The organism is Lysinibacillus cavernae (assembly GCF_009724685.1).
Lineage (GTDB): Bacteria > Bacillota > Bacilli > Bacillales_A > Planococcaceae > Lysinibacillus > Lysinibacillus cavernae.
The window spans coordinates 398,526-456,196 of sequence record NZ_WMEF01000002.1 but is presented as its reverse complement, the minus strand read 5'-3'; the positions used below and the strand labels follow the sequence as shown (position 1 = coordinate 456,196).

The 57,671-nt window shown below is 36.7% G+C and carries 53 protein-coding genes (2 of these 53 cut by a window edge); 18 read left to right on the top strand and 35 right to left on the bottom strand.

The features are described 5' to 3' along the window. Positions 1-418, bottom strand: the 5' portion of a protein-coding gene (locus tag GJU32_RS06720; RefSeq protein WP_155591165.1) for a hypothetical protein. It extends 2 nt beyond the left edge of the window; the window shows 418 of its 420 coding nt (coding positions 1-418); the start codon lies at positions 416-418; the stop codon is cut by the window's left edge — 1 of its three bases falls inside, at position 1. Between the two features lie 92 nt (positions 419-510). Here GJU32_RS06720 and GJU32_RS06715 point away from each other — a divergent pair, with 92 nt between their 5' ends. After that, positions 511-1,251 carry a DUF3888 domain-containing protein gene (locus tag GJU32_RS06715; protein WP_155591164.1) on the top strand — a complete coding sequence of 247 codons (741 nt, stop codon included), beginning with the start codon at positions 511-513 and terminating at the stop codon, positions 1,249-1,251. 108 nt (positions 1,252-1,359) lie between these two features. Here the strand turns inward: GJU32_RS06715 and GJU32_RS06710 are convergent, their stop codons facing one another. From GJU32_RS06710 to pdxR (GJU32_RS06700), 3 genes are all read right to left on the bottom strand, one after another. Continuing rightward, positions 1,360-1,863 (bottom strand): GNAT family N-acetyltransferase, encoded by a 504-nt coding sequence (locus tag GJU32_RS06710; protein ID WP_155591163.1) that lies wholly within the window; start codon positions 1,861-1,863, stop codon positions 1,360-1,362. Positions 1,864-1,918: 55 nt separating this feature from the next. Further along, on the bottom strand, positions 1,919-2,356 hold the full coding sequence (locus tag GJU32_RS06705) for a DUF2935 domain-containing protein (protein ID WP_155591162.1): 438 nt from the start codon (positions 2,354-2,356) through the stop codon (positions 1,919-1,921). A 72-nt stretch (positions 2,357-2,428) separates the two neighbouring features. After that, positions 2,429-3,847 (bottom strand): MocR-like pyridoxine biosynthesis transcription factor PdxR, encoded by a 1,419-nt coding sequence (pdxR, locus tag GJU32_RS06700; protein ID WP_155591161.1) that lies wholly within the window; start codon positions 3,845-3,847, stop codon positions 2,429-2,431. Positions 3,848-4,014: 167 nt separating this feature from the next. Here pdxR (GJU32_RS06700) and GJU32_RS06695 point away from each other — a divergent pair, with 167 nt between their 5' ends. After that, positions 4,015-4,632, top strand: a complete 618-nt coding sequence (locus GJU32_RS06695; RefSeq protein ID WP_155591160.1) for an FMN-binding negative transcriptional regulator — start codon at positions 4,015-4,017, stop codon at positions 4,630-4,632. A gap of 45 nt (positions 4,633-4,677) precedes the next feature. Here the strand turns inward: GJU32_RS06695 and paiA are convergent, their stop codons facing one another. Beyond that, a complete protein-coding gene (gene paiA, locus GJU32_RS06690) occupies positions 4,678-5,196 on the bottom strand; it encodes a spermidine/spermine N(1)-acetyltransferase (protein ID WP_155591159.1) in 519 nt (172 codons plus the stop codon). Positions 5,197-5,322: 126 nt separating this feature from the next. Between paiA and GJU32_RS06685 the strand changes: the two genes are divergently transcribed. Both GJU32_RS06685 and GJU32_RS06680 read left to right on the top strand, forming a co-directional pair. Then, entirely contained in the window at positions 5,323-5,964 is a 642-nt protein-coding gene (locus tag GJU32_RS06685; protein ID WP_155591158.1) for a YczE/YyaS/YitT family protein, read from the top strand. Positions 5,965-6,629: 665 nt separating this feature from the next. Beyond that, positions 6,630-7,544 carry a C40 family peptidase gene (locus tag GJU32_RS06680; protein WP_155591157.1) on the top strand — a complete coding sequence of 305 codons (915 nt, stop codon included), beginning with the start codon at positions 6,630-6,632 and terminating at the stop codon, positions 7,542-7,544. 230 nt (positions 7,545-7,774) lie between these two features. Here GJU32_RS06680 and GJU32_RS06675 read toward each other — a convergent pair whose 3' ends face one another. The 9 genes from GJU32_RS06675 to pdxR (GJU32_RS06635) form a co-directional block, all read right to left on the bottom strand. Further along, complete coding sequence (locus GJU32_RS06675; protein ID WP_155591156.1) at positions 7,775-9,061, bottom strand: MFS transporter; 1,287 nt, start codon at positions 9,059-9,061, stop codon at positions 7,775-7,777. 5 nt (positions 9,062-9,066) lie between these two features. Next, a complete protein-coding gene (locus tag GJU32_RS06670) occupies positions 9,067-9,678 on the bottom strand; it encodes a TetR/AcrR family transcriptional regulator (protein WP_155591155.1) in 612 nt (203 codons plus the stop codon). A gap of 189 nt (positions 9,679-9,867) precedes the next feature. Further along, positions 9,868-11,397: a DHA2 family efflux MFS transporter permease subunit gene (locus GJU32_RS06665; RefSeq protein WP_155591154.1), complete on the bottom strand. Its 1,530-nt coding sequence runs from the start codon at positions 11,395-11,397 to the stop codon at positions 9,868-9,870. Between the two features lie 375 nt (positions 11,398-11,772). After that, positions 11,773-13,347: an ATP-binding cassette domain-containing protein gene (locus GJU32_RS06660; protein WP_230874964.1), complete on the bottom strand. Its 1,575-nt coding sequence runs from the start codon at positions 13,345-13,347 to the stop codon at positions 11,773-11,775. A 387-nt stretch (positions 13,348-13,734) separates the two neighbouring features. After that, positions 13,735-14,517: an AraC family transcriptional regulator gene (locus GJU32_RS06655; RefSeq protein WP_155591152.1), complete on the bottom strand. Its 783-nt coding sequence runs from the start codon at positions 14,515-14,517 to the stop codon at positions 13,735-13,737. 13 nt (positions 14,518-14,530) lie between these two features. Next, positions 14,531-15,106 carry a LysE family translocator gene (locus GJU32_RS06650; protein ID WP_155591151.1) on the bottom strand — a complete coding sequence of 192 codons (576 nt, stop codon included), beginning with the start codon at positions 15,104-15,106 and terminating at the stop codon, positions 14,531-14,533. Between the two features lie 79 nt (positions 15,107-15,185). Beyond that, positions 15,186-16,154 carry an MBL fold metallo-hydrolase gene (locus GJU32_RS06645; protein WP_155591150.1) on the bottom strand — a complete coding sequence of 323 codons (969 nt, stop codon included), beginning with the start codon at positions 16,152-16,154 and terminating at the stop codon, positions 15,186-15,188. 3 nt (positions 16,155-16,157) lie between these two features. Next, positions 16,158-16,553 (bottom strand): hotdog family protein, encoded by a 396-nt coding sequence (locus GJU32_RS06640; protein ID WP_155591149.1) that lies wholly within the window; start codon positions 16,551-16,553, stop codon positions 16,158-16,160. Positions 16,554-17,398: 845 nt separating this feature from the next. Beyond that, positions 17,399-18,829 carry a MocR-like pyridoxine biosynthesis transcription factor PdxR gene (pdxR, locus tag GJU32_RS06635; protein ID WP_155591148.1) on the bottom strand — a complete coding sequence of 477 codons (1,431 nt, stop codon included), beginning with the start codon at positions 18,827-18,829 and terminating at the stop codon, positions 17,399-17,401. A 349-nt stretch (positions 18,830-19,178) separates the two neighbouring features. Between pdxR (GJU32_RS06635) and qoxA the strand changes: the two genes are divergently transcribed. From qoxA to qoxD, 4 genes are read left to right on the top strand one after another with little or no spacing between them, the layout of a single operon-like run. Further along, positions 19,179-20,069 carry a cytochrome aa3 quinol oxidase subunit II gene (qoxA, locus tag GJU32_RS06630; protein ID WP_155591147.1) on the top strand — a complete coding sequence of 297 codons (891 nt, stop codon included), beginning with the start codon at positions 19,179-19,181 and terminating at the stop codon, positions 20,067-20,069. Between the two features lie 20 nt (positions 20,070-20,089). After that, complete coding sequence (gene qoxB, locus GJU32_RS06625) at positions 20,090-22,039, top strand: cytochrome aa3 quinol oxidase subunit I (protein WP_155591146.1); 1,950 nt, start codon at positions 20,090-20,092, stop codon at positions 22,037-22,039. Beyond that, entirely contained in the window at positions 22,036-22,632 is a 597-nt protein-coding gene (qoxC, locus tag GJU32_RS06620; protein ID WP_155591145.1) for a cytochrome aa3 quinol oxidase subunit III, read from the top strand. Before qoxB ends, qoxC begins: the two co-directional genes overlap by 4 nt. A gap of 1 nt (position 22,633) precedes the next feature. Beyond that, the gene (qoxD, locus tag GJU32_RS06615; RefSeq protein WP_155591144.1) at positions 22,634-22,918 is read left to right on the top strand and encodes a cytochrome aa3 quinol oxidase subunit IV; all 285 of its coding nucleotides are present in this window, start codon (positions 22,634-22,636) and stop codon (positions 22,916-22,918) included. Between the two features lie 63 nt (positions 22,919-22,981). Here qoxD and GJU32_RS06610 read toward each other — a convergent pair whose 3' ends face one another. Continuing rightward, positions 22,982-24,163 carry a YhgE/Pip domain-containing protein gene (locus GJU32_RS06610; RefSeq protein WP_155591143.1) on the bottom strand — a complete coding sequence of 394 codons (1,182 nt, stop codon included), beginning with the start codon at positions 24,161-24,163 and terminating at the stop codon, positions 22,982-22,984. Between the two features lie 152 nt (positions 24,164-24,315). Here GJU32_RS06610 and GJU32_RS06605 point away from each other — a divergent pair, with 152 nt between their 5' ends. Next, positions 24,316-24,930 (top strand): TetR/AcrR family transcriptional regulator, encoded by a 615-nt coding sequence (locus GJU32_RS06605; RefSeq protein ID WP_155591142.1) that lies wholly within the window; start codon positions 24,316-24,318, stop codon positions 24,928-24,930. Positions 24,931-25,012: 82 nt separating this feature from the next. Here the strand turns inward: GJU32_RS06605 and GJU32_RS06600 are convergent, their stop codons facing one another. Then, positions 25,013-25,570, bottom strand: a complete 558-nt coding sequence (locus GJU32_RS06600) for an XRE family transcriptional regulator (protein WP_230874963.1) — start codon at positions 25,568-25,570, stop codon at positions 25,013-25,015. A 138-nt stretch (positions 25,571-25,708) separates the two neighbouring features. Between GJU32_RS06600 and GJU32_RS06595 the strand changes: the two genes are divergently transcribed. Continuing rightward, positions 25,709-26,944, top strand: coding sequence for an MFS transporter (locus GJU32_RS06595; RefSeq protein ID WP_155591141.1), 1,236 nt, complete (start codon positions 25,709-25,711; stop codon positions 26,942-26,944). A 55-nt stretch (positions 26,945-26,999) separates the two neighbouring features. On the opposite strand, the gene GJU32_RS06590 is transcribed toward GJU32_RS06595, so the two are convergent. From GJU32_RS06590 to GJU32_RS06575, 4 genes are all read right to left on the bottom strand, one after another. Next, complete coding sequence (locus tag GJU32_RS06590) at positions 27,000-28,349, bottom strand: sensor histidine kinase (RefSeq protein WP_155591140.1); 1,350 nt, start codon at positions 28,347-28,349, stop codon at positions 27,000-27,002. Next, positions 28,346-28,984 carry a response regulator transcription factor gene (locus GJU32_RS06585; RefSeq protein ID WP_155591139.1) on the bottom strand — a complete coding sequence of 213 codons (639 nt, stop codon included), beginning with the start codon at positions 28,982-28,984 and terminating at the stop codon, positions 28,346-28,348. The genes GJU32_RS06590 and GJU32_RS06585 overlap by 4 nt, the downstream gene beginning before the upstream one ends. Positions 28,985-28,996: 12 nt before the next feature. Beyond that, positions 28,997-29,539 (bottom strand): glycoside hydrolase family 73 protein, encoded by a 543-nt coding sequence (locus GJU32_RS06580; protein ID WP_155591138.1) that lies wholly within the window; start codon positions 29,537-29,539, stop codon positions 28,997-28,999. Between the two features lie 274 nt (positions 29,540-29,813). Further along, on the bottom strand, positions 29,814-30,698 hold the full coding sequence (locus GJU32_RS06575; RefSeq protein WP_155591137.1) for a GNAT family N-acetyltransferase: 885 nt from the start codon (positions 30,696-30,698) through the stop codon (positions 29,814-29,816). A 487-nt stretch (positions 30,699-31,185) separates the two neighbouring features. Between GJU32_RS06575 and GJU32_RS06570 the strand changes: the two genes are divergently transcribed. From GJU32_RS06570 to GJU32_RS06560, 3 genes are read left to right on the top strand one after another with little or no spacing between them, the layout of a single operon-like run. Then, positions 31,186-32,706, top strand: coding sequence for a spore germination protein (locus tag GJU32_RS06570; protein ID WP_155591136.1), 1,521 nt, complete (start codon positions 31,186-31,188; stop codon positions 32,704-32,706). 16 nt (positions 32,707-32,722) lie between these two features. Beyond that, entirely contained in the window at positions 32,723-33,844 is a 1,122-nt protein-coding gene (locus tag GJU32_RS06565; RefSeq protein WP_155591135.1) for a GerAB/ArcD/ProY family transporter, read from the top strand. Continuing rightward, positions 33,831-34,955 carry a Ger(x)C family spore germination protein gene (locus tag GJU32_RS06560; RefSeq protein WP_155591134.1) on the top strand — a complete coding sequence of 375 codons (1,125 nt, stop codon included), beginning with the start codon at positions 33,831-33,833 and terminating at the stop codon, positions 34,953-34,955. Before GJU32_RS06565 ends, GJU32_RS06560 begins: the two co-directional genes overlap by 14 nt. 8 nt (positions 34,956-34,963) lie before the next feature. On the opposite strand, the gene GJU32_RS06555 is transcribed toward GJU32_RS06560, so the two are convergent. The 12 genes from GJU32_RS06555 to GJU32_RS06500 all read right to left on the bottom strand — a co-directional run bounded on the left by GJU32_RS06555 (position 34,964) and on the right by GJU32_RS06500 (position 48,391). Further along, entirely contained in the window at positions 34,964-35,911 is a 948-nt protein-coding gene (locus tag GJU32_RS06555) for a nucleoside hydrolase (RefSeq protein WP_155591133.1), read from the bottom strand. Positions 35,912-36,075: 164 nt separating this feature from the next. After that, on the bottom strand, positions 36,076-39,246 hold the full coding sequence (locus GJU32_RS06550; RefSeq protein ID WP_155591132.1) for an ATP-binding cassette domain-containing protein: 3,171 nt from the start codon (positions 39,244-39,246) through the stop codon (positions 36,076-36,078). 94 nt (positions 39,247-39,340) lie between these two features. Continuing rightward, complete coding sequence (locus GJU32_RS06545; RefSeq protein ID WP_155591131.1) at positions 39,341-39,751, bottom strand: SRPBCC family protein; 411 nt, start codon at positions 39,749-39,751, stop codon at positions 39,341-39,343. Continuing rightward, entirely contained in the window at positions 39,748-40,074 is a 327-nt protein-coding gene (locus tag GJU32_RS06540) for an ArsR/SmtB family transcription factor (RefSeq protein ID WP_196426617.1), read from the bottom strand. The genes GJU32_RS06545 and GJU32_RS06540 overlap by 4 nt, the downstream gene beginning before the upstream one ends. A 259-nt stretch (positions 40,075-40,333) precedes the next feature. Further along, the gene (locus GJU32_RS06535) at positions 40,334-41,020 is read right to left on the bottom strand and encodes a Dph6-related ATP pyrophosphatase (RefSeq protein WP_155591130.1); all 687 of its coding nucleotides are present in this window, start codon (positions 41,018-41,020) and stop codon (positions 40,334-40,336) included. A gap of 318 nt (positions 41,021-41,338) precedes the next feature. Continuing rightward, positions 41,339-42,775, bottom strand: a complete 1,437-nt coding sequence (gene proS, locus GJU32_RS06530) for a proline--tRNA ligase (RefSeq protein WP_155591129.1) — start codon at positions 42,773-42,775, stop codon at positions 41,339-41,341. Between the two features lie 326 nt (positions 42,776-43,101). After that, positions 43,102-44,817 (bottom strand): putative bifunctional diguanylate cyclase/phosphodiesterase, encoded by a 1,716-nt coding sequence (locus tag GJU32_RS06525; protein ID WP_230874961.1) that lies wholly within the window; start codon positions 44,815-44,817, stop codon positions 43,102-43,104. Positions 44,818-45,298: 481 nt separating this feature from the next. Continuing rightward, positions 45,299-45,469, bottom strand: coding sequence for a transcriptional regulator (locus tag GJU32_RS06520; protein WP_155591127.1), 171 nt, complete (start codon positions 45,467-45,469; stop codon positions 45,299-45,301). Between the two features lie 227 nt (positions 45,470-45,696). Next, on the bottom strand, positions 45,697-45,846 hold the full coding sequence (locus GJU32_RS06515; protein ID WP_155591126.1) for a transcriptional regulator: 150 nt from the start codon (positions 45,844-45,846) through the stop codon (positions 45,697-45,699). A 261-nt stretch (positions 45,847-46,107) separates the two neighbouring features. Beyond that, entirely contained in the window at positions 46,108-46,629 is a 522-nt protein-coding gene (locus GJU32_RS06510; RefSeq protein WP_420798370.1) for a DinB family protein, read from the bottom strand. 55 nt (positions 46,630-46,684) lie between these two features. Next, positions 46,685-47,647 (bottom strand): tyrosine recombinase XerC, encoded by a 963-nt coding sequence (locus tag GJU32_RS06505; protein ID WP_155591124.1) that lies wholly within the window; start codon positions 47,645-47,647, stop codon positions 46,685-46,687. A 333-nt stretch (positions 47,648-47,980) separates the two neighbouring features. Further along, complete coding sequence (locus tag GJU32_RS06500; RefSeq protein ID WP_155591123.1) at positions 47,981-48,391, bottom strand: hypothetical protein; 411 nt, start codon at positions 48,389-48,391, stop codon at positions 47,981-47,983. 76 nt (positions 48,392-48,467) lie between these two features. Between GJU32_RS06500 and GJU32_RS06495 the strand changes: the two genes are divergently transcribed. The 3 genes from GJU32_RS06495 (at position 48,468) to GJU32_RS06485 (ending at position 51,793) form a co-directional block, all read left to right on the top strand. Further along, positions 48,468-49,958, top strand: coding sequence for a circularly permuted type 2 ATP-grasp protein (locus tag GJU32_RS06495; RefSeq protein WP_155591122.1), 1,491 nt, complete (start codon positions 48,468-48,470; stop codon positions 49,956-49,958). Further along, a complete protein-coding gene (locus tag GJU32_RS06490) occupies positions 49,912-50,877 on the top strand; it encodes an alpha-E domain-containing protein (protein ID WP_155591121.1) in 966 nt (321 codons plus the stop codon). Before GJU32_RS06495 ends, GJU32_RS06490 begins: the two co-directional genes overlap by 47 nt. Positions 50,878-50,938: 61 nt before the next feature. After that, the gene (locus GJU32_RS06485) at positions 50,939-51,793 is read left to right on the top strand and encodes a transglutaminase family protein (RefSeq protein WP_155591120.1); all 855 of its coding nucleotides are present in this window, start codon (positions 50,939-50,941) and stop codon (positions 51,791-51,793) included. Positions 51,794-51,863: 70 nt separating this feature from the next. Here GJU32_RS06485 and GJU32_RS06480 read toward each other — a convergent pair whose 3' ends face one another. After that, positions 51,864-52,739: a tyrosine-type recombinase/integrase gene (locus GJU32_RS06480; protein WP_155591119.1), complete on the bottom strand. Its 876-nt coding sequence runs from the start codon at positions 52,737-52,739 to the stop codon at positions 51,864-51,866. A gap of 362 nt (positions 52,740-53,101) precedes the next feature. Here GJU32_RS06480 and GJU32_RS06475 point away from each other — a divergent pair, with 362 nt between their 5' ends. Continuing rightward, the gene (locus GJU32_RS06475; protein WP_155591118.1) at positions 53,102-53,896 is read left to right on the top strand and encodes an enoyl-CoA hydratase/isomerase family protein; all 795 of its coding nucleotides are present in this window, start codon (positions 53,102-53,104) and stop codon (positions 53,894-53,896) included. A gap of 47 nt (positions 53,897-53,943) precedes the next feature. Here GJU32_RS06475 and GJU32_RS06470 read toward each other — a convergent pair whose 3' ends face one another. Continuing rightward, positions 53,944-54,759, bottom strand: a complete 816-nt coding sequence (locus GJU32_RS06470) for an ATP-binding protein (RefSeq protein ID WP_155591117.1) — start codon at positions 54,757-54,759, stop codon at positions 53,944-53,946. A 454-nt stretch (positions 54,760-55,213) separates the two neighbouring features. Here GJU32_RS06470 and GJU32_RS06465 point away from each other — a divergent pair, with 454 nt between their 5' ends. After that, a complete protein-coding gene (locus GJU32_RS06465; protein WP_155591116.1) occupies positions 55,214-56,389 on the top strand; it encodes an aminotransferase class I/II-fold pyridoxal phosphate-dependent enzyme in 1,176 nt (391 codons plus the stop codon). A gap of 321 nt (positions 56,390-56,710) precedes the next feature. Here GJU32_RS06465 and GJU32_RS06460 read toward each other — a convergent pair whose 3' ends face one another. Beyond that, positions 56,711-57,671: the 3' portion of an AI-2E family transporter gene (locus GJU32_RS06460; RefSeq protein ID WP_155591115.1), read on the bottom strand. It continues 239 nt past the right edge of the window; the window shows 961 of its 1,200 coding nt (coding positions 240-1,200); its start codon lies off the right edge, out of view; its stop codon occupies positions 56,711-56,713.

Below are 57,671 nucleotides of genomic sequence, written 5' to 3'. Positions count from 1 at the left end.
AATGATATTGAAACCAAGGGACCCATTTATTAGTAGTATCCTTAACAATATACAGTTCCCCAAGTGATGCACTTTGAGCTGGGAGTAATTTAGGGAACCTTAATCGTACAAACCAAGAATGGTCTGCAACTCTTTTTCCACAGAAGTTAATAGCCATTTTATAGTAATTTTCCTCAAAGCCAGTTAACAGAGGCATAGGTTGTATTACCTCGATTTCCCATTCTTGATAATCAGGATTAGTGCCGTATGTTTTGGGAATGATTTCATTCAATGCTCTAACTAGCCCATCTTTGTCTTTCTCAGTCGTTTTCAGCAGTGTATCAGGATTTGGACATGTTAAGCCATCAGGTATTGCACCTAAGAAACTGGTTGGAAAGATCAAAAGCATGACTATAATGGGCATGATCATTTTTCTCATGTTGTCACCTCCATTTCTAATAAAATGTAGATAATTTTCTCTTCTTGGCACAACCTACAAAGGCAATAAATTGTAGAGAGGATTTCTATCCCATGAAAAAATTCGCTTATATTTTAATGATTTTAGTATTTATTTTGATGATACCCAATAAGATGTATGCGCGAAGTGAACAAATCGATGATAAATTGTTTGCTGATCTATTAATGACAGTCCTAAATCCATCCATAGAAAAAGAAATTAGTAATTACTACGGGTATCACAAGCAGTATCCTTTAAATGATCCGAAGATTCTAAGTATCATTAGGGAAGGTCAGTTTAGCTTTATCGTCAAAGTTCAAGTCGTTACATTTGAACATGCACACTCCCCTCCTTATGGTAAGGAAACCATTACCTTCGAAGTTCTTCCAAATGAGATTAAAACCTTAAGTTTTCAACATGAGGGAGATGATGTAGAAAAAGAAATCAATGCATTTTATCGTGCAACACTTTCAAATCTAGAGCAAAGTTTTGGTCTGAATTTAGCGTCTTATTCTTCCTACACATACAATCAATTACAATATCAAGCTGAAATAAACAATGAAATGACATCTCTTGTTACGATAGCAGATGAAATCGTAACTAACATTTTGTTTCCAGAGCGAAAGATTCCGTACAAAAATGTTGTAGACCCTGTCACCTTTATAAAAGGCAATTCAGGTTTTATGCTCTTTAAAAAGGCTGACGGTACTAATGTCCGCTATCAACTACAAAAGACAGACGGCACTTGGAAAGTGACCGATAAAGCAAGTAAGTCAGGTAAGAAAATGGATTATAAATTACCTTGGTATGTATAAAAAATGAAGCCTACTGATTAAATCAGTTAGGCTTCAACATGCCGAAAACATTATAGTTTAAATCCTTGTCACTTGCTGTAGCTAAAGAAATACAAACGGTGCAAAATACTAAATCGATTTATAATAAATAACCGTTGCCTCTAAATCACCATCTTGTGAAATAACATACCCCGGGATTTTACCAACTTCTTGATAATCTAATGACTTGTATAATCTATTAGAAGGATCTCCTTCTCGCGTATCTAACACTAATAGTGAACGGTTTTCTTGTTTTGCTCTTTCTTCTGCTTTCTGCATAAGTGAGCGCCCAATACCGTTACGTCTAAAGTTTGGATGCGTCATTAACTTGCAAATCTCAGCTCTGTGCATGCCATTTGGCTTTGTCATTAAGTGCAATTGAATACTGCCAGCCACTCGATTATTGATTTTAGCAATAAACAAAATGACCTCTGGTGCTAAGGCAGTTTGCCAATACGTTGTCGCTTGTTCTTGTGCTAATGGAGGTAAAAACCCAACCGATGCTCCTTCGTCTACTACCGTTTTTAGGAGTTCAGATAGCTCTTCAATGTCTTCGCTGATTGTTCGAATCTCGTAAATTTCTATTTCTTGCATGAGTTCATCCCCTTTGCTCACTTCACCTATAATTGTATTATATCAAGCACTAGCTCTAAAATTGAATGTTTTGTTGATATAAAATTGTTTGCGCAATCCCAATAAAATACTCTGATTCAACTATAATATGATTTAAAACAACTTTAGCTGTAGGATTGGTACTTATCGGTTTACTTTCTTGCATCATAGTGCGACAGAAATTAATAAATTGTTCACTCTGTTGTAGACAGAAGGAAGTAAGTTCTAATATATCCTGGAAAAGTGTTTGGGAAACCTGTCCCTGTGATCGATTGACGGTTTCAATAAATCGAATGACTTGCTGATGTGTCTGAGCAAAAGCTTTTTCCCATTCTTTTAGTGCCTCCACATATTGCTGCTCTAGATCTTTTACAAGCTCTCTTATTACTACTGTATGTTCCTCTTCTTGATGTTTCCAAAATTCAGCTTCATCTAGTACACGTAAAGGCATTTGATTTCCATAATAAAACTGCATACATTTTCCCCCATTCCACTAATCTCTTATATGTATATACAAGAGATTTGGAAATAGAACTTTTATAGGGATTCACGACATCTTGGGACTTACAAACCAAGCTTTCTTTAAAAGCTCAATCCCCTTTTCAATTTCTTCTTCCTCTAGATTCGCAAACCCTAGCAAAACTTTCGCGGGCCCTAGGGCTGTTGGGCGTGCATAAAAAATAGAGGTTGGATAGACCTTCACTCCTTTCGTTTTCGCAGTATTGATTAGTTCCTCTTCAGACATCTTATTAGTTGGTTCAAGTAAAATATGTAAGCCACTACTAGCCCCATATATTTTCACGTTATCCCCTAAAGTTTGATGGATGGCCTTTATTAACACCTCATATTTTCGCTTATAGTAATTCCTTGATTTATTAAGATGTCTCTCCCAATGACCACTTTCCATAAAAAGCTGTAACGTATGTTGATGGAGTCTCGATACCGTTTGAACATAGTAGTTGTTCTTGCTAAATAAATGAATTAATTTTCTTGGTAATACCATATAGCTTAGCTTGATGGAAGGAATCAATGATTTTGAAAAGGTTCCCATATAGATAACGCGATCATTCGAATCCAACCCCTGTAGCGTAGGTATTGGTTTACCAGCATATCTAAACTCGCCATCATAATCGTCCTCTATGATATAAGCATTTTTTTCTTTTGCCCATTCTAGTAACGCTAGTCTTCTTGAAATGGGCATGACAGTACCGATTGGGAATTGATGTGAGGGAGTTATATAGACTGCTTTCATGTTACTATTTCTTAAATAATCGATTTGTATCCCATATTCGTCAAGAGGTACTGGTTCCACTTTTATGCCATTATCATTAAATAGGTAACGAACGCGATAATACCCTGGATCCTCCATTCCAAAAAGCTCATTTCGCCCAATTAAGTTACATACAATTCCCGTAAGATATTGCAGACCTGCACCGATGACAATTTGATCTGCTCTACATTTTACTCCTCTAGCTTCATAAAGATAGTTTGCAATATAAGTCCGTAATTCAAGCTCACCTTGTGCATCCCCATATAAAAACAGATGTGCCTGTTCTTCATCAAGACTTTGCATAGTCAGCTTACGCCATATTTTATAGGGAAAGTCTTTTAAGTTGATATCGCCATAATTAAAATCATACTGAATTTCAGTTAGCTTTTGTTCTTGCTGGGTCGCTAACTGTGGTGGATTAAAAGGCGAAGGACTTGTTTGAAAATAATCTTTTTCGAGTTCTACAACATACAACCCTTTTCGCTCTTTACTGATCACATAGCCTTCTGCTAGGAGCTGTTGATAGGCAGCGTCAACCGTGTTACGACTAATATGTAAATGGGTTGCTAAACTGCGTTGAGATGGCAATTTGGTTTTAGCTAAAATGTTGCCATTCTGAATTTCTATTTTTAAATAGCTATATAATTGAAGATAAAGAGGTTCTTCATTATTTAATATGGGTGTTATTTCGAGCATCGTTTTTTGGCTCCTTTGAAAATAACAATCTTGGCACTTTTAGAGGTACCAGTGAATGATTATAATAAAATCTACATTGTAGAGGAGAAAATGTAAAGACCTCTGATTACAATATTTTGTTTATTTAAAAAACTTACAATAATTTTCATGAAATGAGGAGAGATGACATGTACATTCCTAAGTATTACAAAATTACGGATTTAGACGAAATCAAAGAATTTATGAAAGAAAATTCCTTTGCAACTATTGTTTCAATAAGAAAAGGTAAGCCAATAGCCTCCCATATACCGGTATTATTGAATAAAATTCAAGATGATTATTACCTTACAGGTCACTTAGCCTATGGAAATCCATTATGGAAAACCTTCGAGGACGTGAATGATATTCTAGTGATCTTTAATGGTCCCCATGCTTATATTTCTTCCTCTTGGTATGAGCAAGAAAATGTGCCAACTTGGAACTATCAATCTGTTCATGTATACGGGAAAGCAAGTCTTATAGAAGGAAAAGAGTTAGAACATGATGTGGCCAACTTACTAGAAAAATATGAAAAATTCCGCGAAAATCCTGTTTTACTGGATAAATTATCTCCTGAATTAGTACAACAAGAAATGAAAGGAATAAAAGGATTTAAAATTAAGATAGAGGAAGTGCAAGCTGCCTATAAATTAAGTCAAAATCGTAATGCTAATGATTATGCCACTATTATTAGTGAACTGTATAAAGAAGAAAATCCTCATGCTGAAGCCGTTGCAGAAGCAATGAAGAGAAATAGAAATGAATAAACAAAAGGCTGAAATGTTGTTATGTCAACGTTTCAGCCTTTAATTTTAATCAAGTGTTTTGGTCATGATGAGATCAATTTGTTCTTCATCACCCATATAAAAAGAATGCGCACCTGTTTGGACAAAGCCTATTTTCTTATAAAAACCGATGGCATGATCATTTTTCTCCCAAACCCCTAGCCAAATCCTTTTTTTGCTTTGTGCAATAGCGACTTCCATTGCTTGATTGTATAGATGTTTTCCAAGTCCTTTTCCTTGATATTTATTTCGAATATAAATTCTTTCAATTTCGAGTGAGTCATCCCCCATTTGTTCAGATTGAGCATCATTAACATTTATCTTTAAATAACCCGCAATTTCTTCGTCATCATAGATGAAATAAAATTCTGAGGAGATGATAGATAATTCCTTCTCCAGCTGTTTATCGTGAAATGCTTGTTCTAAATAAGCGTTCATATTTTCAGCAGAGTTCTGATCTTTAAACGTATCATTGAATGTTTCAATGCTTACCTCTTGTAGTTTTTTTAAATCTTCAAGATTACATTTCTCTAATTTTACTGTCATAGATTACACTCCTTTATAGGCAACTCTTTCTAGATTTTATATTGCAAATGCAACAAAAAGAGTATATATTCAATTTAACGCAATTTTATTGTATTTGCAATAAAAATGATGAAAAGAGGTATTGTAGTGAAATATGCTATTTATGTAATAGGCATTTTAATCTTAACGTTAGGTATTTCTTTCACAATTCAATCTAACCTTGGCACTTCCCCGTTTGATGCCCTTTTGGTAGGACTATTTAAAAATGTGGGGTTAACTGTAGGAAGCTGGGAGATCATACTTGCTTTCATATTGATTGCCTGTAATTCAGCATTAGCAAGACAAAGACCAGAATTGTTAGGTTTAATCACAGCATGTATAACAGGTTTAGGGATTGATATGTGGCTATTTTTATTACACAATTTAGTAACACCTGCAATATGGTATAGCAAGGCCGTCTGTTTTGGAATTGGTTTAGTCGTAACAGGCTTAGGGACGGCAACCTATTTACATACAAATTTTGCGCCAATTCCAGTTGACCGATTAACCTTAATTATTAAAGAATTAACGAAAACATCTATCTTTTTCTCAAGAACAGTTATTTATCTCTTATTCTTATTATTGGCATTTCTGTTTAAAGGGCCAATCGGGATCGGAACATTATTAACAGTTTGTTTGGGAGGATTTATCCTCCATTTCTTTATGCCAATTACTAGAAGAATACTCGATAACATACTTATACACGCTAATACATCACAAAATAATCCATATGAAGAGCATAGAAACTAGACGATAAAATATAAAACCAGATACTCGATCAAGATAGAGTTCTGGTTAATTTTTATTGTTGAATATGGCTGACTCAATTCAGGCTTCAACTTAATCAGGATTTCTTATTAAAAGACCTTTAATATTTCCTTTTTAAAATATACATAATATGTAGAGACTCAAAAATTTGATCAGTTTTTAGACACTCCCTTATTGTCCCCTTTAACCGCGAAGCCCTGTTTTATCTTTTACATCTAACCATAAACGCTGTGCCTTACGATTCGTATATATCCAATAATTTAATAAGGTTGAATGAATCCTTCTCATACACCTTTCGAAATTATCTAATTCCGCAATACTACAGGGTAGTTCCCTTTCCTATCTTCTACAAGAGGAGAGTCACTTATTGATTGGATAACTGTTACTTTATAAAACTATTATTCACAGTTTTTCAATTGGATGAAACATTTAAATTAACACTTTAGTCCCTTTTTATCCATTAACTTCATATATTTTTAGTAAAATTGCCCATGATTATTGCAGAAGTTTTACAGAGTTAAAATTAAGATTTCAATTTTGTTGTTTAGTCATAATCAGTAATATTATTGAAAAATAACTCTTCCCTATTTCATGCTATTCTTACTTTAGTTCAAAGGCGGAAGCTTTTTGAAAGGGGTAAGGTTTAATTGAAGAAAAAATGGTTACTACCCATTTTCGCATCGTTTATGTTCTTTACAGGCGTTGGTATTCATGATGCGGAAGCGGCGACAATAGCAGATATAACAAATACAGCAAAAGCATATATAGGTGCTCCTTATAAATATGGAGGAACTGACATTAAGACAGGTATTGATTGCTCAGCATATACACAATTAATTTTTTCTAAGTTAGGTATTTCACTAGAGCGTACATCTAAAGCTCAATATCAGCAAGGTACTTCTATCTCAAAAGACAGTTTAAAAACGGGTGATCTCGTATTCTTTAATACTTCTGGAAGCGGTGTTTCACACGTTGGCATATACATAGGTGACAGCAGTTTTATTTCTGCTACTACAAGTTCTGGGGTTAAAATAGACAAAATCAACGACCCTTATTACTGGGGATCTCGTTACGTAGGAGCAAAACGTATTGCAAACTTTACTGAAAATGATTTTGGCGAAGTAAAAGATGCAGAAATAGACTTTAACATTTATGCATCTCGCGGAGAGGTAGCGCTTCAACTAGCTAACAAATTACATTTAAATACTAGTAATACAGACTCAAGTTTCCCTGATGTCAAACCATCTTCTAAATATGCAGGTGCTGCTGAAGCACTGAAAAAAATCGGCGTATTTACTGGTGATGAAAATGGGAAATTTAATCCAGGTTCCCCGATTACTCGTGGTCAATTATCGAAAGTTTTAGTGGAAGCATTTCATTTAAAACAACAAGGAACAGCAGAACAATTTATAGATGTTCCAAATGCTCATTGGGCTAACAACTATGTAGCTATCCTTGCTTCTAATAAAGTTACAGTAGGTAAAGGCGACAGCACATTCGGAGTAAACGACAATGTAACACTGGTACATTTAGATGCCTTTTTACAACGATTAACTCAATAATTCATTGAAAAGGCATTTCATCTATGGATGAGATGCCTTTATTCCTTGTACTTATTACGCCCCTTGTATCCCTCCTATTCCTTCTCCCATAGCTTTAATCATGAAAAAAAGCCAGTACTATTTGTACTGACTTAAAAATTATTCTGGTTGTTGGATTATTAGATAGAACAATTAGCGTTAACATAAACGCGATGATTCCTAAAACAGGCTATTGTTTTCTAAATGAACTCCTAATAAGAAACAGGTACTTTACTTTCATTTTCCTCACTAGCTTTAGAGTATAGTTTTTTTGTGACGATAAAGTACAAAAATGTACCAGTTAATCCTAGTATAAGCAGTAATCCTCCCATATAAATTGGAGGAATCCACTCTCCAATGATGGTAAGTAACGAAGAAATAACCATTGCCCCGTAGAGAGTCATGCTATTAAATGCCATGTAGGTGCTACGCGCGTTAGGTGGTGCAATTTCACCTAGCATCGCTTGTTTAATAGGAACATACATCAGTTCACCAATTGTTCCAATAAACATAGCAATAAAAAGAATTAACACATTATTTGTAACAGCAAAAATACTAAAACATATCGAAAAAATCAGCATCCCTGTAGCTAGCGTCCAGCGATCACTCCACTTTCTAAAGACGAATAATATAACACTGGATAAAAGTACTACAAGAATTGTATTCTCTGTGCGGAGAAAGCCTAACATTTTTGTACCATCAAGCATGAAATCTATAGTAAAAAATGAAGCTGACTGATGAGGTATATCTTTTTCAAGACGTATCCCAATATAGTTTGTTAACGACTGCTCCAGAGAAAAGATTAAAATCCCCCCCATAATATAAAACATAAACAGCTTATCTTTTAAAACAATAGAAAAACTATTAAACATCTCTTTTAATGCAAAATTTTGTTGATGATTAGGTGCTTTAGTAGAAGGTTTGGGTATGTAGGTTTCCGTAATAAAAAATATCGTTATCCATACAGATAACAGAGAGATTAGTGTTATCCCAATAAATAGTTCAAATAAGTAATTTTTGAAAAGAAATGCGCCAATGATTCCGCCAATAGCAGTTGCTAAATTCCCCAACCAATAGCTAATTGTAAAAACAAACTTTCTAGAATCGGGATTAGTAATATCTATAATCATAGCTTGTGCTGCTGGCTGAAACATGCCGCCACAAAACATATTGATGATAAAAAATCCTGCAGAAAAATAGGGTGAGTCAAACCAAGGGGAATTGCAAAGTGTTATAAACAAATACGAAAGCAATAAACCTAGTTCAGAATAAATCATTATTTTTTTTCGGCCTATTCTGTCTGAGACATGACCTCCTATAATACCACCAATAACACCACTTACTACAATAATAATTAGTATTATTCCTGTTTGAGTAGCTCCGATTTTTTGAGAAAAATAGATAGCTAGAAAAGGTATAACAGCCATTGTAATAAGGCTTCCTAGAAATTGCATAGCTAGACGAAGTTTGACATTAGGATGGATATCCTTCCATTTCATTTAACTCACCCCTTATTAGTAATAGGACCAAATAATCTAAGAGCTTGTCTCGTTATATCTTTCCACATCAAGTTTGTATACTCATCTATAAACGTTAAACGCATCCCATTCAAGATGGATAAGTATGACTCGGCTATTAATGATGTGGATTCTTCATAAAAGTAACCTTGCTTTTGTCCTGCTTCAATAACTGGGTGAATACTGACTATAAACCCATTGACGAAATCGTTTAACTCATTAAAAAGTTTTGTATATCGATCAGGTCTCGCAAGAACCTGTTGAATTAGGCGTAGAAAATCACTTCTCATTGAAAACAGTTGTACATGGCAATCTATCATTTCCTTCACACTATCAAGAGGATCACCTTTAAAGTGTTTTTCTATCTCGATAAAGTAAGTTTTAATTTCCTCCAATGGCTCTAAAATCGTTGCCTCATAAAGTGCTTCTTTAGAATCAAAATACGTAAATACTGTTCCAAAACTAACTCCTGCTTCTTTTGCTATTTCGGCCACTTTTGTCTCTGCAAAACCATTTTCGCTGTATAATTTGATTGCAGCGTTTAGAATAGTAGCGCGTTTTATTTTCTTTTTTTCATTAATAGTAAGTTTAGGTTCCATTTTGAAACTCCTTTCCAAAAAAATGATTGATGAATCAATCAAATTGTATTGTAATTTGTTTCCACTGTCAATTTATTTTTTATACTTATTTTTACAGTTACGTAAATTATGTTTCATTACTATAACATTTCGTATTTATAAAAACAGGTGTTGCTTAAGCTAAGCAACACCCGTTTTTTATCCTATTCGCTACTCCTCTAACTGTTTTCCAACAACTTCTCCACCTGTAGTACTTTCATGACTAGGTTTGACTCTCTTAATAAAGAAAGCGAGGATAAGTGCAATCACCGCAATCAATGTTGAAAGGAAGAAGGTATAATTAATACCATGTAGCATGGCTTCATTCATAATTTGTTGCTGTAATTCAGTGGCAGATTGTGTAGATGCTTGTGCTGCATTGGCACTCATATTGTTCATTGTACTTGCAGCTAATTCTTCTGCCCTTGCAGTTGTTTTATTGTTCATGATGGTAATCAAAACTGCAGAACCTATCGCACCAGATACTTGCTGTAAGGTATTGTTCATCGCTGTTCCATGTGGATTATTATGTGCTGGAAGCTGATTCAAACCATTTGTCATAACAGGCATCATAACCATTGACATCCCTAACATACGTAATGTATATAACAGAACAAGTGTTGAGTAGGCAGTATCCATACTAATTTTGCTAAAGTAATACGATGTCACAATCGTAATAATCAAGCCGAAAACAGCCAAGCTTCTTGCCCCATACTTATCAAATAGCTTCCCTGTAATTGGTGACATAATCCCCATAACAATCGCACCAGGTAGCATTAATAAACCAGAATCCATTGGTGAAATCCCACGAATGGTTTGTACGTAAATAGGCATTAAGATCATCGCTGAAAACATGGCTACCGCAATGACGATGGAAATCGCTGATGACAAAGCGAACATTGGGTATTTGAAAATACGAAACTCAAGCATTGGTTCATCCATTCGTAGTTGACGAAGGATAAAGGTAATTAAAGCGAGTGCTCCAATAATAATCGTTCCATAGACAAATATATTGTCCCAACCTTTTTCCCCTGCCGAACTAAAGCCATATAACAAGCCACCAAACCCTATACTTGATAGAACAAGAGACATGACATCCAACTTAATCGCACGTTGTGGTGTAACATTCTTTAATTTAAAGGCTGCGAAAATTAACGTTAAAATGGCAATTGGCAGAACAAGATCAAACAACATTCTCCAGCTATAATGCTCAATCAACCAGCCAGAAAGTGTTGGTCCAATGGCTGGTGCTGTAATCATTACGAGGCCGAACATCCCCATTGCGGCCCCTCGTTTTTCGACTGGAAATGCAGTCAACATAACATTCATTAATAAAGGCATCATAATTGCTGAGCCTGCAGCTTGAATCATTCGAGCCCCTAGTAACACACCAAAGGCAGGTGCAATACTTGCGATGAATGTTCCCAAAGTAAATAAGGCCATCGCAATAATAAATAGCCTTTTATCGGTAAAGCGCTGAATGAAGAACGCACTTGCGGGGATTAAAATACCGTTAACTAACATATAACCTGTTGATAGCCATTGTACTGCAGTTGCATTAACATCAAATTCTTCCATAATGGCAGGAAGAGCAATATTAAGTAATGTTTCATTCAAAATCGCAACAAAGGCCCCGATAAATAAAATGGCAATCATGCCGTATGGCGCTTTTGTCTCAACAGAAATGGTGTTCTCCGACATATAGTATCAGTCCTACTTTCTTTATCTTTTTCAATTTCATTTGCATTTTTATAAAGCCTTTTATTTGCCTCTAAGTCTTTAACAAATTTGAACTACAACGTCATCGAGATGAGTAGTTTTTTCCCCCAATCTGCTGTTTTGCTCCTGCTGATTTCATCGCAACCACCCCTCAAAAAAATAAAATTAAAATTGTTGACGAAAGAATAGAGTGTATTGTATAATTAAAATAGGGATAATTTGCGTAAAGTTAATTATACATCGTCTATCTTTATAAATTTACCATAAGACATAGTAAATTTCAATCTGTTATACATAAATGATTTTCACAAAAAAGTCGATTCCTAAACGATAGGAATTCGACTTTTTTGTTTGTCCTCACCTTTTTATTAGCCCTGCGCTAGTTAATTCATAAATAGTTGTGGCTACTTCTTGTAAGTAGCGACGATCATGTGAAACACTAATAATAACCCCTCTATATTGTGCTAATGCCTGACACAAAACAGGCGTTGTCAAAGGGCTAAAGTTTCTTGTTGGTTCATCCAAAATCAATATCTCACAGCGCTCCATAATCATTTTTACTATAAGTAGCTTCGCTTTTTGCCCCCCACTCAAATTGCCAATCTTCTGCTGCATTTCATCGCTTGTAAATTTCATACTACCCAAAATTGTGAAAGCTCTTGTCATCGCCTCTTTATCACCAGTAGTGACTAGAAAATTAATGGGAGATTGACTTGGGTCCAGTAAATCCTCGTAATTCTGTGGCATGTATCCTATTTTTAATGAAGAATGTTCCTGTAATTTATCCATTATTAATTTTAATAAAGTTGATTTTCCGACGCCATTTTCCCCAATAATCGCCACTTTTTCTGGTCCAATGATGGATAACTTTATATTTTGTGAAAGTTGATTATTGGCTATTTGAAGTGTTTCTAATGATAGCTCAAGTATTTTTTTCTGGCGATGGACATGTATCAAGGAATCAAAGTGAAATTCACTCGCCTCTTCTACACTTGGCATCTCTAGGAAATTATCTGTCGCTCTCTCCAGGCGCTTTTTTTGATTTTTTAATGACTTTATTTTCTTTTGTAATCTGGGATCTGAACGAGATACATGTTGATGCTGATGCTCTGCTTTGTTCCAAACATCATGCCACTTCCCCATTTGTTTTTTATAATCGGCCGCTTGCTTTCTTGCCACCTGTTCCTGTTTAAGCAAATTATTTTCTCGATGGGCAAGGTATGTTTCATAAGGCTCTCTCGTCAATGTATATTTAGGCGTTTGCTTGCGATTTGTAAGCTCGATGTGAATAATTGCGTTAGCAGTTTGACGAATAAATGTTTCATCATGTGATACAAAAACAACAGGTATCGAAGTTTGTTGAATAAATTTTTCTAACCATTCTATTGTGTTAATATCCAAATCATTTGTCGGTTCATCTAATAAAAGAATATCTGGATCCATAGCGAGTAATTTTAAAAAACGATACTTAAATCGCTCCCCTCCTGAGAAATCTCCTATTCTTTTGTCTGAAACAAATGATTCAATTCTGAAATCCTCCATGGCTTGCAACAATTCTTTATTCCAATTGTTTTCTAAAAATAACTCCGTGATAGTCTGCATTTTTTCTTGTGCCGATAGCTCCTGTGAAAGATAACCTAGTGAAAAATCGTTTTTAAGAATTTTTCCTTCATACGTACAATAATCAGCAATCAATTGTTCATTGTAAATGCATTTTAATAAAGTGCTTTTACCATTCCCTTCTTCTCCTATAATGACCATCTTGTCTCCTTTTTGAATACTAAGCTGGAGGTGATCAATTAGCGTCCGATTGTCTTTTATGGTTTTAATGGTAAGGTTATGAATTTCTATCATGTAGATGCCCCTTTCATTTTTACTTGATTTTCCTTTGATTGTTAGTTGTTCATGTGCATCACCCTTAAATTTAATCAAAATAAAAAAGATGCCTCTGTTTATAAACAGAAGCATCTCGCTCATCGAAAGTATTCACCCTATGTTTCAATTACGACTCGGCGTCATCACGTCCAGATTTCAAGCTTGCTCAAAAAGCTCCTCATTCAGCTGGTGATTGAACAATCGCTGAAAAAAGGTAAAACAAGCGTTTCCGAGTATAAAGGACAAGATAAAAGGTCATAGAGTAGTAAATTCAAAATATGATAGGTGAAGATTAGCTTCTTGTTTATTTATTATGAGATTAACTTTTCTAATAGATAAACAATTGCTCAAATTCTTCACCCTCCGTTCCAATTAAGTATTTTCAATCTACCATATTATTCTATTTATTGTCAATTTTATTGGTGTCTATCAGTCACTTTTGTATTACCTATTATGAATAAAAGATAAATACTCAAAAGCTGTTGTGCCAAAAATACATTTAAATTGCTTGTTTAAATGAGCTAAATCAACGTAGCCACATTGTGCGACTGCTACATAAATATCACCTGTTTGCTCAATTATGGATTTAGCTCGCTCCACTTTACAATTTAAGAAGTATTGGTAAGGTGTGATCCCCGTGTGCTTTTTAAAAAAACGAATGAATTGGAATGTCGTCATTTGTAGCTCCTGACAAATATCTTCAATTTTCAGTACGTTTTCAACATGTGAATGAATGATTTCTTTGGCTTTTTTTATAATAAAACTATCCATTTTCATTGATGAACTAACATCTTGTGCCACTAAGCAGTCTGTTAAATGTAAAAACAATTCATTACATCGTGCGGAATTTTCTTCTGTTAAAATGGCATGTGACAGCTTTAGTATCTGTTGCTTGATATGATTATTATAGATGATGGGTTTCTCAAAACTGACAATATCCTTTTTTTGAATGGCCTCTAAAAATAATGCAGGGTCAATGTAAAGCATTACATATTCAAGTCCTTCTCGATTATAAGCCATCCCATCATGGACTTGTTCGGGATTAAAAAACATGACGCCATTTTCATGCGAAAGCTGTACATTTCCATCTAAATAGTAATGCTGAATACCTTTTAACGTTACGCCCAAAGCATATTCTTGATGTGCGTGCTTTTTGTATTTAAAATCTGTAAAACTAGCCTTTAACGCAGTAATCCCAGCTGTTTTTTTATATGTAAAACTTTGCATATTTTCACCTCTTTTAAATCCAAATCATCACTGCTGCATAAACCAAACACATTGCCATGAAAACATTGACGATTTTTTTATGGTTTTGTAAAAATTGTTTAAAGATTGCGCCAAATAATACCCATAATAAGAAAGCAATTAAACCAATAATCGTAATGGCCAATACACTTAATGATAACGCGAAAAGCGAATTGTAATAAGGTAAAACGAAGCTTGGAATAACTGTCATTGTAAATAATACTACTTTAGGGTTTAAAAACTGCATCAAAAACCCTGATGAGAAGTTTCCTGTTTTATTTTCACTCTTACTGGAAGTATCCATTTTGTATATTTGGTAAGCAAGATACAGCATATAAGTCGTACCAATAATTTGCATAATCAGCAAAACTTTTGGAATCCATGTTGAAAACAGTGAATTTAGAAAAGCGGATAAAACTAGTAATATAAAAAATGCAATCGTAGAACCATAAGAAAAATGTAAACCTCTTTTGATCCCATAATTCTGTGTCGTTGATAAAATGACAATATTTGTTGGTCCTGGTGTAGCCGTAATAATAAAACAGTACATTAAAAAAGATGTAATATTCAAGAAGCAAACTCCCTTTCAAGTTTATCTCTTTGAATTATTACATCTATTAGTTAAATCATTATAGTACAAAATTGCACATTTATTTTGTCCAATTACCTGGTTTCCAATCCTCTTCTATCCATGTTGGATTCGGTGCTTCATATGGTGCTGTCGCCATTAATTTATCTTGTTGCCATATGGCTGCCTTAGATCGAATCATTTCATCTAGTAAAGGTTTGACAAATTCCTTGGGCTCTATTCGAAAAGAGTGAACGGCGAAATCATGAAACCAGCCACAGCTTAGCAGATAAGGTGTGATTTCCTTGCTCGTTAATCCATTTTTCATCATCAGTGTAAAAGAAAAGATTCGCTTACATGCATGCCAAGCCATTTTTTCAGGAGATTCCATCCACTTTTCTAGTCGTTCTCTCGCTTTGTCCATCATCATTTTTGGGTCTTCGATAGCCCGTCCGTGACCAGGATAGGCTATTTTTATTGATAGTTTAGCAAGTCGCTCTAAACTTTCATAGGAGCGTCTTATACTGTTTGTGCCTTCGCGAAAAATATTCAACCATCCGACATCATTGTGATGAAATAAATCACCACAAATCAACATCTGCTGCTTTGGTTCGTATAAAGCTATGTGACCTAAAGTATGTCCTGGTGTATGTAAAACCTGAAGAGCACTATTTCCTGTCACAATTTCTTGTTCATCTACAAGTAGCTGTTGAACGACATATTGTTCGACAGGTTGATCTAAATAATGAGCACCACATGACTCTACATCACATTGATTCACCATTTCTCCTTCCCAAAGATGTGCGGCAATCGGCAGGTCATATTGCTGCTGAAAGTAATGATTTCCTCCGACATGATCGCTATGATAATGTGTATTAATGATGCCATTTAACTGCATTGGTACTATCCCAGCATCGGATAAAAGCTTCTCAGTTCGTGTAATATCACTACCAAAGCCAGTATCAACTAATAAAGTTTGTTCATCTTGGATAACAATACTATTTGCACTTGGGAATGGACGTTCAAAAAACAAAGTTTCAGCAGTTTTCATAGGTTAACCTCCATTAATAATTGATAGAATAATACCAGAAAAGCTCCCCTTTAATACTTCCTTGTCGAGTTGATTTGTACATGAAAATGTTGTAGTAATCGCCGTTCGATTTTTTTCATCTGGTTCAAATTGTTCAACTATGACTTCACAACGAATTGTATCTTCGCTAAAAACGGGACGTAGAAACTCGAAATTCATTTTGCGGGCTAATACGTTATAGTCACCACCGACTTTTGTAGGGAGTGTTGCTGTTAAAAGCCCTTGTACGACAAAACGACCTTGTTCATCTGGTGTAATATGATGAACCCCTTCATCTTTGGAAACTTTCGTAAACAATTCAACATCTGCCATTGTAAATGTACGTTCAAATGTAATTTTTTCACCTACTTGTAAAGCCACCCATATCCCTCCTATAAAGCCAATAATAAACTATTATAATCAGAATATTAAATCTTTTTGAACTATTACTCAACTATTAATCTTACTGTTACGATTATTTTTTATATAAAAACAGTCACCTAGCGCCGATTGACTATCGATGGCTAAGTGACTGAATGGTGTTTTTAACTAAGATTTTATTGTGCGTATACAAAGGGTGCCTATTTCCTTTATATACCTTTGTGGGAATTAAAATATAATAAGGTGTGACTGCCTTGATTTTTTCTCATCGGCAGCAAAAGCTAACAATTGAGACTGTTAGAACAGGTAAAGCTGTGGAAATCTCCAGCGTCATTACCACTGACGCTAAATGCGTCCAGATTTATTCAAGTTTACTCAAAAAGCGCTTCTTCAAAATCTGTGACATCGGCCAGAGGCTATCTTAATTCAGAAGGCGTTTGAATACCTGTTAAAATGCATAGCTAGCAATTCTCTCCCCCTATAGAGGAGGAATTCTTTTACTGAATCAAGATAAACGATACTTGTTGTGAATTTTATTTACTCTTTATTAAAAGTGGGTTAAATATATTTTTGATAAACCTTTTCCAATAGCAAATGTTCGTCAACTACCTCTTCACTAAAGCATTTCCATTGTTAGTAACAGGTTTGTCCTATCACCCTCCATACCATTGACAGATTTCATTATCTGTGTGAACAATTGTGAATCAATCCACACCTTCATGATAGTAGCTAGCCTTGATGGATAGTTGTTATCCATGACCCTATCATAAATACTTTGCGTCTATTTTAAACCATCCACTTTACTGCTTTTTCAGTCATCCACTTGTCTATAATTTACAAAAATTCTAGAAGCTATTAAGCGCTTGAGCAAACCTTTTAATTCCCTCATCGATTGATTTTACATCTTCCCTTGCATACGTAAAACGGACAAATCCTTTTTTCGAGCCCATGGTTGAACCTGGCACATAAATGACGCCTCGTTTAATCGATTCTTCTAGTAATTGCGTTTCATTATGTTCTTTAAGTACTTGACACCAGATGTGAATCCCACCTTGTGGAATTAAAAACGCCACCTGACCTTTTAAATAAGTGTTGAGACTTTGCACAATAGCATTTCTTCGTGTTTCTAATTCCTTTACTAAATGTTTAATATGCATATCGAAATTTGTTGACTCTAAAAAATCATTAGCTATCCATTGCGTAAAGCTAGAATGACCAAAGTCGATTTGTTGCTTCGCGTCAGAGAGCCGTTCAATAACAGAAGTAGGACCAACAATCCACCCGATACGTAATCCAGAGGCCACAATTTTAGACAACGAGCTAATGTATAAAACATTGCCATTTTTGTCGAGCGATTTAAGTGTAGGAACTTTATCCCCCGAAAAGGCAGTTAAGCTATAGGGATCATCCTCTACTACTGGGATGCCTAGCTTGGAGGATATATCTAAAATTGCTTCTCTTTTCTTTAAATCTAACGAAGAGCCCGTTGGATTATGAAAATCAGGATTTAAAAAAATCATTTTTATACGATGTTTTTTATACAATACTTGCAAATCATCGGGATTAATGCCATCCTTATCTACAGGAAGATAATGGATTTGTAAGCCTGCAGATTTAAAGATGGGTAGATTGAAGTTGTAGGAAGGATCTTCTATGGCGACCGCATCTCCAGGCTTTAACAAGCATTGAACAATTAAATGTAAGGCTTGCTGGGCTCCTGATGTGATTAATATAGAAGAAGGTTTTGTTCCAATCCCTCTGCTATTTTTGATATGTTTGGAAAGAGTAGTTCGAAGGATTTCACTTCCTAATGGATGGTCATACCCTAGGCTACCAATAAAAGAACGTGTTGCCGTAATTTCTCTTAATGAGCTTTTAGGAAAAAGATCTTCTGATAATTCGCCAGTAGCTAAATTAATTAATTTTTGTTCAACAGCTTCTTTTCTAATTTTTTGCGTTACAGGTAGATTTGGTAAGAAGGAACCTGCCTCAATATAGCGATTCCAGCTAGGAATTCGTTTCCTCGTGATCCCCCATATATCTTTGCTAATGGTGGTACCACTTCCCTGATTCCTTTCAATAAACCCCATTGCTTCCAATTCGTCATAAGCACTTACCACAGTACTTCTGTTGACATTCAAAGCATTCGCTAAGGAACGCTCAGATGGTAAAGGCTTGTCGGGCGGAAATGTCCCATCGGCAATCCCTTTTTCTATATATTCTGCAAGCTGTTTATAGATAGCTTTTTTTGCTTGTCGGTCGGGTTTCCAATCCATATATACTCACCTCAATCGTGCCTTCTTTTTTAGCTATATCAGAAAAGCTAAAAAGTTAATCATACTATAACATTATTGCTAACTAACCATCCACTTTATGTGTACTATCGCCAACCATTTTAAATTTCATTCGATAGAATTCTATGAAAACCCTTACTGGGTATGTATTTATGTCGATAAAATTATACTAAAATCATTTTTCCCGTTTTAGAACATTCTGTGTTATATTGCAAAACTCCTTGTCTTTCCACTTAGACGCCCCTAATATAAAAATCAATTGTGAATCAAATTCCATGCAAACCCATAGTAGCCTATAGCACTTCAAAGAATCAGTTAAAGGGGTTTGTTTATGAAAAAAAGTTGGCTCAAATTAATTGGTCTTTTCACTATTGTCACTATGCTAACCGGATGTGACCCGTTGTTAGTATTAGATCCAAAGGGACCTCAAGCACAAGTACAAGCCAAAGATATTATGCTATCGATAGGGATTATGTCCATTATCGTCCTGATTGTTTTCGCGATCTTAGCTTATATGTTAATTAATTTCCGTGCATCTAAACAAAGTCCAAACTATAAACCTCCCTACATTAAAGGGAGTACAAAGGTTGAAATAATTTGTGTAGGTATTCCCGTTTTAATTGTTATCTACCTGTCTATTATTTCTGTGCAAAGTAATTATAAGGTGGAATCAACACCAGAGAAATACAAACATGAAGAGCCATTAGTTATCTATGCTTCGACATCTAACTGGAAATGGCATTTTAGTTATCCGGAGGAGAATATTGAAACAGTGAATTATTTGTATATTCCTGCTGAACGTCCAATTGAATTTAAACTTTACTCTTATGGACCGATTACGAGTTTCTGGATTCCCCAATTAGGAGGTCAAAAATATGCAATGGCCGATATGGTGAATACATTGCATTTGGCTGCTGATAGCCCTGGTGAATATATGGGAAGAAATGCAAACTTTAATGGGAAAGGGTTCGCTGAAAATACGTTTAATGTCACAGCGATGACTCAAGGTGAATTTGATGATTGGGTGAAGGAAGTAAAGGAAACAGCGGAACTATTAACGGAGGAAAAGTTTAATACATTGCTAGAACCTGGACATGTTGGACAATCAACCTATAACGGAACACATTTAACGTTTCTTCCAGCGCCTGAGGGAGAAAATGGTGGACACCAACATGGCACATCACACGCTAAAGATCATGCTTCTCAAGAAAACAATCATTAATAAAAAGGAGATCTAGTCATATGGATTACTTTGAACGATTTGCTATCCCCCATCCTAGCCCAGCCATTTATGCATCAATGGTCGCTATTGGTCTTACAGTGATAGCGATTATTGTAGGATTAACCTATTTTAAAAAATGGGGCTACCTTTGGCGTGAATGGTTAACGACGGTTGATCATAAACGAATCGGTATTATGTACTTAATTTCTGCCATCCTAATGCTTTTCAGAGGAGGGGCGGATGCGATTATGATGCGTGCACAAATGGCTGTACCTGACAATACATTACTGGATGCACAGCATTATAATGAAATATTTACGACACATGGAACGGTTATGATTATTTTTATGGCCATGCCATTTATTATGGCCTTTATGAACTATATTGTGCCTTTACAAATTGGCGCAAGAGACGTTGCATTCCCACGTTTAAATGCTTTAAGCTTTTGGTTATTTTTCATGGGCGCAATGCTACTGAATATTTCCTTTGTTATAGGAGGCTCTCCTGATGCTGGGTGGACAAACTATTTCCCACTTGCTAATAACGAATTTAGTCAATCAGTAGGAACGAACTATTATTTGTTTGCCTTACAGATTTCAGGTCTTGGCACGTTAATTACTGGGATTAATATGATTGTGACAATTCTTAAAATGAGAGCCCCAGGTATGACATTAATGAAAATGCCAATGTTTACGTGGTCTTCATTCGTCGCAAATGTGATTATTGTTTTCGCATTTCCTGTGTTAACTGTAGCACTAACGATGGGAACTTTTGACCGTCTATTTGCTACTAATTTTTTCACAACTTCCAATGGTGGTATGGATATGCTTTGGGCCAATTTCTTCTGGGTTTGGGGACATCCTGAGGTTTATATCTTAATTTTACCAGCGTTTGGTATTTACAGTGAGATTATTTCTACTTTCTCAGGACGAAATCTCTATGGGTATAAATCAATGGTTGGCTCCATGGTGATTATCTCCTTCCTATCATTTTTAGTATGGACACATCACTTCTTTACGATGGGACAAGGTGCTTTAACGAACAGTATTTTCTCCATTACAACGATGGCCATTGCCGTGCCAACTGGGGTCAAGATTTTTAACTGGCTATTCACCCTGTGGAAAGGAAAAATTGTGTTTACAACGCCAATGCTTTACTCCATGTTATTTATACCCACTTTTACGATAGGTGGCGTAACAGGCGTGATGCTTGGCATGTCAGCAGCTGATTATCAATACCATAACACAATGTTCTTGGTTGCCCATTTCCATATGGTGATTATTCCAGGTGTTGTCTTTGCAATGTTAGCAGGCTTACATTACTATTGGCCAAAAATGTTTGGCTTTATGTTGAATGAAAAAATCGGTAAATGGACGGCTTGGATTATTGCCATCAGCACACTCCTAGCCTTTATGCCAATGTTCTTCTCTGGCTTAGATGGACAAGCACGTCGCATGTACACTTACTCAGCATCCACAGGTTTTGGTATGTGGAATATGATGTCTTTCGTAGGAGCAATGGGCCTTGCAATTGGCTTTATTTTAATCGCTTACAACATCTACTACAGTATTCGCTACTCACCAAGAAACATTGGTTCCGATCCTTGGGACGCACGTACATTAGAATGGGCAACGCCAAGCCCTGTGCCTTATTACAATTTTGCTAAAGTACCACACGTGATTTCAACAGATGCTTTATGGGATGCTAAATATCATCAGCATGATCTATTCCCAGAGCAATATGAAAAAATTCATATGCCAAATAATAGTGGTGTACCTTTCATATTGGGCTGTATTTTCTTTGCATGGGGCTTCTCATTTGTTTTCGGTATGTGGATTCCAACCATTCTCACAACCATCGGTATTTTTATTTGCATGGCTCACCGTTCGTTAGAAAAAGATCCAGGGCATTATGTCTCTGTAGATGAAGTGAAAGCAACGGAGAAGAAATTGCGAGGTGTTCAATCATGAAAATCGATCAATCGCTTCCTTTAGAATATAGTACACAGCAAAATCAATTGAATATATTAGGTTTCTGGGTTTTTATCGGTGCTGAAATCATGCTCTTTGGGACGTTGTTTGCAGGCTACTTTGTATTAGTAGATCGGACAGGAAATGGTCCTACAGGAGCGGACATTTTTGAAATGACACCTGTGTTATTTGAAACGTTTATTCTCTTAACAAGTAGCTTTACCATTGGCTTAGGTGTACACGCTATGCGTAAGGGCTACACGAAAGCAATGATAACGTTCTATGTTTTGACGTTACTACTCGGTGTAGCATTCCTTGGCTTTGAAGTGTATGAGTTTATGCATTATATACATGTTGGTGCAGGATTGCAGACAAGTGCATTTACGGCTGCTCTTTTGACAACATTAGGGACACATGGTGCACACGTCACATTCGGTGTGTTCTGGGGGATGTTTATTGTCTATCAGCTAAAACAACGTGGATTGACACCTGAAACAGCCAATAAATCGTTCATCTTCTCATTATACTGGCACTTTTTAGATGTGGTCTGGATCTTTATTTTCAGTTTCATTTACTTGAAAGGAATGGTATAACATGAGTGATTTATTCCCACTAAAACAAGTGATGGGATTTGCCCTGTCGATTATCCTGACAATTATTGCAGCTTGTGTATATTTCTTTGATCTATCTTTCCCAATTACTATGACGATTTTATTGGTCACAGCATTTATTCAAGCTGGCCTACAATTAGTTGTCTTTATGCACGCAGGTGAAACAAATGATAAGCCCGCGATTTATACAAACATCTATTATGCGTTAATCATAGCTCTGGTGACCATTTTTGGGACATTATTATGCATGATTTGGGGTTATATCTAGAAATTAAATATGAAAAAAATCGTCCTTTACTGCATAGTAAGGACGATTTTTGTATGAAAACAATTACTGACTTTCTTCACCAGTATTTTCACGTTTCATTTTAAAGGTTGATAGTAGAATCAAGACAATGCTGATAATTCCCATCCAGATAAGTACAGACACAGACGAACTCCAGAATAGCCCTTTCCCAAAGTAAAAGAGTTCTCGTAGGCCTTCAACCATAAATCTCATTGGCATCCAGGAATATACCCAATTCTGATAAAAAGATGGTATCATTTCAGGAGCTAGGGCTAGCAGTGGTCCTCCGAAGAATAACAGGAGCGCAAAAATAGCTATGCCTTTTATGCCGAACCAAGAAAGAACGGCTACTATTAATAAAAAGAAGCAAAAAGCGGTAATGGATAAAAATAAGGCTGTATCCACGAATACTGGAATATGGATTCCTACCAGTCCACCTACTATCCAAGTGAGGCCGAACCCCACAGTAAGAGCTACAACCACCCCAATTAAGATTTGACTAAGCTTTACCATAAAATTTTCTTTACGAGAATGACCTGCTAATTTGTTTGTCGACATAAAGACAATCGCGGCAGCTGCCATACACGCCATCCATAGTGGTTGGAATAGAGACACAGGCGCATTTCCGTTAGCACTGTTTTCCCCTACTTCATTGACATTCGTGACTGTTTTTGAAATCGGTGTAACTAAATTAGCCGCCTGTGCAACTGTTAATGTTGCCTTTTGTGCCTCTAATTCTGCTATTAGCTGGGTACGCACATTATTGTTCATCGTCTCAACTACACCATTTAGTATTTGACCTGCCATCGTTGAAGCCGCCATGTTCATTCCTTGATTAATATACAGTTGAACCTCTGGTGCAGAAGGTTTTGGCGTTCGTAAAGAGGCTTGTTTGACACTGAAATCTTTTGGTATGACGAATGCAGCATAGTATTTTTGATTATTGAGCCCCCTTTGCATTTCTTCCGTACTTTTTACTACTACCCATTTCACAGCAGGATCTTCCTGTTTTGTTGATTTAGATGTGGTTTGTATCATTTCCACTATATTTTCCCCCATATTAACAACTTGTTGATGAGGCAATTCCACTCCTTGATCCTCATTTACAATGGCTATCGGTAAATTTTTCGGTTTTGGTTGCACCGATGGAAATAAAGTTAGTGAAAAAATGAAAATAACGACAAATGCTAGAATTGGCGCAGACCATGCAAGTTTATTCTTAAACATTTCATGTACCTCTCCTTTTAAGCTATAATATTGAACAACCTGTTGTTTATTATAATTTTGAGGATAGAGCCGTTCAATAATCAAAAATGTAGAAAGTGTCGTTTATCAAACAGATTTATTACTTGTGTTGGATAAAATTTAGGAGGGTTTAAATGAAAGAAAATTATACAGATCTCCGTGTGATTCGAACTGTAGAAAGTATTAAAGAAGCATTACTTGATTTGATTGAGGAAAAAGGCTTTGAATCTATTACTGTCAAGGATATTACGACAAAAGCCAAAATCAACCGAGGAACTTTTTACGCACATTATCAAGATAAGTTCGATTTAATGAATAGCTATCAAGAAGAAATAATGCTAGAAATATCAACAATTGCAAAGGAAAATATACAAAAATTAATCGATGATCTTAATACAAATCATACAAACAATCCAAAAGTGGAAATTGCTGTGTTAATCTTTACATTATTAGATCAAAATAGGCGGTTTATGAAAGCGGTATTAGGTACAAACGGAGATTTATCATTCCAGACGAAATTAAAGAATTTTATGTGGAGAACATTATTTGAAAGTACAGAGACCCCACTAAAACAGGAAAATTTACTTGTACCTAGAGAATATCTAGCCTCTTATATTGCTTCGGCTCACATCGGGGTTGTTCAGCAATGGCTACTTTGTGATGGTAAAGAAACGCCACAAGAAATGGCACGGATACTATCAACCATTACACTAAATGGTCCATTTTTTGCTGCTGGCTTAAAAAAATAAGGTAAAGAATTGTTTGTTTCATGAACAAGGCAGAAATAGTGTGTTATTTCTACCTTGTTCTAGTTGTGGGACAAACTTAAATTTACGGTGTTGTATAGGTTAACGACAGCATCAAATGTACTTTTTCATTAGAGCGATTGATGTACGTGTGAAGTTCTTCACCTTTAAATTTAATGACATCCCATTGGTTTAACTGATGGTTTTTCTCTCCGACCTTCATCTCCAATTGACCATTTAACACAAGGACCATTTCTTCTGACCCTGCTAAGTGACACTCACTGTATTCACTATTAGGTTCTAGACAGCCTCTATACCATTCCGTTCCATGAGTTTTAAAGAGTGGTTCGACAAACCAATTGTTATTATGTCCTGCAAATTGGTAGTCTGAGCCAAAACGGTGAACTTCTATATTTTCTTCAAAAGATAATAAAGAGACGAGCGGAATATTGAGTCCTCTACATATTTTCCAAAGGATATTGACGGTTGGATTTGTTTCCCCTCTTTCAATTTTTCCTAACGTCAATTTACTGACATTACTGACATTCGCTAACTCCTCAAGACTCATCCTCTTGTTTTTTCTAATTTCTCTTAGATTAACCCCAACTTGACCAGATAAGTCGATATTTTCCTCTTTCATCATGTCGCACCTCTCCATTGACTTTGTAAAATAAGTATATTATAGTATACAAGTCGATTAATTATAGTTTATTTTTAAAGTTGAAAAGTTAACTATAGTATATCAAATAATCATTCATATTTATACAAAGAGGTGCTTTCAATGATTGCAAAATCAAAAAATCTATCGATAATTTGGAGCGTTTTTTCTTTATTCATCCTATCGATGAATCTACGAGCTTCGATTACTTCTATCTCGCCCGTTCTGAAAAATATTCAGATGGATTTGGAGATATCGAGTGTTGTAGTCAGTTTATTAACGGCTCTACCCGTTTTTTGTATGGGGCTCTTTGCTCCATTGGCTGGGAAGTTAAGTGAACGATGGGGTCTCGAGTTGACGATTGCGTTATCCGTATTACTAATTGGTGTATCAACAGCATTGCGTTTAGTAGCGACTTTTCCATCACTTTTATTACTAACAGCTATCCTTAGTGGGATAGGTATTGCCATTACTGGACCGCTGATTTCGGGTTATATAAAAAAACACTTTCCTAAAGCCTCATCCTCTATGATTGGTGTTTATTCAGCTGGCATGGGTATTGGGGCGTCATTAAGTGCTGGCTTAGTCGTACCTGTTATGCATGCATTTCATCAATCTTGGAACGTAGCTTTAGCGATTTGGTCTTTATTTGCACTAGTGGGTATTATCGTTTGGCTTCCTATTATCAAAAAATCACATCAAACACAAGAAGCTGTAGAGAAATCGGTCAGCCAAAAAAGCCGTTTACCTTGGGGAAATCGATATGTTTGGCTTCTTATGGTGATGTTTGGTCTGCAATCGGGTGTCTATTATTCACTAGCGACATGGCTAGCTCCAAAAGTGCAGGACATCGGATATAGTGATGCTTATGCTGCAACAACGGTAACCATGTTTTCTGTTATGCAAATGATTTGTAGCTTTATTATTCCCATCTTAATTAATAATAGTGTAAAGAGAAAACCTTGGATGCTCCTATGTTCACTAAGCTCTTTTATAGGTATCCTCTTATTAATAATTGGAGGGATCTCACCCATTTTTTGTGCAACATTGATGGGGATTGGTGCTGGTGGCTTATTCCCATTGGCAATGATTCTCCCTTTAGATGCAACAGCTACGCCTAAAGATGCTAGCGAATGGACAGCCATGATTCAATTTGGTGGATATATTATAAGTGGCATTATTCCAATGCTTGTGGGAGTCATAAAAGATGTAACAAACACATTTGACTTTGCCCTTTTCGCGTTATTATTTATTTTGATTGTCCTAATGCTGCTTACGTTTAAAGTGAGATCAAAAACTGATCCAACTATTCGCATACTTTCCGAGGGAGTCTCATCTGTCATTGATTCTAATAGATAGTCTGGCATCGAGAAACAAACTGTACTCATCATAGCTAAAAGCCTTACTCTGCTGGTTAGAGTAAGGCTTTATCCTTTAAAAAATGGATGATAAACGTGATTTTCCCATCAATTAATGTGGATTCAGCTGTGTATCCCAATTGTTCTGCAAGACTTTTCACTGTGGCGAGTCCAAGCCCGGTTCCAGAAAAGTGCTTGTCTCGAGAGCTTTCTCCTACATAAAATGGCTGCCATATTTTAGTGATATCTAGAAGCGTGGTATCGTTACTAATTTCCATCACGCCATGTTGATTTAAGGATATGAGTATTTCATTGCCTGAGGTATATTTTGTGGCATTACTGATTAAATTTTCAATAATAAAATGGACTTTCTCCTGCTCAGTGTTTAGCATAAATTCACATACCTCTGATTGAAGATAAATTTGTTTGTCACCTTGTATAGGCTGGTAGCTATGAATGATTTCTTTTACTAGCAGAATAAGATCAAAGCTGATTGTTTTCGAATCGTTCTCTTCCGTTTTAGCAAAATAAAGCATGTCCGAGATGATTTTATCCATTCGATCAATTTGCTTATGAATAACCGTTAAGTAAGTGCCATCATCCATACCGTCCTCTACTCCACTTGCGTATACTTTGATTAAGGCAAGTGGCGTTTTCAGCTCATGTGTTAAACCTATCATAAATTGTTTTAAATCCAGATTTCGTTGTGTTAATAGTTGTTGGGCTGATTCTAGTGCTTGACTCATTTTATTAATACTTTTCGCCAATTGCTCCATTTCATCACCTGTTTGAATGCTCGCTTGTTGAAAGTTCAGATTGCCAATTTCTTTCGCCACTTGTTGCAGCTCATTTAGTGGATTGGTTAACTTGCGAGACAATAGGGCTGTGACAATGATAATTACTAAGATACTCACAATCAGAAAGACTAAATTAAAGCGATTAATAAAGTAAGCAATATCCGTAAAATGTGCCATCGATGCCCCTATCATAATGAGCTGGTTTCCTTCTTTTGCATAATGCACAATAAAACTAGACTTTTGTTTTCCTTGATCATATAGTTTCCCTACTATTTTATCTTCAGCTATATCTTGTAGTACTTCATCAGAAACCCAAAATTTATTGAGTGCGATATGGTCTCTCGCTAGCTGTAGTTTTAAATTTTCATTGAGGTCATTGATGGAACCTTCAAGAGGTACTTTAATGATTGTGACATCAAATTGACGCTCAACCAAGCTTATATCCTCTAACGTTTGATAAGTATCAAACGCATGTGATACTTTTTTATTCAGCTGATAAAGGTAATATTTAGGTAGAAAAAACTGGCTTACGATAAGAGAGATGGAAAAAGTGAGAATGACAACTAGTGTGATATAAATGGTTAATTTTGTCCCAATTTTTTGTTTCATTCGCTTGTACTATATCCAATTCCACGATGTGTTTGGATGATGTCCTCTCCTATTTTTTCTCGCAATCGTCGAATATGTGTGTCAACAGTTCGTGGGTCTCCGATATAGTCCTGTCCCCACACTAAATCCAAAAGCTGATCTCTCGTCAAGATTTGTCTTCTATTTTGGCTAAAAACGCGTAACAGCTCGAATTCCGTTTTGGTTAACTCTATTTCTCTCCCTGCCTGCCAAACACGTTTGCTGGTGACATCGAATGACACATCACTTAATTGCTGCACAGAATCGATTTGTAGCAATTTTTTCACTCTCATGATGAGTGACTTTGGATAAAATGGTTTATTAACATAATCGTCGGCTCCTTCTGATAGCGCTTGAAATTCGTCCTCACCTGTATCTCTTGCTGTAAGCATTAACACTTTGATTTTTTGTGTTTTTTTCATCTCACGACAAACAGTTATTCCGTCTATTTTCGGCATCATCCAATCCAAAATGGCCAAATCAATTTTTTCTTGATAAAAAATAGCGAGTGCTTCCTCACCATTGATGGCGGTAAAGACGGTGAATCCTTCCCTTTGAAAATAGCTTTGCAAAATTTTTAACATATCTAATTCATCCTCTGCGATGAGTATATTCATTGTACGGAACTCCTACTTATCATATTTTCCCAGATTATATTGCTCGATAATTGCAATTAATTTTTCGGGATATAAAGGGTCTGTCGAGTAATTATTTTTTTTCAAGGCATAGGCAGCCTCTTGATAATTAGTTGCTGTCAGTACCTCTTTATATTGTTGTGCATTCCAACTTGTCCCCTCTAATAATAGCTGATGATGATCCATTAATGCACTCTTCCAATCAGGATAGGCTCGAAATTCAGCCTCGATTGTATAGCTTTTATTGTTTTTATATTCTAGCGTGGGCATTTTGATGGAATCCCCCTGATACCTGCCCTTTATACCGAACAGGTTATTTCCGTTGATGGCTAACTCACTTTTGCCGAAATTGGATTCTAGAATGGCCTGTGCAATCGTCACACTTGGCAATATCTCACCATTTTGCTGGCTAATCGCAACAGCAATTGGTGCAATGTCATCGATAAATTGCATTTCGTCGTTATCTTTCTGTCCAAATAGTTTTACCATGTACAAGCCTACAATAACGGCAAGTAGCATTATTATTATTCGTTTCATTGTGTTACCCTCATTTCAATTGAACTTATGATTGTATCGTAAAACAGCAATGTTACAGCAATTTGACAAAACATCATAAGTTACGAAAAAATAGCCCGCACCTTTTTGAGGTACAGGCTATTCTCCTATTACGAATCTACAAACATTCTTATTAAGTAAAGAAACGAATGCTAAGTGAATACCCGCGAACGAAGGTAGAATACCCGCGGAAGTCACGCAAATATCCTCAAAGTAAAGCGAACGCTAGTAATCGAAGTAATCAATCCTTCTTCCCTTAACAATGAGAAGTTAAAGGAAACATAAACTCCCCCTGCAGTAATGGCTTTTTCGATAGAACAAATAAGGCATCGTCATCATTGGGTGTGATGGTTGCTGTCATACCTTCGATTGTAAAGCTCGGTGTGAAATAAAATACTACTTTATTTGTTGTATCCTTCACAATGCATGCTAACACAGCATCTATATTGACTGCTTGTAATGAGATGATATCGAAAATAGTTAAAATCCCTTCTTCTTCCTCCATTAACACAATCGTTTCTAAGTCTTCTAGATAGAAAATGGCATTGTGGAAAACTAGAGTGAAATAAAACATTAATAAACTTTCGTTCAGTTCAACGTCTACAATACTTGATTGGATATGACGATTTTTCGCATAGTTTTCAAGGAGGGCAAGATCCTGTTCAATTGTCAGCTGCTGTACGGCGGCATCCTTCTTTGGTCGGATGGGCTTTTTCGTTAGATCTAAGCAAAACTCAGTTTCATGAATACGTGTAAAGCCAAATTTCGGATAAAAATCTAATACGGTATCATTGGCAAAAAGATACATGAAATCACAGGCATCTTCGTATTCCTTAAGAATATGCTGCATCAACTGTTTAGCCAACCCCTGATGGCGATACTTTTCATCGGTCATAACTGTACCAATCTGAATCCCGTTCAAACGTTGACCATTTATCAGTAAAGACATTTTATTAATTGAGGCATTTGCAATCACTTTTCCTTCCTTAACAAATGAAAAAGGGATATATCGGTCATTCCAATAACCTTTATTGTACCAGCCTCGAAAATCTAAACCGAATGTTTTCATCGCTAAATCATTAAAGCTATCCTTCCATTTTTCATCATGACGATAATCACTAATTAATTCATATTTTTCCACGTCTATTCCCTCCGATTTTTATGTTTCAATTTTAGATTGTTGTGGGAATGATCACCTCCTAAAAACAGAAAAAGACCTTATGAGAATAAACTCATAAAGTCCTTCGATATCTACAGAAAATAAAGCTAACCACCAAAAAGTGGCTACCATTACATCTGCTTATATGGATTAGACATTATAATGCTTCTCTTCGTTATCGCAAAAGGACATTACTAAATAAACCCTATAATTCACAAAAAATTATAGAATAGCCCTTCTATTAAATTCATTGGAATTTAATTTGCGATAATAAGTTTTAGCATAAACGTCTAATCTCCCTTCTGTTTTTAAGAATACTATTATAATACCACTTTTTTCTAAATATTGTCTACTTTTATTAGATTGAACATTGGCCATGTCTGATGAAAATAAATGAAAGAAGTATAGAATACCCTTCGAACGTCCATTCTATAAACGAAGTTAACAATGAAGGGAGCCTAGAATTCAAATGAAATTTAAACTACCTTTCAATAAGAAACAATCAGCACCAATTAAAGAGGCACCTAAAGAAAATCTCGTGAGGGTTGCTCATGAAACTGATCATTTTATTCAGTCCATTAAAAATGCTACGAATAATCCAGCTGATTTAATTATTAAAACTCTTCCACCGAATATAGCGCTAATTTATATTGATAAATTAGTCGACGATCAAAGTTTAAATAATGATATTATCGCCAATTTACAGAACAATTTATATGAAACACCGGAATCCCTTAAGGTGGCACTTTCTATTTCTGAAGTTAATATATCTAGTCTACTAAAGGAAACAATAGATACGATGGTCAATGGCTCTGTTGTTATTCACGTAGATGGTTACCCACAGGCTATCGTAGCCAATATCGCTAGCAGAGAATCTAGAGCTTTGTCAGCTCCTGAAAATGAATCACAAGTTATTGGTACTCAGGTTGGATTTAACGAGAGCCTTTCTACGAATATTTCCTTAATCCGTCGCTACATAGTGAATCCTGATCTTTGTAATGAAAAATTAAAAATTGGCAGTCGGACAAATACTTCTGTCTCCCTTTTATATATGCATGGAATCGCCAATGATCAGATGGTCAATACTTTGCGCCAACGCATCACAGATCTTACTATTGATGAGTTGCTTGATAGTGCGGTTTTAGCTGAAATGATTGATGATAATTCATTATCAGTCTTCCCGCAAATGCTGCTGACGGAAAGACCAGACAGATTTTGTGATGCCATTTTAGATGGCAAAGTGGGTGTTATTGTGGATGGTAGTTCGATGGCCATCGTTTGTCCCCAATCATTTACTGAGTTTTTCCAAAGTCAGGAAGATCAAAACCTAAGATGGCAAATTGCCACATTTGTTCGTTTATTACGACTTACTGCCTTCTTTTTATCCGTTTATTTAACACCATTTTACGTTGCAGCGCTTACCTTTCACTATGAAGTAATTCCACAAGCCTTTCTAGTGCCATTAAGTGAATCCAGGGCTTTGGTACCTTTTCCTCCCATCTTTGAGGCATTGCTCCTTGAATTTATTATTGAATTGCTGAGAGAAGCGGGAGCTAGATTGCCAACTAAAATTGGACAAACGATCGGTATCGTTGGAGGTATCGTAATAGGTACTGCAGCCGTACAGGCAGGTATTACAAGTAATATATTACTTATTATCATTGCTTTAAGTGCTCTCGCTTCATTCACTTCACCAAGTTATATGATGGGCAATGTAATTCGTCTCATTCGATTTCCCATTATTATACTTGCAGGATTTTGGGGTTTTTATGGCATCATGCTGGCTTTTTGTTTTATTCTTATTCATCTTTTACGTCAGTCAAGTCTGGGTGCCCCGTATCTGTCTCCTTTCTATCCACCAAGATTGAAGGAAATGCGAGACAGTATTATTAGAATGCCTATCCCATTAACAGCGAAGAGACCTGCTTTAACTAGACCAGAAGATAATAATAAATTCGAACCTGAGCCTGTAAAACCGGAAAAAAGTTGAACTGAAGGTGAAATAAATGGCAAAGCCTATACAACTTAGCCCGAAAGAGATGATCAATGCATACTTACTTTTTTTTGTTGTACATGGGGCTCAAATTGGGGTTGGTATACAGGGATTCCAGCGCATTATTTATCAGGATGCACGACACGATGCTTGGATTTCAGTTCTATTGGCTGGCATTGCGACACATATTGTCACATTTTGTATGATTAAAACATTAGAGATTTATGGCTCCAATGATCTATATGGAATCCAAATTAATATTTTTGGAAAATGGATTGGCAATTTTTTGAATGCTATGTATATCTTATACTGCTTTGTCGCTTTCTTTTCTGTTTTACGAAATTATATTGAAGTTATACAGGCATGGATTTTCCCAAGTATCGGGACATGGTTTCTATCTGCTACATTACTAATCATTATTATCTATGCCTTTACTGGTGGGCTTCGAGTAATTGTGGGTGTATCGTTTTTTAGTATTATACTCTCATTATGGATATTTCCTATGCTAGCTTTCCCTATGAAGTATTCAACTGCAGCAAGTCTGCTTCCTATTTTAGAAAACGACTTTCGCTCGATTTTAAAAGGTGCTCATTCTATGACTTTTACCATTATTGGCTTTGAAATATTAAACATTATTTACCCCTTTGTAAAAGACAAGAAAAATGTTAGAAAACCTGTTCATTTAGCTTTATTAGCTACTACTTTTATCTATCTATCTGTCATGATGGTGTCGATTACCTATTACAGTGAGGGCAAGCTACTAAAAACAATTTGGGCAACATTGACATTGTTTAGTTTTATTAGCTTCCCTTTTATGGAGCGCTTTGAATTCGTAGCAGTTTGTTTTTGGATGTTAATCATTTTACCGAATTTATGTTTTTATTTATGGGCTGCTTATCGTGGGGCAATTCGTTTAGTTAACATAAGTGGCACAACATTTGTATGGCTATTCTCATTCTTTGCTTTCATCGGAACAATACTTATTCAAACTAGGACTCAGATTAATACCATTAACACAGTATTTGGACAAGTAGCATTTTACGTTGTCTTTGTCTATCCGATTTTGCTATGGCTCATTGCCCAACTAAAAAAGAACTTCACAGCAAAGAAGGTGAAAAATAATGAACAAGCTTAGAGGAAAAAGTATAGTTCTTCTCTCTTTTGTTTTTTTATATGGATGTGCCCAGACAAATATTTTAGATAAAGTAGGGTTAACTACTTTAGTCGGCTACGATATAGGAGCAGAAGAAAAAATAGCTACGACGGCTGTGATTCGTGAGGTGAATCCTGAATTCCAAAGCAATGTGGAAGTTCTGACAACGGAAAATGATACAAGTAAAGGAAATCGAATGGACGCAAATCGCAAGCTTTCGAAAAAAATCATGGTTGGTCAAATGAGGGTAATCTTGTTTGGTGAAGACGTGGCAAAAGATAATCTTCGTTATTATATTGATACAAACTTAGAAAACGCAAGTGTTAGCAATGGTATATACATGGCTGTGGTGGAAGGAAAAGCAGCACCATTACTGAAATACGAGTATCAAAATATTGAGGATATTGGACAACATATTTTTAGGCTAATTGAACAAAATGTGAAACAAGAATATATGATTTCTGCCACACTTCATCAAATTGCACATGATTATTATTCTATTGGTAAAGATTTGGCCATGCCTATTATCAAAAGAGATGACGAGCTTGTTGAGTTAAGTGGCGTAGCGCTATTTAAAGGCGGCAAAATGGTCAGTACACTTCCAGCAAAAGATAGTTTTTACGTAAAAATTGTCAGAGATACGTTTAAAGTCGGATTGTATGAAACCGTATTGGAAAAAGAAGATATTCCTTCTAAATTTCTTCAAAAACCCGCGAACAAAATAACAGTAGCCTTTGATGCAATCCACTCGAATAGAGAAATGGAACTAGTGGATATTGCTACACCAGAGTTTGACTTAAACATCAAAATAAAATCAAGAGTATTAGAGGTATTTCCTGATATAAATCAAGGTGATCCGAAAAGTGTCGCAGGACTTGAAAAAGCGATTGAAAAAAATTTGACAAAAGAAATATCTAGAGTTATTGCGCATAGTCAAGAAGTAGAGTCGGATATTTTTGGCTTTGGTGAGAAATACAGAAGCACTGTAAGACATTCTAAGCTGACAAAAGATAAATGGCATGAGATGTATAAGAACATGAAAGTAAATGTGAATGTTGATTTTGTTATTTTACGGGATGGCGTTTTTGAATGAAATTCATGTCATTTACTGCCTGTCATAATAGATAAAAAATTATGAAAGAAATCATCATAATGAATATCAAAGGCAATCCGATGCGTTTTTTGTCCATTGTTTAAACTTTCAAAGGGTCGTGTTTCGGCAATACTTTGCCCCCTTGCAGGACCCTCTAATTTATCGACTACGGTTACAGGATAGGATTCATAGATGAACATGTCAGAATAAATCGTGGCCATAAGGGTTAACGCATCATGAACGGGGCTTCCTAGGAGTGAGGGGTCCCGTCCTTTATAAAATCGAGTATAGTATTCCATTAATGGTTTGAGAATTTTTGTTTTCCCAAAGGAATCAATATAATCAACCATCCCAGGTGTAACTATAGCCTTTTGGGTTGCATTCAATGGAATGATTGTCACATTCGTTGCGTACATGAGCACAATGTTGACTGCAAAAGGATCTCCATGGAAATTCGCTTCTGCCACAGTTGTGACATTGCCAGGAATCCAAAATGCTCCACCCATAATATAAAATTCCTTCACATTTTTCATGAGCTCTTTGTAGAGAATAAACATCGTTGCAAGCGAGGTAAGTCGTCCAATATTAACGATGACCAGTTCATCATCTTTATATTTTTCAATAATCTTGACGATTTCCAAAAAGTTTTCAATTTTTAATTCGTGATCCTCTTTCGGAATAATGGGTCCAAGCCCTCTTTCCCCATGAATTTCTGGATAGTAAGTAGGCTGTTCTCCAGTTAAAGGTATTTCTGCCCCTAAAATAACAGGAATCTCTTGAGGAAAGTCAAACAATTTCATGACATAATAAATATTAGACACCGCATCTTCTCGTGATACATTACCGTAGTCTGCGATTAATCCCACAATTTCTATTTCTTGATTTAGCCTTGCATAGATTAACGCAACAGTATCATCAATGCCAATATCCCCGAATAACAGCACTTTTTTTACCACTAAATATCCTCCCTTTTACTGCCAATCCAGTTAACCTTATAGTACGATTAATATGGCAAAGACGACACTGATTGTTCATTTTTTCGGAAAAAATAGTGTGTGATTCTAGGCTAACGAAATAAACCCATTTGCACATCGCAAATGGGTTTTCTGTCATGATAGATTTAGTTATTATGCTCAAGGAATTGATAAACTGCCATCATTTCCTGTTTATTCAATTCACGAAGGCGATTGAAAATAGGAATATTTGCGACTGCCTCAAGATGGGAGCCTTCTGTTACCACATCACTTACGTTTCCAGTTAGCCATGTTTTCACATCAATGCCATCAACGATTTGCTCAAGCCCCTCCTCGTTAAGGCCACTCGCACCACAGCTAACACACGGTACGGTTAGTTTATGAACACCATCATGGAGCCCATCCTCAGAAAGAACTTTTTTGCCTTTACAGAATGGACAGGAATGACTGGCTTTTACCTTATTGATTTGCGTTACGATTTTTTTGTAGCCAAATGCCTCATACACATACGTTAGTTTTTTATATTTGCCATTTGTAAAATATTGATCAATGATTGTTTCTCGTGTCACATAAATATTGGCAAAATCGCAAATGGTTACTTTGTTTTTGAGACTGATTGCTTTAATATTGTGTTTAATTTTATCCCAGAATGGTAAAACGTTTTGTAGGACGATTTCATAACCGACAAAGCTAGCTAGTTCTAATTCCAGCATCTTCAATGCTACTTGTGTTTCTCTAGGTAGTAAGGAGACATCTTGTAGAAGCGACATGTCGCCTCCAACGATCACTTTGATTTTTTCTAGTTGTGGTAAGTTTCCAACTGTTTTGATGACTTCATCCAGTGGTTGATGGATCAATTCACGAATGTCCGTATCCCCAAATCGTAATTTCTTCTGGTGGTTGAGTACAGTGCCATGACAAATTGGACAAGGCATCATCTCTCTTGTCTCTTTCATTTGTTCTTTAATAATGGATTTCGAAATCACGATATAACGGCCAATGATAAAATTAAAGCCTTCCCATTTCTTCGAGGATTTCGTTGCCTTATCATAAAATGATTTATCCCAATAACCATATAAAAATGTATGTTTTTCTTCTTCGGTCATGTCATTGTAGCTTTTACTAATATCTTGACCAAGTTCATTTTTAATTTCTCCGAAGAGGAACTCCAGTTTTGAATGTTGATAGTATTTTAAGACATCCATCACGTCTGGATGCAATAATCCATCCCAAAATGGCACGTTTTTGTTTTGCACCACAAGATCAAAATCAAATTTTTCAATTTCTAATCGACCCGAACAGCTTGGACAATGATTATCTTGGCTATAGAAGTCGAAGCTTCTTGTATCCTTATTCGTTGGATGTGCAGCGACAATATGATTGATCAGACCACCCATTTCATACAAAAAACTATACTGACTATATAAATGTCTCTCCAAGTCTATGGCAATGACAGGAGCAATCTTATTGGATTCATACTCACCGTAAATGAGACGAGCCATGGAGGATAGACTTTTTAAGATGCCACCTTTATAGACATTTTCTGCATTTTTAAAATAACTAATATGATGATCTTCTAAATATTGAATGCCGTTTCTTGATTCGAGCGTTGACGCGATTTGTAATGGAACCTCGTGTTTTGTTTGATTAGACTCATTAAAATAATCTTCATGACTGACCACATCAAGATGTGTCACTGGCTCCTGCTGTCTTTTACCAAAATCCACAATAAAATCAGAGCTTTCTAGCATATAAGCATTATGCTCAATCATAACGATGGAGATTGATTCATCTTTAAGAATGTCCCTGACACTATCAATAAACTGGTTTAATATGTTTTGAGACAATCCTTTAGAAGGCTCATCAAAAATAAATAGCGTATGTGGATTTCGAACGTTCGCAAACAACTCTGATACTAAATGCACACATTGGAATTCACCAGTAGACAGAGATTGTGTTTTCCTTTCTAACGTCAAATAGCCAAGTCCAAGTTTAATAAGCAAGCTTAAACGTTTATGGGCAATATCTTCATTCGGTAGTTCATCAATAATATCTTCAATGGAGCGTTGGAAAATATCATCAATGTCCTCACTATATTTTGTCAATTTCTTTTTAATATCGAGGAATGTCGCAACAGTAGAACGACTAGTAATCGATTGGTTGCGGTCTTGCCCAACCATCACTAGTTTATCTTTTGGATAGCGTTTAACAAAATCTTTAGCGATACACTCATTTACAAGTGTTGACTTCCCACAACCAGACTCCCCTGTAAAGGTTACTAGTCGATTTTGCGGAATTTTGATTTCGTCCATTAGTATATTACGACAATGTAAATCTTGGAATTGATAATAGGTTGTTGGCATTGCCTGATTTCGTTCCCAATAGATAGGTTGTAGTCGAGGAGACTCTTCCACGATTTTCCCACCGTATTTTCCACTACCTGGTCCGAAGAATAGATGCTTGTCTGCTGTATCTAGTACGGTATCTGAATGATCAATAAGCCAAATTTGGTTTTTAGAGCCTAGTTGTTGTATTTGCTCTAAAATTTTTAATAAAGTGTTATGGTCAAGACCAACAGAGATTTCATCGACAATAATCACCGTATTTTCGCTTGTAGCCATAAATTCAGCTAAGTAAAGTCTTGTTAATTCCCCACCTGACAATGTCCCCATTATGCGATTTAATGTTAAATAGCCAATATTCATTTGGATAATATTTTGAAGAATATGCTGCTTCTCTTCACTTATATTTAATTCTTTTGATAAAGAATAAATCGTTTCAATGCTTAAATTGTGTATATCAGAGATACTGTGGGGTTCATCCCATAACGTGATAGTATGTTGCTCCACTTCTGAACTATAGCGTTTGCCCTGACATTTTTTACATTCTATATTTTTCGTCGTGCCACGTCCTTTACACGCAGGGCACCAGCCTAATGCATTGTTAAAGGAAAAAACCTCGGGCGACAGATGAAATTCATCCGCCATTCGATCACGAATTTCTTTGAAAACACCCGTATGTGTACCGATTGTTGAACGCGGATTGCTAGAAATAGATGATTTCCCTAGAAAAAGAACGAGGGGCATATCCTCCATCTGGATGGCGCTGAAGTTCGTTTCCATGATAGCTGGAAATAAATATTGATATTCAGCCTTCGGTAATAAAGAAACAAGACGTTTTTTGGATTCTTCCCCAATCGTTTGGCAAAATGTAGTTTTCCCTGATCCAGATAAACCTGCAATTCCTAGCGATTGATCTTCTGGTAAGTCGACATCTAAACGGTTGATATTGTTAGCAATTAGTTGAGTGATTTTCATTTTGTTATCCTTCCATTTTAAAAGAGTTGACTGAAAATGAAAGAACACAATTCTTGTTACGGAATTGCGCTCTATGGTTACCATTTGATTTGGACTAGGCTAATACTTTTTCAAGCTGTGTACTCATATTCGTCCAAGCATATTTTGCCCCTTCGATTGCACCTTGACGCGCTTTTGTTTCTTCGCTAAAGCCACCTTGATCAAGATGAAGCTGAGTCGTGCCATCTGACCCTTGTGTTAATGTCCAAGTTACGGTTGTCGTTTCACCAGCACTTGCCCAAGTGTAAGATAATTTATGAGGCTCTTCCACTTCAAGCACCTCACAGTCTACAATGCCGTCCCACCATTCGTTTGGTTCAGCACGGAATTGAAATTTATGACCAACGATTGGTTGGAAATCATTGTTCCATATCCATTTTGCAAGCATATCTGAATCTGTTAAAGCATGCCATACTTGCTCGATCGAACTTGTAAATTTAAAATCTAATGATACATCTGGTTTCATTTTTTCTCCTCCAATAAAAGATGTAGTTTGTTCATTCTTTCTTTCCAAAAGCCTTCATAAAACGATATCCAATCTTGTATTTCTTTCAAGGGAGCAGCATTTAGCCGATATCTCGTTTCCCTACCTTCCTTTCGAGCAATAACAAGTCCAGCATCTTTTAGAATTGCTAAATGTTTGGATACAGCGGTACGGCCCATTTCAAAATGAGCGGTTAATTCGTGAAGTGGTAACTCATCTACCTCTGCCAATAAACGAATCAATTGTCGTCTTGTTGGGTCAGCAATGGCTACATAAACGTCACGCTCTTGATGATTGTTACTCAAAACCACCACCCTTTCTAATAGGACACTTATTGGTGTCTTAATTATAGGACACCAATAAGTGTCTAGTCAATTATTATTTTGGACAAAAAGGTAATCGTTCTATACAGAAAAACGTCATTAAGATAGGGGTTTAAAAATGATCGTATTTATACACCTCAAGTGATAGCTGAATGAATAGGGATTTATTGAGAGAAATTTAGAACGAAAAAAACAATAATCCCATGTATATTAACAAAGATTATTGTTTCATTTGATTGATTTAATCTAGTTCCAAAGGTAAAAATGCATAGTCCCCATCTCTAATAATCGAACATTTGCGCACAGCAATTGGCTGCTGGAAAAGGGGTCCATCAATGACGGTTGTATGGAATTCCCCACCTTCACCACAAGGGTCAATGTTACGGGATTCGAGTTCCTTCACATACTCAGGGGTAAGCACACGTCCTAAATCTTCTTCAGTCATGCCTAATGATAAGTTAACTGTAACCAATATCGTGACAAATCCTAAGTTAATAAATTCATCAACAGCCTCACGATGGTTCATTTCCCATAATGGCATACCTAGCTGTAAGCCAGCGTTTTTTGTGACTTTATCATGCCAGCAGCCATGAGCAGGCATATCTAAGTCACCTGTCACTAATACTTCTGCCCCTAGCTGTTTTGCCTCTTCTAAAAGGTGCATAAATACATTTTCGTAGTCTGTCCAGCTTGCTGCAGCTGTAAAGACAGGCAGCCCAATCGAATCAGCCTGTGCCTGGATAAGCTCGGGTGGCATGCCGTGGGATCGAGAACGTTTCCCTTCTTCCTCTAGCATCACAATCAGACCAATCGCTTGTCCTACCTGTGATGCTTTATATAAAGCTAAAACACTATCCTTACCACCACTAAATGAAGCTATAAATTTACGATCTTGCGCATTATTTTTCCAACCTGTTGTATCTGTCATTTCCTTTTCCCCTTTACAATTCTGCAATAGTCTATCAGAGAGCTTTCGATATCTATATTAGCGTGCTATAGTTTTCATCTATGAATATCTTACACGATAATGCTTGGTCGTGAAAATACTCAAGTAAATCATGGAGGTCCTCAAAACGCAAATATCATGCTGTAATAACGTTTAATCTCAAAAAGGATTCGACTGGCCATCTAGGAAGTTTATTCGTAGCTGGAAAAATACGTGTTACATTTTATACATATATAAATCCTTGCCAATTCAAAAACCACCCATCTATTGCATAAGAATAGATGGGTGTAATAAAAGTTATTAATAGGCTTGTGCAAACCAAACTGTATGTTTTGCTTCGTTGCCACAGCCTATACAAGTCGTTTTCGTTATTGGTGGATTGAATGGAATATTACGAGAAGTGTATTTTGTCTCTTCCTTCACGTTTTCCTCGCATGTATCTTCCCCACACCATCCAGCAAGTACCCATCCAGGGATAACGCCGTTTTCTTTGGCTGTTTCAATGTGTTGTTGTAATTGAGGAAGTGTGTCAATCGTCGTATGTGCGTTTGCTTCGCGGAACTGACGAGCTTTTTCAAGTAAACGCTTTTGCATCGTTGTTAGTTCTTCTTCAACGGCTGTGACGATAGCAGATAAGTCGATTGTTCGTTTCTCTTCTTCATCGCGGGCTTTCAGTAGAGCCTGATTGTTGTCGAGATCACGAGGTCCTAACTCAATGCGAACTGGTACACCTTTTAGCTCCCATTCATTAAACTTAAAGCCAGGTGATTGGTCAGAATCGTCAAGACGGACACGAATTCCTTTCGCTTTTAATGCTGCAAAAATTTCATCTAGATGCTCCATAATTTGAGGGTTCTTTTTCCATGGACCAACTGGGATTAAAACCACTTGAGTTGGCGCAATACGTGGCGGTAAAACAAGACCCTGCTCATCACCATGCACCATAATAACCGAACCAATTAAACGAGTAGAAGTACCCCAAGATGTCGTGTGTACATATTCATGTTTGTTCTCTTTATTTAAATACTTGATGCTAAAGGCTTCCGCAAATTTTGTACCTAAATAATGTGAAGTTCCTGCTTGCACGGCCTTGCCGTTTTTCATCATTGCCTCAATCGAATACGTATCGACAGCACCTGCAAAACGCTCAGAAGGTGTTTTTTGCCCGTCGTAGACAGGAATTGCTAGCACTTGTTCCACTACTTCTTTATAAATGGCTAACATTTGCATCGTTTCTTTACGAGCATCTTCTTCATCTACATGAGCCGTATGCCCCTCCTGCCACAGAAATTCAGATGTACGAATGAAAGGAAGAGTTTTCTTTTCCCAGCGGAAGACATTCGCCCATTGATTAATAAGAACGGGTAGATCACGGTAACTTTTAATCCAATTTGAATAAAGATGACCAATCATCGTTTCCGAGGTTGGTCGAAGTGCCAAGCGCTCTTCTAATTGTTCCCCAGCTGCCTCTGTCACCCAAGGGAGCTCAGGTGAGAACCCCTCAATATGATCCTTTTCCTTTTGGAAGAAAGATTCAGGAATAAGCATTGGGAAATAAGCATTACGATGTCCTGTTTCTTTAAAGCGACGATCCATTTCCTCCTGAATATGTTCCCAAATTTCATAGCCATCTGGTTTAAAAGCAATACAGCCACGAACCGGTGTATAATCCATTAAATCTGCTTTTTGGATGGTCTCAATATACCATTTCGAAAAATCTTCTAGTTGTTTTGACATGTGCATTCCTCCATTTACTTTAAAATAAAAAAGCACAAAGCTGTCCTTAAAATAAGGACGTCTTTGTACTGGATAGACGTGGTACCACCTTGAATTTAGCTTTAAGTAGAACTTAAAACCCTCTCACGTTTGGTAACGAAAACGACTCGGTTATGTTTGCATAACATCTCCGTGGTAGGTGTTCAGTAAAGAAGCGGTGATATAGCTCTCAGCAGTTGCTATATTTTCTGTTTCACAATTCTCACTTACTTGGCCACATCAACAAATTGTCTCATATTGACAGATTTACTTTATCCCACTTTAGCAAAATCGTTCAGGAATAGCAATTAATAACTGGTTTTATTTGTGACAGAATTGACGATTAGATTCGTAAAATCTCCTACAGACAAAGGCTTACTGAAATAATAGCCCTGTACAAACTCACAGCCATGCTCTCGTAGAACGTTCAATTCAGCTTCCTCCTCAACACCTTCAGCGACTACTTGTAGATTGAGGGCGTGAGCTAAGGAAATCATAGCTGAAATCATGGCGATACCTGATTTTTCAGGCACAATATCACGGACAAAAGCACGATCAATTTTAAGTACATCTACTGGGAATTTCTTTAAGTAATTTAATGATGAATAGCCTGTCCCAAAATCATCTAATGAAATGGTAATACCAAGTGCTCGCAATTGATTGATTGTCTCAATTAAGTCTTCCGTATAATCTAGCATACTCATTTCCGTAATTTCAATTTCTAGTAAATGTGGGTCAATGCCAGTTTCTGCAATTACATGACGAACCATTTCTACAAACCCTGTTGTGCTAATATGAATAGGAGAAATATTAACGGCTACACGTAATGATAATTCATGTGATTCGTTCCAAAGACGAGCTTGCGCGCACGCCTTACGTAATACCCAGACACCGATATCATTAATAAGCCCACATTCTTCAGCAAATGGAATAAAACGATCTGGTGGAATATGACCTAATTCAGGGTCATACCAGCGGAGCAATGCCTCCATACCAATTACAGTATCTGTTTTTAAATCAATTTTAGGCTGGTAATGTAATTCTAATCGATCTTGTTTTAACGCTTGATGTAATTTCGTTTCTAATAAAAGCCACTTATCGTTGGCTTCATCCATATTGTCACGATATAAGCGATATTGGTTGCCTCGAGTAGATTTTGCTGCGTACATAGCAATATCAGCATTTTTCAATAATTCTTCTACTGAGTTTGCATGATCCGGGAATATACTAATGCCTACACTGATACTTGCATAAAATTCATAGGTATCTACGATGAAACTCTCATTGAATATGTTAATAATTTCCTTTGCCATTTCATCAATGCGACTAACATCATTTAAAATCATGACAAATTCATCACTATTATGACGATAGAAAGAATTAGATGTAAAATCAATATTTCGCAGGCGATTCGACATTTCCACTAAAAACATATCGCCGATAATATGACCAAGCCCGTCGTTAATGTGTTTGAAACGATTCACATCAATGAAAAATAACGCAAACTTCTCTCCTGTACGTCGAGATTGATGGAATTCATTTTCTAAACGTTGTTCTAATTTACGACGATTTGGCAGCCCTGTTAATTCATCGTGATAGGCAATATGGGTAATTTTTTTTATGTCCTTTTGTGCTGTAATATCGACACGTATGGCGATATATTGATAAGGCTTTCCCTGTTCATCAAGAAATGGGAAAATCGTTGTCTTCACCCAATACAAACTGCCATCTTTCGCACGATTGCACACCTCGCCATTCCACATATCACCCTTACCGATTGTTTTCCACATTTCTCTAAAGAAAGATTTAGGATGATAACCTGAGTTAAGTAAACGGTGATCTTGACCTATTAATTCTTCACGCTGATACTTAGAAATTTTACAAAAATGATCATTAACAAAAGTAATTTTTCCGGTGCGATCTGTTATCGCTACAATGATGGAGCTATTCATGGCGGAAAAGATATCTTGTAATTCTTTTAGACTGTAGTTCATTTGGTTAACAATACTAGGCGTGATATTCATCATTTGCATTCTCCATTCATTAAAATATGAAGGGTTTGGTACTTTTGCTTTATCTTGTAGCGAGGTATAAAGTTGTGGTATATCGCCCTTTTTTATGTAATTATATTATAGTCTTAGAAAAGCAGTTAATTCAACCCAAATATATAAAACATTCAAAGCTTCATTTGATAGTTTCTAATAAAATAGACAAAAATTAGTGGTTATAAGAACCCGAAAATTGTCTAAATATAGGATTTTTAAGTACCTTTGCACTATTTTAAGTGTTTTCTTTAGTCAATTTATCTTTTAAATACAAGATATCATGAATACGTAATAAGAGGATTGATGAAATGTAAAATTTATGTAGATCATCTGTAAATCCCATCAATTAATGTACATGCACATTTTATTATCAGAAACAAAGCGATTGTGCCAGCGTATAATGAACGTTTTATCAAAAATGCCTTACTGTCCCACATAGGCAGTAAGGCATTTTTACAAGCTAAGAGACCTCATATTCTATTGAACCTCCCGATGTTTTAGCATGCTGGTTGTATGCATCTAGCTGCTCTTGGGATAAATTTAAAATATAATAGTGAAAATTAATTGGCTCTAACCCATGCTCTTCACATACTTGTCGGTAAAATTCATAACCTTCTCGATAATCTGCCATCCTCAAAACTTCCTTTCGCTATCGCTACAATACATGTTAGTTTGATTTGTTTGTATTTTGTTATATAACAGATTTATTTTTTAAAAAAAAATATAACAGACTGTTAATAATGTCAATGAATTATCTGAAATTTCTTTTATAAATCACGAAAGCCCAGTCCATTTTATTTAGTATGGCTGGGCTTTTCATAAAATATTCACGTCGGCTTCCGTCATGGCCACATCCTTTTAAATTCCTAATTGTTTTGCTTGCATGTTATAAGCAGAAAGTTGTTGCTGTGATAACTGTAATACATAGTAACGGAAAGAGATTGCTTCTAACCCATAGCGTTCACACATTTCACAATAAAATTCATAACCATCACGATACTTTGACATCTAAAATTCCTCCTCTAAGGAAACTGTTTTATAACAGTTGTTATTATTTTTATTTAATATATAACAGATTATGTAGCACGTCAAGAGGTTATGACAGAAAAATTCGACTGAACCATAGCTAGTTATATCATTTCCTATTAACATTTCCTCGACGTAAATAATTGAGTCCACTATCAAAGATCATGACAGTGGACCACTAATGAAAAATACGTATGGTTTTTTAAAAAAATTAACTCGGTATTTACGATACAATCTCTTTGATCAATCGTCTTTTCCTTCGCTACAAAATGTCCTAACTATTTCCCGGATCTGCTCGATATGACGCTGTTCATGCAAATAGACTTGTTCAATCCATTGATCCAGTGGTAAATCTCCCAACGCAGGATGTTTCACTGCGTGCTTAGCTAATAGCTCGGGTTCTTCAATTGTTTGTAAAAAAGCAATGAATTTTGTTCGTGTGGAGGCTAATAAATCCAGCATAGCATGCACTTTAAATGGCTCTTCAGTCGGTTCCACTATTTTAGGTGCTTGTAATTTTCTTGTCCGATCTAAAATTAGTTGGACATTTTTTCGAACTGGCACTGACTGTTCTTGTGCTTTTAATCCCCATGCAATAGCTTTGCTTGTTGCTCCCTCTACTAAAACTAGGTGATGACAGATTTGTGCTACACTCCAGCTATGTGCACTTGGCTTATCATTAAATGCCGCATCGTCTAAAGTGTGAATTTCCTGAAGTAGTTGCGCTCTTGTTGCATCGAGATGATCTTTTGCTATCAACATCATACACTACCCCTTTCAATTGGTATTCCTCTATATATTCGCCACAGAATGATTAAAATCATCTTTCACGAACAATATTAAATGGATTATTTTCAAGAACATGTTGAAGCTGCTCATCTTCAATATGCGTATAGATTTGCGTTGTCGCGACACTGGAATGCCCTAAAATATGTTGTAAACTACGGATATCAGCCCCAGCTTTATACATCATGGTTGCAGATGTATGGCGCAGTTTATGTGGTGTGAGTCGTTCTTTTTGAAGTCCAGATTGCTGATTAATGCGTTTAACGATTTTAGCAACAGTTTGGCGTGTAAAGCGCGTTCCCTTTTGCGATACAAAAAGTGGCTCCTCTCCGTCCCCTTTATAAAGTGTCTTGCCACTGTTTTCATAATCTGTGAGTGCCTGCATACAGCTATCATTTAAATAGACAGTACGTTCCTTATTGCCCTTCCCAACAACCGTTAAATAACGCCCTTGAATAGATGACTTGTTGAGCTGGCATAGCTCTGTTACACGGATTCCTAAATTTAAGAAAAACATCATCATGCAGTAATTTCTTGGTGATGCCTGATTAGACTGGATGCCATCCATAAATTGTGTGGCTTCTTGAAGATTCATATAGATGGGTCTTTTTCTACCTATCTTCGGTGTTTCTAATTCATCTGCTGGATTTTCCTCTATGAATCGGCGTTTGCCTTTTAAATATTTAAAAAAGGATTTTAACGTCGCTACTTTACGCGCTCTCGCAGCAGCAGAATTTCCTCGCTTTACCTCACAGTATTCCATAAATAAATAAAGATCCTCTAACGTGATATCACGAATTTCTTCTATTGTAATAGTGGCAATATCAATGGTTGCTAAATTCTCTATAGCCAGATCCTCCTGGACAGCCTTGTGGAAACGGAAAAATAAGGTCAAATCATATTCGTATTCTTTTCTTGTGCGCTGTGACTTTCCTTTTATCGTGGTTAAATATACAAGAAAATCTTTCATGAATTTCGGTTGTTTCGTTTTTTGCATCAAAATCACCTCTATTTGCTCTATTTTACCATGAAAAAACGTTCCCAAATATAAATTTGGGAACTTTATTGAAAAAAATGCGCTTTTTCATCAAACGGAACAAACGTTCTTTTTTTGCTCAATAAAAAAAATCCCCTTTTTTCTAAAGAGGATCTTCTTTTAAATGTTTTGTGACAATTGCTGGATTTTAGGCATAAAGTTCACGCCAAATGAATATTAAAATCTAGTAGCCTTTATTTGCTTTGTGAGACGAATCGAAAAAACAGAAGATGGGTAACTATCCATGTCGATTCGTCTCACAACACGCATGGTATTATTTGGATAAATCTATTATTATACAAATACCGAGTAGGCTCCATCTTCTTGTTTTGTTAGTGACCAGTTTGTCGATAACATTTGCTGAAGTCTTGTGACTGTTTCCTCATCACACGTTAAATGCTGGATACCTGTTTCTAATAGTTGGTAATCCTTCCCTTCTTCTAGTTGAAAGCGTAGCTGCAATAAACGTTGGATGCCTGGCAATGTTACATACTTGATTCGATAATGGCCATGCAATGCATCTAAGAAATCTTGTTCCCCTTCCTGATAAAGAGCCATTGTCTCACTAAATTCATAGTTTGGTACTCGTTCTTGCCAAACTGATACATCCCCCGTACGTAAAGCAAGTAAGATCTCCTCGTCTGATAAATTTAATTTTGATAGTTTATCTAATTCATACGCTTGCATTAAATTAATGATTGTCATAGTAGTTAGCTCCTTTTATGTATTTATTCACAGTGTATCATGTTTTCACTACTACTTAAATTCGGAGGCGATCCATATGATGAATTTATATGATTCTAGTCTGTTTTTTGATGAAATGTTTGATGGCAACCAGCCAAAGCCTCATTATCGTTCTTTTCATCATAAGCTATCCTTTTTCTCTCAGGAGCAACTTGAAGAAAAATACCGACAAGCACAAGCAAGCTTTCTCAGACAAGGTATTACCTTTACAGTGTATGGTGCTCAAGATGGAACCGAGCGCACCATGCCCTTTGATTGTGTACCGATTATTATTCCTCAATCACAGTGGGACGTGATTGAGGTAGGCGTTAAACAGCGGGTGGAAGCCCTGAACTTATTTTTACAGGATATCTATGGTCAGCAAAGGATTATTCGGGACGGCATTATTCCTAGACATCTTGTAGAAAATAATCCCTATTTCACGCGAAAGATGAGGGGTCTCCAAGTACCTATTGCAAATCATATCTTTTTAGCGGGTATTGATTTAATTCGTGATGAAAAAGGTGATTATCATGTGCTAGAAGATAATTTACGCAATCCTTCTGGTATCTCCTATGTGTTCGAAAATCGTGATGTGATGAAGGAAGTGTATCCTGAATTTTTCTCCAAGCATACAATACGGACTCTTGATAAGCACATGGCTTATATGAAAAAAGCACTTCTTGCGCATCGTCCACCCTCCATGCAAGCGGAGCGAGAGCCTAAAGCTGTGCTACTGACAGCAGGTATGTACAATTCAGCCTATTATGATCACGTGTTTTTAGCTCAGCATTTAAACATACAGCTAGTAGAAGGTCGTGATTTGGTTGTACAGGATATGAAAGTCTATATGAAAACCATCTATGGTCTACAGCAAATCGATATTATTTATCGTCGTATTGATGATGATTTTTTAGATCCTACTGTATTTCGAGAGGATTCTTTATTAGGTGTTTCACATTTGATGGCAGCTTTTCAAGCGGGTAATGTAGCTATTTTAAATGCCATTGGGAACGGTGTTGCAGATGATAAGGCGATGTATGCTTATGTACCTGACATGATTCGTTATTATTTACAGGAAGAGCCTGTTTTACCTAATGTGAAAACCTATCATCTTGAGGATGCTAATCAACGTGCATGGGTCCTAGAGCATATACAGGAGTTAGTGATTAAAAATGTGAGTGCCTCTGGTGGCTATGATATGCTGATTGGTCCACATGCTAGTGAGGAAGAAATTGCTTTGTTTAAGCAAAAAATAATGAAACACCCATTTCAATACATTGCACAACCAACAATTAAATTGTCTAGAGCGCCTGCATTCCAAAATGGACGATTCTATCCTTGCCATGTCGACTTACGTGTTTATGTGATGAAGGGTGAGGATTGTTATGTATTACCTGGAGGTTTATCCAGAGTGGCACTACAAGAAGGATCACTTGTCGTGAATTCATCTCAAGGCGGCGGAGCTAAGGACACGTGGATAGTAAAGGAGGAGTTGCAGCATGCTGAGTCGAGTAGCCGACGCGTTGTACTGGATGGCACGGTATAGTGAACGCACACAAACAAATGCACATATATTACAGGTACAGCTGTTGAATATGTTGGAGCAATCTGGGCAAGAACATGATTATATTGATCATTGGGAAGCTGTCTTAAATATTTGCGCCTCTAAGGAGGAGTATTTAGCTAATTACACAGCCATACGTGTTAACCCATTAATAGATTATCTTCTGTTTTCCGAGAAAAACTGTAATGCCCTCCATACCACATTACGTGCGATTCGAGAAAATGCACGGATTACGCGTGATAGTATGCCTACTGAGCTATGGGAAATACAAAATGCCTTTTATTTAACGCAGCAACAGGACATACTGACAAGAGAACGGCCCATCCCACTGTTTGAGATTCAGGCTTTTTTACAGGAAGTGCGCAAGACTTTGTGGATGGAGACTGGGTTGATTGAAGGCACAATGGATCGAGATCTTCCCTTTTATTTCCTGCAGGTTGGGAAATGGCTTGAACGAGCAGAAAAAACAATGCGGATGACGTTAATTATACTTGAACAACTGAAACTGTCAGACATATCACTGTTAGAGGCTGATGGAACCTTTTTATTGGAGCTTACTGCAGCAAAAGAATCTTTCTTACGGAAGCATCGCCAAACGAATTTACTGACAGTCATTCAGTATTTAGTACAGGATGAGCATTTCCCATGTTCAGTTATGTTTTGTGTAAAGAAAATAGATGAAACCATAACTGCGATTGAGCATGATTCTTTCTCTTCAAGATTTTTAACGCTTCATTCGAATATAAGTAGTCTCGTCTTAGCAATCGATCATCTTGATTTTTGGCAAATGACAGTAGTAGAAACAATTACCGTTTTGGAGGAGAGATTGCGCCAATGTATTGCATTTAGCGATACCTTTTCGGTAATCTATCATTTATATGAACCCAGCATACAACCTTGAAAGGAATCCATCACAGCTCCCTTTCAACAGGCAAGTCAGTAAGCAGAAGGAAGCGGACACGATGAAATTTGAAATTCAACATACAAATATTTTTGAATATGAGTCTGAAGTCGATCAAAGCTTGAATACCATTCGTTTAAAGCCACGTAGTGATGAGCGTCAGCGATTATTATCCTATCGAATTGCCATTACGCCGTCCTCCCTTACCCGTGAGCATACAGATATTTGGGGAAATACAGTTGGTTCATTTTATATACCAGAGCAACATCAGGTACTAGAAATTCATACATCTTCTATTGTTAGTATTCAGCGTGCGCCATTTATTCATCGTATTCAATATTCGCCCGAAATGCAGACAATTTTTCACTCGCAGCTATTTTATGAGCATTATTTACCTTATTTAAAAGTAACCCATTTTACATTTATGACAGATCAACAGTTAGAGGAAGTCTATCATGCAATCGGTCATGCTGAAAATCCTGTGCTCTTTTCGCTTAATTTAATGCAATATTTATATGCTAGCTTTGAATATGACCCGACAGCAACAGATGTAACAACAACTGCAAGTGAGGCGTTTGCTTTAAAACGAGGTGTTTGTCAGGATTTCACCCATGTCATGCTTGCCGTATTGCGTGCAAAAGGAATTCCAGCTCGTTATGTTAGTGGTTATTTATATGTCGACGAAAATTCGGCCCTCATCGGTGATATTGCGACACATGCATGGGTAGAAGTAATGATACCCGGTATTGGCTGGATTGGCCTTGATCCAACAAATAATGTGGAAGTATTAGAAAATCATATTATTTTGTGCATCGGTCGTGATTATAGTGATATTAGCCCTGTTGAAGGTGTTTATTCAGGAGGGAAACATGATTTAACAGTAAAAGTTAGTGTCAAAGCATTAAGTCATTTATAAAGTGAAACGTCAAAATGGATTTGACAAGGCGTGCAGTAATGGCTAGAAAGAGCGATTGCTGCACGTTTATTTATTCTAAGCGCTGCTGTCTTTCTTTAAGCACCCATTTCCGCACATAGCCCATTTCTTGTTGAATATGTTCCAGCGTTTTTTCCTGCTGAAACGCTCTTTGCATAACGGTGTACCGCAGATCGGTTGCTCGTATATTCTTCCCTATATCTTGAGACATCGTTTGGAAAATGCGTTCCACTGTCTTCGTTGTAATCGGCTTTGTCTGACTCGCCTCACTTACCCAAACCCATTCCCCCATCTCTCGCTCATGTAATGCTTCTGTCTCGTTCCTATAAAGTGCTAGCATGTCCATTAGTATGGCTGAATACTTTATTTCTCGACGCCCATTCTGATTCGCAATAAAAAGTGTTGCGTTTTCTCTATTAAAGTGAGCCCATTTCATGCGCACAAGTTCCGCAGGCTTACAACCTGTTTCCATTAAAACTTGAACAATACAACCATTACGCCTTGCCAGCCATGCATGCTCCTGTGTTTTGGCATATTGAAAATAGGTTGACCAAACGTTGGCAATTTGCATGATTTGCTTGTTTGTCAGTACTTCTAGGGTCTCTTTTTGCCTTTTTTTCGGTTGTAAAATATTCTGATAATCAAAAGGCTCCACCCATTCACGTAAAAAAATAAAGTCTACAAAGCCTCGCAATGTTGCTATTTTATGATTAAATGTATTGATATTATTGTAGGTTTCCTTTAAATGGTCACAATAGATTGTTAATAAATCCTTTAATTGATGATTCACATACAAGTAGTTTTGTTCATGGGCGAACGTTAAAAATTGCAGTCCATCCATGTTGTACTGCTTTTTCGTGGCAGCACTTTTTTTCAATGATTGCAAGAGTAATACGTAACTATTCCAAGCTTCCTTAAGTGTGACCATATTGCCCCTCCTTGTTTGCTATGCGTATGATATCTATATTTTACTATAGATGGGGTGCGTATGTTCTCTTTATTTTATCGCTTTATAGTGTCGGATAATCTGTATTTATGTTACATAAACCCGCTTCATCATTCGACCGCTCCTAAAGCGATGTAGAAACATATGTTCCTATAGTAGTTTCTCACATGTTTTACTTTCTTACAATAGTAAAATCCGCTCCTCTTTCGTAGTACAAATGCTGTCTATTCCCTTCTTTTTTGTATAACAACGCAATTTTATATGAAAATTCGTATAATTCCGTGTTTATTCTTGATTGTGTTATATAATAAAGCTATACATTAACATGGGGAGGCTTTTCCGATATGCAAGTAAAGACGACTCGACTGGAAGCAGAAGATGCAAAAATCATTTATCAAGAAACAGCTGGTCTAGCGATTATTACGATTCACCGACCACAAGCAAAAAATGCGTTAACCGCAAACATGTGGGATCAACTAGCAAAAATTGCCCTTCAAGTATTGGACAATCCAAAAAATAAGGTCCTTATTTTACGAGGCTCTGGCGAAAGCTTCACAGCTGGCTCCGATATTAAAGAATTTAATGCCATCTCTCTAGACAAAGCGGAGGAAGCATTTCTACATATGGAAAAAACCATTTCCACAATTGAGCGATTGCCGATTCCTACAATTGGCGTCATTAACGGACCGGCGATGGGCGCTGGCTTAGAATTGGCTTTAGCCTGTGATATCCGCATTGGTTCCGACAAAGCCAAGCTCGGCATTCCTGTAGGTAAATTAGGCATCACATTAAATAACAAATTCGCTCAGCGTTTAGTACAGCTCGTTGGCCCTGCCACAACGAAAGATTTAGTCTTCACAGGACGAATGTTTAAAGCCGAGGAAGCCTTCAAGTTAGGGATGCTCAACTACTTAGTAGCAGAAAAGGATTTAAATAAGTACATGATTCGCATGGGTAAGCTCGTTGCAGGCATGTCACCAGAATCCTTACTTGCCGTGAAACAATCCGTACAGGAATGTCTAGATAGTGTTCCGACGTTATGGCAAGGCTCCACTCCGTTTGTGGGTAGTGATTTTGCAGAAGGATGCCGTGCCTTTGTTGAAAAACGCCAGCCACAGTTCAAGCGACAGCCCAAATAAAAAACAGGTACTCTTCTCGTCAAGGTGCGATTAGGAGTACCTGTTTATTACGATTTTTTCTTTTGCATAGCAGCCTTTACATGAACATGAATAGCATCTAATTCATAGCCAAAATGGTGATAAAATTCATCCTGAACCGCTTGTTGTAAGGTATACAAGCGAGTTGCTAATGGATAATCTATGGGCAGCTTCACCTGTATTGTCAAAATAGCTTGGACCTGATCCCCTAACACAAATTGGGCTTGTTCTACCTTTTGTACAATGTCCTGCTTACTACAGCAATACGTTAGTAGCTGTACATAAACATGCTTTCCAATCTCGATATACTCCCGTTGAAAATCAGGACGAACAATCGTCGTTTCCCCTATCTTTTCACGTTTCGATGAAAAAATCTCCATGCCCCTTTGCACTAAGCGCTTAAAGAAATTTTGCTCCACTTGTCGGTATGGAATAGGCATCACGTGTTTGCCTTGTGTTTGACGAACAAAACGGGCTTTTTGAATTTCCTTAAAGGAACGGACATCTTCCACTTCGTAAAAATGTTCAATAGCATCAAGTTCTAGCTGCTTGGCAATACTCTTCGTCATTTTAGTTGAAGTCCCAATGAGCAAAATAGACTGCACTTTATGGCTAGCTAACGCTTTTTTTACTGCCTCACGGTGCTCTTTTTCTGTAAAAATAGCACGCCGTACAGCCGTAATTGTATTTTTTTCAAATTTGGCAGAAACACCTGCGACTCTTACACCATTGACAATGAGTAGGCCATCATCAATAATCGCCTCAACCCCTAACTTATGAGCAAAGGCAAGCGCACTTGTACTTTTGCCTGTGCCGCTTGGTCCACTTAATGAATATACTTTCAACGCTCCTCTACCCCCTTACTAAATCATGTCTAGTTGTGCAATCGTCCTGATTCAGACAATCCCCTCTTGATCAGTTCCCATAGGGCTCCCCTATAGAAAGTCTTTATACTTAGTATAATACAACTTCCTTTTCTAAGGAATTTATAGTAGCTTATCCCAACATCAGCGATTCAATTTTCGCTAGTCTATGCACGCATCCTCTACATTATATAAATATTTTCTTTTTTCAGAATATCTGCCCCTTTATGGGCTTTAGTATGATAAAATGTGAACTACTATTCTGTTATCCAACAGGAACAGACATACCAATATTTAACCCCATTTCAACAAGTTTATTTGGGAGAACTGCGGCCCGTAAAGGCCCAATTAGTGAAAACAAACCATCCGTAGTGGGATATGACTCCCTCTAGGGATTGACGTTTCACTGTATTCAATAATAAGGAGTGTACTAGTTTTGAAAATCGTACCATCTAAAAAAATGTCATTATTTACACCAGCAATTTTCGGAGATTTGAAAAACTTTGCTAGAGAGCAACAAGCAAAGGGCAAGACTATGATTGATTTAAGTCTAGGAAGCCCGGATCTTCCTCCACATGCCAAAATACGTGAACACCTATCTTATCGAGCAGGTTTAGCGGAATCTTATGGCTATACACTAACAGGCACACAGCGTTTTTATGAGGCTGTCAGTCGCTACTATATGCGTCGTAGCAACGTGCACTTAGATCCTGCTTCGGAAATCATTCAAACAATTGGCTCACAAGAAGGCTTAGTCCACTTACCAATCGCCTTTTGTGATCCAGGGGACATCGTATTATCTACAAACCCAGCTTACGTTGCCTATGACGCAGGAATACATTTAGCAGGCGCAACCCCTTATTATATGCCTCAAACAGCAGATAACAATTATTTGCCTGATTTAGATGCTGTACCAGAAGACATTGCTCAGAAAGCAAAATTATTAATTTTAAACTTGCCAGGGAATCCTGTGCCTGCAATGCCATCATTAGCTTATTTTGAAAAGGTCATTGCCTTTGCTAAAAAATATAACATTATCGTCCTCCATGATGCGGCCTATTCAGAGTTTTACTTTACAGGGGATGGACCAATTAGCTTCCTAGCTGCACCAGGTGCAAAGGAAGTGGGTATGGAAATTAACTCCCTATCGAAAAGCTTCAGCCTTGCTGGAACACGTATTGCTTATATCGCTGGAAATGCAGAAATGATCGCCGTTATCAAGCAATTAAAATCAAATTTAGACTTCGGTATTTTTGAGCCAATTCAAGATGCAGCTGTGGTAGCACTTGATAACGCTGAAGAAATTACAGCAAGTTTACGTGCCACTTTCTCAGAACGTCATAAAACACTCATGAATGGTTTACAAGCATTAGGCTGGGACGCAGCACCATCAGATGGAGGCATGTTTGTCTGGGCAAAATATCCGTACGATATTGACTGTACAGAACTAGCCTTTCAATTGATCGAACAAGCTGGCGTTGTCACAGTTCCTGGGACAGTATTTGGTAGTGCTGGACAAGGTTATTTACGTTTAGCATTAGTACAGCCAAGGGAACTTCTTCAAGAAGCAGTTGATCGCTTAGCACAAGTACAATTAATGGCACAAAGCTAGTCTTTTAGAAAATTTATTAATATAAAACCCTTCTAACTTTGTATGTTGGAAGGGTTTTACTATTAGATTTAAGGAAGTACATCATTTCCGCTTAAGCACCAATTTGACCTAGTTATTTAGGTTCATCAAAGATATTTTATTATACCATCCCTGGATTTAATCAATTTAAATTGATAATCATTCATTCCAGCAATGACTTTTGGAAACCTTATGTTTTGCATTCCCTTTTCCCATCCTTTCATGAATTTATTTATTGGCTAGCATCACGTCATTTCTTTCATCAAAAAACAGCTACTGCAAAGAGGCAGTAGCTGTGTCTGATCACACATCGTATTTTTGATGGGCGTCATCTTCATATCGGTTATAACGTTGTTTAAAGAGCTTGAATAAATGGGTTACAAGTACTTTAAAGATTGCATAGCCTGGAATCCCTAAAATAACACCAGGAACACCGAATAACGAGCCTGCCGTTAATAACACAAAAATAATGGTAATCGGGTGGATACTGAGTGATTTCCCCATAATTTGTGGAGAGATAAACTTTCCTTCGATTAATTGAACAATCGTCCATACAATGGCTAATTTAACCAACATAAGTGGCGATGTCACGAGCGCAATAACAACAGCAGGTGTAATCGCAATGACTGGCCCTAAATAAGGAACCACACTTGTAATCATCGCTAGGAAGCCAAGCAGTAAAGCATATTTCATGCCGATGATTAAAAAGCCAATCGTCACCATTGCTCCAATACACATGGATACTAAAATTTGCCCCTGTATGTATGAACTAATTTGCTTGTCCATGTCATGGAAAATTTCAGTTACTTCTTTACGCATACGTGGTGGGCACACTTTCAGCATAAATTTCGGTAATTTTTCGCCCTCTTTTAGTAAATAAAATAAAATGAATGGTACTGTTACAAGGGATAGCACAATACCTGTTAAAGTTGATAGGAAGCCCGTAATACCTGTGGCCACACCCTGCGCTACATTTGCAGCCGTATCCCTCACAGTTTTCACCATATCTGTAGTGAAGTTTTCAACCACTTCATTATATTCAAAATTAATTTTATCTAAATAATCGTTAAAGCGTGAATGATTCAAAAATGCAACGATATTTTGCGTAAACTTCATGAAATACTCAGGGAATTCCTGGACTAAGTTTGTAAACTGGTCACGTAAAAATGGATAGACCAGCACAACGAGTAGTGTAATAACACCAATGACCGCGATGTAGAGTATTAAAATCCCCCAAATTCTTGGGATCCGCCATTTTACCAAG

Excerpts from the sequence above, each read along its gene's own strand:
- GJU32_RS06715 (WP_155591164.1), top strand. The coding sequence starts at position 511 with ATGAAAAAATTCGCTTATATTTTAATGATTTTAGTATTTATTTTGATG.
- GJU32_RS06710 (WP_155591163.1), bottom strand. The coding sequence starts at position 1,863 with ATGCAAGAAATAGAAATTTACGAGATTCGAACAATCAGCGAAGACATT.
- GJU32_RS06705 (WP_155591162.1), bottom strand. The coding sequence starts at position 2,356 with ATGCAGTTTTATTATGGAAATCAAATGCCTTTACGTGTACTAGATGAA.
- pdxR (WP_155591161.1), bottom strand. The coding sequence starts at position 3,847 with ATGCTCGAAATAACACCCATATTAAATAATGAAGAACCTCTTTATCTT.
- GJU32_RS06695 (WP_155591160.1), top strand. The coding sequence starts at position 4,015 with ATGTACATTCCTAAGTATTACAAAATTACGGATTTAGACGAAATCAAA.
- paiA (WP_155591159.1), bottom strand. The coding sequence starts at position 5,196 with ATGACAGTAAAATTAGAGAAATGTAATCTTGAAGATTTAAAAAAACTA.
- GJU32_RS06675 (WP_155591156.1), bottom strand. The coding sequence starts at position 9,061 with ATGAAATGGAAGGATATCCATCCTAATGTCAAACTTCGTCTAGCTATG.
- GJU32_RS06670 (WP_155591155.1), bottom strand. The coding sequence starts at position 9,678 with ATGGAACCTAAACTTACTATTAATGAAAAAAAGAAAATAAAACGCGCT.
- GJU32_RS06665 (WP_155591154.1), bottom strand. The coding sequence starts at position 11,397 with ATGTCGGAGAACACCATTTCTGTTGAGACAAAAGCGCCATACGGCATG.
- GJU32_RS06655 (WP_155591152.1), bottom strand. The coding sequence starts at position 14,517 with ATGCAAAGTTTTACATATAAAAAAACAGCTGGGATTACTGCGTTAAAG.
- GJU32_RS06645 (WP_155591150.1), bottom strand. The coding sequence starts at position 16,154 with ATGAAAACTGCTGAAACTTTGTTTTTTGAACGTCCATTCCCAAGTGCA.
- pdxR (WP_155591148.1), bottom strand. The coding sequence starts at position 18,829 with ATGGATTGGAAACCCGACCGACAAGCAAAAAAAGCTATCTATAAACAG.
- qoxA (WP_155591147.1), top strand. The coding sequence starts at position 19,179 with ATGAAAAAAAGTTGGCTCAAATTAATTGGTCTTTTCACTATTGTCACT.
- qoxB (WP_155591146.1), top strand. The coding sequence starts at position 20,090 with ATGGATTACTTTGAACGATTTGCTATCCCCCATCCTAGCCCAGCCATT.
- qoxC (WP_155591145.1), top strand. The coding sequence starts at position 22,036 with ATGAAAATCGATCAATCGCTTCCTTTAGAATATAGTACACAGCAAAAT.
- qoxD (WP_155591144.1), top strand. The coding sequence starts at position 22,634 with ATGAGTGATTTATTCCCACTAAAACAAGTGATGGGATTTGCCCTGTCG.
- GJU32_RS06610 (WP_155591143.1), bottom strand. The coding sequence starts at position 24,163 with ATGTTTAAGAATAAACTTGCATGGTCTGCGCCAATTCTAGCATTTGTC.
- GJU32_RS06605 (WP_155591142.1), top strand. The coding sequence starts at position 24,316 with ATGAAAGAAAATTATACAGATCTCCGTGTGATTCGAACTGTAGAAAGT.
- GJU32_RS06600 (WP_230874963.1), bottom strand. The coding sequence starts at position 25,570 with ATGATGAAAGAGGAAAATATCGACTTATCTGGTCAAGTTGGGGTTAAT.
- GJU32_RS06595 (WP_155591141.1), top strand. The coding sequence starts at position 25,709 with ATGATTGCAAAATCAAAAAATCTATCGATAATTTGGAGCGTTTTTTCT.
- GJU32_RS06590 (WP_155591140.1), bottom strand. The coding sequence starts at position 28,349 with ATGAAACAAAAAATTGGGACAAAATTAACCATTTATATCACACTAGTT.
- GJU32_RS06585 (WP_155591139.1), bottom strand. The coding sequence starts at position 28,984 with ATGAATATACTCATCGCAGAGGATGAATTAGATATGTTAAAAATTTTG.
- GJU32_RS06580 (WP_155591138.1), bottom strand. The coding sequence starts at position 29,539 with ATGAAACGAATAATAATAATGCTACTTGCCGTTATTGTAGGCTTGTAC.
- GJU32_RS06570 (WP_155591136.1), top strand. The coding sequence starts at position 31,186 with ATGAAATTTAAACTACCTTTCAATAAGAAACAATCAGCACCAATTAAA.
- GJU32_RS06565 (WP_155591135.1), top strand. The coding sequence starts at position 32,723 with ATGGCAAAGCCTATACAACTTAGCCCGAAAGAGATGATCAATGCATAC.
- GJU32_RS06560 (WP_155591134.1), top strand. The coding sequence starts at position 33,831 with ATGAACAAGCTTAGAGGAAAAAGTATAGTTCTTCTCTCTTTTGTTTTT.
- GJU32_RS06550 (WP_155591132.1), bottom strand. The coding sequence starts at position 39,246 with ATGAAAATCACTCAACTAATTGCTAACAATATCAACCGTTTAGATGTC.
- GJU32_RS06545 (WP_155591131.1), bottom strand. The coding sequence starts at position 39,751 with ATGAAACCAGATGTATCATTAGATTTTAAATTTACAAGTTCGATCGAG.
- GJU32_RS06535 (WP_155591130.1), bottom strand. The coding sequence starts at position 41,020 with ATGACAGATACAACAGGTTGGAAAAATAATGCGCAAGATCGTAAATTT.
- proS (WP_155591129.1), bottom strand. The coding sequence starts at position 42,775 with ATGTCAAAACAACTAGAAGATTTTTCGAAATGGTATATTGAGACCATC.
- GJU32_RS06525 (WP_230874961.1), bottom strand. The coding sequence starts at position 44,817 with ATGAATATCACGCCTAGTATTGTTAACCAAATGAACTACAGTCTAAAA.
- GJU32_RS06520 (WP_155591127.1), bottom strand. The coding sequence starts at position 45,469 with ATGGCAGATTATCGAGAAGGTTATGAATTTTACCGACAAGTATGTGAA.
- GJU32_RS06515 (WP_155591126.1), bottom strand. The coding sequence starts at position 45,846 with ATGTCAAAGTATCGTGATGGTTATGAATTTTATTGTGAAATGTGTGAA.
- GJU32_RS06510 (WP_420798370.1), bottom strand. The coding sequence starts at position 46,629 with ATGATGTTGATAGCAAAAGATCATCTCGATGCAACAAGAGCGCAACTA.
- GJU32_RS06505 (WP_155591124.1), bottom strand. The coding sequence starts at position 47,647 with ATGCAAAAAACGAAACAACCGAAATTCATGAAAGATTTTCTTGTATAT.
- GJU32_RS06500 (WP_155591123.1), bottom strand. The coding sequence starts at position 48,391 with ATGACAATCATTAATTTAATGCAAGCGTATGAATTAGATAAACTATCA.
- GJU32_RS06495 (WP_155591122.1), top strand. The coding sequence starts at position 48,468 with ATGATGAATTTATATGATTCTAGTCTGTTTTTTGATGAAATGTTTGAT.
- GJU32_RS06490 (WP_155591121.1), top strand. The coding sequence starts at position 49,912 with ATGCTGAGTCGAGTAGCCGACGCGTTGTACTGGATGGCACGGTATAGT.
- GJU32_RS06485 (WP_155591120.1), top strand. The coding sequence starts at position 50,939 with ATGAAATTTGAAATTCAACATACAAATATTTTTGAATATGAGTCTGAA.
- GJU32_RS06480 (WP_155591119.1), bottom strand. The coding sequence starts at position 52,739 with ATGGTCACACTTAAGGAAGCTTGGAATAGTTACGTATTACTCTTGCAA.
- GJU32_RS06475 (WP_155591118.1), top strand. The coding sequence starts at position 53,102 with ATGCAAGTAAAGACGACTCGACTGGAAGCAGAAGATGCAAAAATCATT.